This window comes from Rhodococcus baikonurensis, assembly GCF_040489275.1.
Lineage (GTDB): Bacteria > Actinomycetota > Actinomycetes > Mycobacteriales > Mycobacteriaceae > Rhodococcus_F > Rhodococcus_F baikonurensis.
The window spans coordinates 57,672-115,162 of the sequence record NZ_JBEUOQ010000017.1 but is presented as its reverse complement, the minus strand read 5'-3'; the positions used below and the strand labels follow the sequence as shown (position 1 = coordinate 115,162).

Annotated in this window: 54 protein-coding genes, 1 tRNA gene and 1 riboswitch (2 of these 56 cut by a window edge); of the genes, 21 read left to right on the top strand and 34 right to left on the bottom strand. The window is 62.4% G+C overall.

Annotated features, from left to right (window positions below; translation table 11 throughout):
- The 9 genes from argF to ABWI03_RS28440 form a co-directional block, all read right to left on the bottom strand.
- A protein-coding gene (argF, locus tag ABWI03_RS28480) for an ornithine carbamoyltransferase (RefSeq protein ID WP_095973315.1) crosses the window boundary here: on the bottom strand, positions 1-808 show its 5' portion. Its footprint begins 143 nt before the window's first position; 808 of the gene's 951 nt are visible here — the first part of the coding sequence; it begins with the start codon at positions 806-808; its stop codon lies off the left edge, out of view.
- Positions 805-2,004 carry an acetylornithine transaminase gene (locus tag ABWI03_RS28475; protein ID WP_007736227.1) on the bottom strand — a complete coding sequence of 400 codons (1,200 nt, stop codon included), beginning with the start codon at positions 2,002-2,004 and terminating at the stop codon, positions 805-807. Before ABWI03_RS28475 ends, argF begins: the two co-directional genes overlap by 4 nt.
- Positions 2,001-2,924 carry an acetylglutamate kinase gene (argB, locus tag ABWI03_RS28470; RefSeq protein ID WP_019748607.1) on the bottom strand — a complete coding sequence of 308 codons (924 nt, stop codon included), beginning with the start codon at positions 2,922-2,924 and terminating at the stop codon, positions 2,001-2,003. Before argB ends, ABWI03_RS28475 begins: the two co-directional genes overlap by 4 nt.
- Entirely contained in the window at positions 2,921-4,171 is a 1,251-nt protein-coding gene (gene argJ, locus ABWI03_RS28465; RefSeq protein ID WP_051720865.1) for a bifunctional glutamate N-acetyltransferase/amino-acid acetyltransferase ArgJ, read from the bottom strand. The genes argB and argJ overlap by 4 nt, the downstream gene beginning before the upstream one ends.
- A gap of 20 nt (positions 4,172-4,191) precedes the next feature.
- Positions 4,192-5,262 carry an N-acetyl-gamma-glutamyl-phosphate reductase gene (argC, locus tag ABWI03_RS28460; RefSeq protein WP_095973318.1) on the bottom strand — a complete coding sequence of 357 codons (1,071 nt, stop codon included), beginning with the start codon at positions 5,260-5,262 and terminating at the stop codon, positions 4,192-4,194.
- Between the two features lie 38 nt (positions 5,263-5,300).
- On the bottom strand, positions 5,301-5,768 hold the full coding sequence (locus tag ABWI03_RS28455) for a hypothetical protein (protein ID WP_095973319.1): 468 nt from the start codon (positions 5,766-5,768) through the stop codon (positions 5,301-5,303).
- A 101-nt stretch (positions 5,769-5,869) separates the two neighbouring features.
- Complete coding sequence (locus tag ABWI03_RS28450) at positions 5,870-6,805, bottom strand: SDR family oxidoreductase (protein ID WP_095973320.1); 936 nt, start codon at positions 6,803-6,805, stop codon at positions 5,870-5,872.
- On the bottom strand, positions 6,802-7,713 hold the full coding sequence (locus ABWI03_RS28445; protein ID WP_298780638.1) for a bile acid:sodium symporter family protein: 912 nt from the start codon (positions 7,711-7,713) through the stop codon (positions 6,802-6,804). The genes ABWI03_RS28450 and ABWI03_RS28445 overlap by 4 nt, the downstream gene beginning before the upstream one ends.
- Complete coding sequence (locus ABWI03_RS28440; RefSeq protein WP_298780641.1) at positions 7,713-9,032, bottom strand: flavin-containing monooxygenase; 1,320 nt, start codon at positions 9,030-9,032, stop codon at positions 7,713-7,715. The genes ABWI03_RS28445 and ABWI03_RS28440 overlap by 1 nt, the downstream gene beginning before the upstream one ends.
- A gap of 56 nt (positions 9,033-9,088) precedes the next feature.
- On the opposite strand from ABWI03_RS28440, the gene ABWI03_RS28435 reads away from it, so the two are divergent.
- Positions 9,089-10,153 carry an Lrp/AsnC family transcriptional regulator gene (locus ABWI03_RS28435; protein ID WP_298780644.1) on the top strand — a complete coding sequence of 355 codons (1,065 nt, stop codon included), beginning with the start codon at positions 9,089-9,091 and terminating at the stop codon, positions 10,151-10,153.
- Between the two features lie 57 nt (positions 10,154-10,210).
- Here ABWI03_RS28435 and pheT read toward each other — a convergent pair whose 3' ends face one another.
- The 6 genes from pheT to infC form a co-directional block, all read right to left on the bottom strand.
- Positions 10,211-12,697, bottom strand: coding sequence for a phenylalanine--tRNA ligase subunit beta (gene pheT / locus ABWI03_RS28430; protein WP_298780647.1), 2,487 nt, complete (start codon positions 12,695-12,697; stop codon positions 10,211-10,213).
- Between the two features lie 60 nt (positions 12,698-12,757).
- Positions 12,758-13,828, bottom strand: a complete 1,071-nt coding sequence (gene pheS / locus ABWI03_RS28425; protein WP_003944109.1) for a phenylalanine--tRNA ligase subunit alpha — start codon at positions 13,826-13,828, stop codon at positions 12,758-12,760.
- Between the two features lie 173 nt (positions 13,829-14,001).
- Positions 14,002-14,832 carry a TrmH family RNA methyltransferase gene (locus tag ABWI03_RS28420; RefSeq protein ID WP_298780651.1) on the bottom strand — a complete coding sequence of 277 codons (831 nt, stop codon included), beginning with the start codon at positions 14,830-14,832 and terminating at the stop codon, positions 14,002-14,004.
- Positions 14,833-14,855: 23 nt separating this feature from the next.
- Positions 14,856-15,245 (bottom strand): 50S ribosomal protein L20, encoded by a 390-nt coding sequence (gene rplT / locus ABWI03_RS28415; protein WP_003944011.1) that lies wholly within the window; start codon positions 15,243-15,245, stop codon positions 14,856-14,858.
- Positions 15,246-15,308: 63 nt separating this feature from the next.
- Positions 15,309-15,503, bottom strand: coding sequence for a 50S ribosomal protein L35 (gene rpmI / locus ABWI03_RS28410; protein ID WP_003944043.1), 195 nt, complete (start codon positions 15,501-15,503; stop codon positions 15,309-15,311).
- A gap of 43 nt (positions 15,504-15,546) precedes the next feature.
- Positions 15,547-16,239 carry a translation initiation factor IF-3 gene (gene infC, locus ABWI03_RS28405; RefSeq protein ID WP_003944008.1) on the bottom strand — a complete coding sequence of 231 codons (693 nt, stop codon included), beginning with the start codon at positions 16,237-16,239 and terminating at the stop codon, positions 15,547-15,549.
- A gap of 369 nt (positions 16,240-16,608) precedes the next feature.
- Between infC and ABWI03_RS28400 the strand changes: the two genes are divergently transcribed.
- Positions 16,609-16,977: a DUF1844 domain-containing protein gene (locus tag ABWI03_RS28400; protein ID WP_166812406.1), complete on the top strand. Its 369-nt coding sequence runs from the start codon at positions 16,609-16,611 to the stop codon at positions 16,975-16,977.
- Position 16,978: 1 nt separating this feature from the next.
- Positions 16,979-17,395, top strand: coding sequence for a DUF1801 domain-containing protein (locus tag ABWI03_RS28395; RefSeq protein WP_166812404.1), 417 nt, complete (start codon positions 16,979-16,981; stop codon positions 17,393-17,395).
- A gap of 5 nt (positions 17,396-17,400) precedes the next feature.
- Here the strand turns inward: ABWI03_RS28395 and ABWI03_RS28390 are convergent, their stop codons facing one another.
- Positions 17,401-18,105, bottom strand: coding sequence for a helix-turn-helix transcriptional regulator (locus ABWI03_RS28390; RefSeq protein ID WP_166812402.1), 705 nt, complete (start codon positions 18,103-18,105; stop codon positions 17,401-17,403).
- Positions 18,106-18,191: 86 nt separating this feature from the next.
- On the opposite strand from ABWI03_RS28390, the gene ABWI03_RS28385 reads away from it, so the two are divergent.
- A complete protein-coding gene (locus ABWI03_RS28385; protein WP_298780660.1) occupies positions 18,192-18,899 on the top strand; it encodes an alpha/beta fold hydrolase in 708 nt (235 codons plus the stop codon).
- Positions 18,900-18,970: 71 nt separating this feature from the next.
- On the opposite strand, the gene uvrA is transcribed toward ABWI03_RS28385, so the two are convergent.
- Positions 18,971-21,931 (bottom strand): excinuclease ABC subunit UvrA, encoded by a 2,961-nt coding sequence (gene uvrA / locus ABWI03_RS28380; RefSeq protein ID WP_200318120.1) that lies wholly within the window; start codon positions 21,929-21,931, stop codon positions 18,971-18,973.
- A 174-nt stretch (positions 21,932-22,105) separates the two neighbouring features.
- Between uvrA and ABWI03_RS28375 the strand changes: the two genes are divergently transcribed.
- The 4 genes from ABWI03_RS28375 (at position 22,106) to ABWI03_RS28360 (ending at position 26,983) form a co-directional block, all read left to right on the top strand.
- Positions 22,106-22,792, top strand: coding sequence for an MBL fold metallo-hydrolase (locus ABWI03_RS28375; RefSeq protein ID WP_296556385.1), 687 nt, complete (start codon positions 22,106-22,108; stop codon positions 22,790-22,792).
- Positions 22,793-23,090: 298 nt separating this feature from the next.
- Positions 23,091-24,023: a DoxX family protein gene (locus tag ABWI03_RS28370; protein WP_003944048.1), complete on the top strand. Its 933-nt coding sequence runs from the start codon at positions 23,091-23,093 to the stop codon at positions 24,021-24,023.
- Positions 24,024-24,155: 132 nt separating this feature from the next.
- The gene (locus ABWI03_RS28365; RefSeq protein ID WP_298780664.1) at positions 24,156-26,438 is read left to right on the top strand and encodes a HelD family protein; all 2,283 of its coding nucleotides are present in this window, start codon (positions 24,156-24,158) and stop codon (positions 26,436-26,438) included.
- Positions 26,439-26,521: 83 nt separating this feature from the next.
- Entirely contained in the window at positions 26,522-26,983 is a 462-nt protein-coding gene (locus tag ABWI03_RS28360) for a DUF732 domain-containing protein (RefSeq protein WP_095973335.1), read from the top strand.
- Between the two features lies 1 nt (position 26,984).
- Here the strand turns inward: ABWI03_RS28360 and ABWI03_RS28355 are convergent, their stop codons facing one another.
- The 3 genes from ABWI03_RS28355 to uvrB all read right to left on the bottom strand — a co-directional run bounded on the left by ABWI03_RS28355 (position 26,985) and on the right by uvrB (position 30,709).
- Positions 26,985-27,437: a universal stress protein gene (locus tag ABWI03_RS28355; protein ID WP_003944055.1), complete on the bottom strand. Its 453-nt coding sequence runs from the start codon at positions 27,435-27,437 to the stop codon at positions 26,985-26,987.
- A 188-nt stretch (positions 27,438-27,625) separates the two neighbouring features.
- The gene (locus ABWI03_RS28350; RefSeq protein WP_095973336.1) at positions 27,626-28,501 is read right to left on the bottom strand and encodes an SCO6745 family protein; all 876 of its coding nucleotides are present in this window, start codon (positions 28,499-28,501) and stop codon (positions 27,626-27,628) included.
- Positions 28,502-28,546: 45 nt separating this feature from the next.
- Positions 28,547-30,709 carry an excinuclease ABC subunit UvrB gene (gene uvrB / locus ABWI03_RS28345; RefSeq protein ID WP_124569807.1) on the bottom strand — a complete coding sequence of 721 codons (2,163 nt, stop codon included), beginning with the start codon at positions 30,707-30,709 and terminating at the stop codon, positions 28,547-28,549.
- An 86-nt stretch (positions 30,710-30,795) separates the two neighbouring features.
- Between uvrB and ABWI03_RS28340 the strand changes: the two genes are divergently transcribed.
- Positions 30,796-31,314, top strand: a complete 519-nt coding sequence (locus tag ABWI03_RS28340) for a ribonuclease FAU-1 family protein (RefSeq protein ID WP_095973337.1) — start codon at positions 30,796-30,798, stop codon at positions 31,312-31,314.
- A gap of 4 nt (positions 31,315-31,318) precedes the next feature.
- Here the strand turns inward: ABWI03_RS28340 and coaE are convergent, their stop codons facing one another.
- Positions 31,319-32,533 carry a dephospho-CoA kinase gene (coaE, locus tag ABWI03_RS28335; RefSeq protein WP_298780675.1) on the bottom strand — a complete coding sequence of 405 codons (1,215 nt, stop codon included), beginning with the start codon at positions 32,531-32,533 and terminating at the stop codon, positions 31,319-31,321.
- A gap of 159 nt (positions 32,534-32,692) precedes the next feature.
- On the opposite strand from coaE, the gene ABWI03_RS28330 reads away from it, so the two are divergent.
- A complete protein-coding gene (locus ABWI03_RS28330) occupies positions 32,693-32,908 on the top strand; it encodes a hypothetical protein (RefSeq protein WP_003944056.1) in 216 nt (71 codons plus the stop codon).
- A 176-nt stretch (positions 32,909-33,084) separates the two neighbouring features.
- Here ABWI03_RS28330 and rpsA read toward each other — a convergent pair whose 3' ends face one another.
- Positions 33,085-34,572 (bottom strand): 30S ribosomal protein S1, encoded by a 1,488-nt coding sequence (rpsA, locus tag ABWI03_RS28325; RefSeq protein ID WP_019748632.1) that lies wholly within the window; start codon positions 34,570-34,572, stop codon positions 33,085-33,087.
- Between the two features lie 337 nt (positions 34,573-34,909).
- Here rpsA and ABWI03_RS28320 point away from each other — a divergent pair, with 337 nt between their 5' ends.
- A complete protein-coding gene (locus ABWI03_RS28320) occupies positions 34,910-35,755 on the top strand; it encodes a class I SAM-dependent methyltransferase (RefSeq protein WP_166812388.1) in 846 nt (281 codons plus the stop codon).
- 3 nt (positions 35,756-35,758) lie between these two features.
- On the opposite strand, the gene ABWI03_RS28315 is transcribed toward ABWI03_RS28320, so the two are convergent.
- The 4 genes from ABWI03_RS28315 to ABWI03_RS28300 all read right to left on the bottom strand — a co-directional run bounded on the left by ABWI03_RS28315 (position 35,759) and on the right by ABWI03_RS28300 (position 39,649).
- Positions 35,759-36,520 carry an amino acid ABC transporter ATP-binding protein gene (locus tag ABWI03_RS28315; protein ID WP_003944053.1) on the bottom strand — a complete coding sequence of 254 codons (762 nt, stop codon included), beginning with the start codon at positions 36,518-36,520 and terminating at the stop codon, positions 35,759-35,761.
- Positions 36,517-37,473 (bottom strand): amino acid ABC transporter permease, encoded by a 957-nt coding sequence (locus ABWI03_RS28310; protein WP_095973340.1) that lies wholly within the window; start codon positions 37,471-37,473, stop codon positions 36,517-36,519. The genes ABWI03_RS28315 and ABWI03_RS28310 overlap by 4 nt, the downstream gene beginning before the upstream one ends.
- Complete coding sequence (locus ABWI03_RS28305) at positions 37,473-38,345, bottom strand: ABC transporter substrate-binding protein (protein ID WP_166812442.1); 873 nt, start codon at positions 38,343-38,345, stop codon at positions 37,473-37,475. The genes ABWI03_RS28310 and ABWI03_RS28305 overlap by 1 nt, the downstream gene beginning before the upstream one ends.
- Positions 38,346-38,551: 206 nt before the next feature.
- Positions 38,552-39,649: an isocitrate/isopropylmalate dehydrogenase family protein gene (locus ABWI03_RS28300; RefSeq protein WP_298780686.1), complete on the bottom strand. Its 1,098-nt coding sequence runs from the start codon at positions 39,647-39,649 to the stop codon at positions 38,552-38,554.
- Here ABWI03_RS28300 and ABWI03_RS28295 point away from each other — a divergent pair.
- Positions 39,615-40,190 carry a 2'-5' RNA ligase family protein gene (locus tag ABWI03_RS28295; protein WP_298780689.1) on the top strand — a complete coding sequence of 192 codons (576 nt, stop codon included), beginning with the start codon at positions 39,615-39,617 and terminating at the stop codon, positions 40,188-40,190. The genes ABWI03_RS28300 and ABWI03_RS28295 overlap by 35 nt on opposite strands.
- On the opposite strand, the gene ABWI03_RS28290 is transcribed toward ABWI03_RS28295, so the two are convergent.
- Complete coding sequence (locus ABWI03_RS28290; protein ID WP_298780692.1) at positions 40,135-41,064, bottom strand: DMT family transporter; 930 nt, start codon at positions 41,062-41,064, stop codon at positions 40,135-40,137. The genes ABWI03_RS28295 and ABWI03_RS28290 overlap by 56 nt on opposite strands.
- A 213-nt stretch (positions 41,065-41,277) precedes the next feature.
- Between ABWI03_RS28290 and ABWI03_RS28285 the strand changes: the two genes are divergently transcribed.
- Both ABWI03_RS28285 and trxA read left to right on the top strand, forming a co-directional pair.
- Complete coding sequence (locus ABWI03_RS28285) at positions 41,278-42,273, top strand: helix-turn-helix domain-containing protein (protein WP_095973344.1); 996 nt, start codon at positions 41,278-41,280, stop codon at positions 42,271-42,273.
- Between the two features lie 74 nt (positions 42,274-42,347).
- Positions 42,348-42,719 (top strand): thioredoxin, encoded by a 372-nt coding sequence (gene trxA / locus ABWI03_RS28280; RefSeq protein WP_003944106.1) that lies wholly within the window; start codon positions 42,348-42,350, stop codon positions 42,717-42,719.
- Positions 42,720-42,794: 75 nt separating this feature from the next.
- Here the strand turns inward: trxA and polA are convergent, their stop codons facing one another.
- Positions 42,795-45,542, bottom strand: coding sequence for a DNA polymerase I (polA, locus tag ABWI03_RS28275; RefSeq protein WP_298780696.1), 2,748 nt, complete (start codon positions 45,540-45,542; stop codon positions 42,795-42,797).
- Between the two features lie 252 nt (positions 45,543-45,794).
- Here polA and ABWI03_RS28270 point away from each other — a divergent pair, with 252 nt between their 5' ends.
- Genes ABWI03_RS28270 through ABWI03_RS28255 form a run of 4 tightly spaced genes read left to right on the top strand, consistent with a single transcriptional unit; the run spans position 45,795 to position 49,951 of the window.
- A complete protein-coding gene (locus ABWI03_RS28270; protein WP_435054156.1) occupies positions 45,795-47,132 on the top strand; it encodes a branched-chain amino acid ABC transporter permease in 1,338 nt (445 codons plus the stop codon).
- 5 nt (positions 47,133-47,137) lie between these two features.
- Positions 47,138-48,127 carry a branched-chain amino acid ABC transporter permease gene (locus ABWI03_RS28265; RefSeq protein ID WP_003944088.1) on the top strand — a complete coding sequence of 330 codons (990 nt, stop codon included), beginning with the start codon at positions 47,138-47,140 and terminating at the stop codon, positions 48,125-48,127.
- Positions 48,120-49,148, top strand: coding sequence for an ABC transporter ATP-binding protein (locus tag ABWI03_RS28260; protein ID WP_298780699.1), 1,029 nt, complete (start codon positions 48,120-48,122; stop codon positions 49,146-49,148). The genes ABWI03_RS28265 and ABWI03_RS28260 overlap by 8 nt, the downstream gene beginning before the upstream one ends.
- On the top strand, positions 49,145-49,951 hold the full coding sequence (locus tag ABWI03_RS28255) for an ABC transporter ATP-binding protein (protein WP_166812379.1): 807 nt from the start codon (positions 49,145-49,147) through the stop codon (positions 49,949-49,951). The genes ABWI03_RS28260 and ABWI03_RS28255 overlap by 4 nt, the downstream gene beginning before the upstream one ends.
- A gap of 56 nt (positions 49,952-50,007) precedes the next feature.
- Here the strand turns inward: ABWI03_RS28255 and ABWI03_RS28250 are convergent, their stop codons facing one another.
- Positions 50,008-51,339, bottom strand: coding sequence for an ABC transporter substrate-binding protein (locus ABWI03_RS28250; RefSeq protein WP_003944031.1), 1,332 nt, complete (start codon positions 51,337-51,339; stop codon positions 50,008-50,010).
- A gap of 216 nt (positions 51,340-51,555) precedes the next feature.
- Entirely contained in the window at positions 51,556-52,173 is a 618-nt protein-coding gene (locus tag ABWI03_RS28245; RefSeq protein ID WP_003944029.1) for an ANTAR domain-containing response regulator, read from the bottom strand.
- 107 nt (positions 52,174-52,280) lie between these two features.
- On the opposite strand from ABWI03_RS28245, the gene ABWI03_RS28240 reads away from it, so the two are divergent.
- Both ABWI03_RS28240 and ABWI03_RS28235 read left to right on the top strand, forming a co-directional pair.
- Positions 52,281-52,357 (top strand) — tRNA-Leu (locus tag ABWI03_RS28240).
- Between the two features lie 73 nt (positions 52,358-52,430).
- Entirely contained in the window at positions 52,431-53,081 is a 651-nt protein-coding gene (locus ABWI03_RS28235) for an AMIN-like domain-containing (lipo)protein (RefSeq protein WP_298780708.1), read from the top strand.
- A gap of 164 nt (positions 53,082-53,245) precedes the next feature.
- Here ABWI03_RS28235 and ABWI03_RS28230 read toward each other — a convergent pair whose 3' ends face one another.
- The gene (locus ABWI03_RS28230) at positions 53,246-54,172 is read right to left on the bottom strand and encodes a bifunctional 5,10-methylenetetrahydrofolate dehydrogenase/5,10-methenyltetrahydrofolate cyclohydrolase (protein WP_298780711.1); all 927 of its coding nucleotides are present in this window, start codon (positions 54,170-54,172) and stop codon (positions 53,246-53,248) included.
- Between the two features lie 22 nt (positions 54,173-54,194).
- Positions 54,195-54,275: riboswitch (ZMP/ZTP riboswitch) on the bottom strand.
- Positions 54,276-54,449: 174 nt separating this feature from the next.
- On the opposite strand from ABWI03_RS28230, the gene ABWI03_RS28225 reads away from it, so the two are divergent.
- Entirely contained in the window at positions 54,450-54,953 is a 504-nt protein-coding gene (locus ABWI03_RS28225; protein ID WP_003944006.1) for an SRPBCC domain-containing protein, read from the top strand.
- 33 nt (positions 54,954-54,986) lie between these two features.
- On the opposite strand, the gene ABWI03_RS28220 is transcribed toward ABWI03_RS28225, so the two are convergent.
- The 3 genes from ABWI03_RS28220 to ABWI03_RS28210 form a co-directional block, all read right to left on the bottom strand.
- Positions 54,987-55,868, bottom strand: a complete 882-nt coding sequence (locus ABWI03_RS28220) for an acyl-CoA thioesterase (RefSeq protein ID WP_124569818.1) — start codon at positions 55,866-55,868, stop codon at positions 54,987-54,989.
- Entirely contained in the window at positions 55,869-57,287 is a 1,419-nt protein-coding gene (gene pyk, locus ABWI03_RS28215; protein ID WP_003944038.1) for a pyruvate kinase, read from the bottom strand. It abuts the gene before it with no gap.
- Between the two features lie 82 nt (positions 57,288-57,369).
- Positions 57,370-57,491 carry the 3' portion of a glutamate synthase subunit beta gene (locus tag ABWI03_RS28210; RefSeq protein ID WP_298780717.1) on the bottom strand. It continues 1,381 nt past the right edge of the window, so 122 of the gene's 1,503 nt are visible here — the last part of the coding sequence; its start codon lies beyond the right edge, outside the window; the stop codon is at positions 57,370-57,372.

Below are 57,491 nucleotides of genomic sequence, written 5' to 3'. Positions count from 1 at the left end.
CCGGCAGGCAGTGCAGGACGACAGCCTTCGGATCTGCCTTTGCGAGCAGTTCCTTGTTGATCTGGAACGGACGGAACGGGCCGACCCGATCGAGCCCGTCGTTCTCCTGACCCATCGAGGTCCAGGTATCGGTGACCAACGCGTCTGCACCGACGACACCGGCCTGCGGGTCCTGAGTCAGCGTGATCGTCGCGCCGGTTTCCGCGGCGCGTGCGCGAGCTGCTGCCACTACCCAGTCCGCCGGTTCGAAGCCCGCGGGACTTGCGATGGTGACGTCGATGCCTGCGGTGACTCCGCCGAGCATCAGCGAGTGAGCCATGTTGTTGGCGCCGTCGCCCAGGTAGGTGAGCTTCAGTCCCTTGAGCTCACCCTTCTGCTCGATCAGCGTTTGCAGATCGGCCAGAACCTGACAGGGATGAAATTCGTCGGACAACGCATTGACGATGGGAATCGTTGCACCCGTTGCCATTTGCTCCAAGCGCTTCTGGCCGAACGTGCGCCACACGACGGCGTCGACATAGCGGGAGAGTACGCGTCCGGTGTCCGCCAGCGTCTCTTCACGACCGAGTTGGGTACTGCGCCCGTCGACGACGACGGCGTGGCCGCCCATCTGCGCAATGCCCATCTCGAACGAGAAACGTGTACGCGTCGAGTTCTTCTCGAAGATGACGCCGACTCCGCGAGGACCCTCGAGTGGACGCCGAGCGAACGGGTCCTTCTTGAGAATCGCAGCGAGTTCCAGAACTTCGGCCTGCTGCGCCGGAGTCAGATCGTCGTCCCTGAGAAAGTGTTTCACCACGGTAGTCACTTCTCCCCCGGCTGGTCAGCCGATAGTGCACTGTCGAAGATGGCAGGTAGTGCTGCCACGAAGGTTTCGGCCTGCTCATCGGTAAGGATGAGCGGCGGCGCCAACCGGATCACTCCGGGTTGCGCTGCATTCACAAGGTACCCGGCTTCGCGCGCGGCATTTTCCACCGCGGGCGCGACGTCCTCGGTCAGCACGACACCCAGCAACAGTCCTGATCCCCGTACGTAGTCGACCAACGGATGGCCCAGATCTTCGATGCCCGCCGAGATCGATTTGCCCAAGCTGTCGGCGCGTGAGATCAGGTCTTCCGCTGCAATGGTTTTCAGTACGGCAAGCGCCGCCGCAGCGCACACCGGGTTGCCACCGAACGTCGTACCGTGCTTGCCCGGTCCGAACAACTCTGCCGTTGCCCCGGTCGCGATGCAGGCGCCGATCGGCATTCCGCCGCCGAGTCCCTTCGCGAGAGTGATGACGTCCGGGACGATGCCGACTGCCTGATGTGCGTAGAACCAGCCGGTCCGGCCGATGCCGGTCTGAACTTCGTCGAGTACGAGAAGTGCACCGCGTTCGGCGGTGATCCGCCGAGCCTCGACGAGGTATCCCTCGGGTGGCACCACGACGCCGCCCTCACCCATGATCGGTTCGAGGAACACAGCGGCGGTGTCGGAGTCGACGGCCTGCTCGAGTGCCTCGACATCGCCGTACGGCACGAACTCGACACCGGCGGGCATCGGCTCGAACGGCGCCCGCTTGGCCGGCTGACCCGTCAGCGCGAGTGCCCCCATCGTGCGACCGTGGAAGGAGCCTTCGGCCGCGATGATCTTCTTCCGGCCGGTGGCACGAGCGAGCTTGAAGGCAGCCTCGTTCGCCTCGGTACCGGAGTTGCAGAAGAAGGCGCGCCCGGTGACGTTGCCGAGATGAGCGAGCAGCTGCTCCGCCAACTCGACGACCGGCTCGCTGGCGTACAGGTTGGAAACATGGCCGAGTGTCGACAACTGAGTAGTGACGGCTTCGACGACGGCCGGATGTCCGTGTCCGAGGATGTTGACGGCGATTCCGGCCAGGAAGTCGACGTACTGCTTGCCGTCGGCGTCGGTGAGTACGGCGCCGTCACCGCGGACGAGAGCAACCCGGGGTACGCCGTAATTGTTCATCAGCGAAGCGGACCACCGCTGCTGCAGATCGATCGTGCTCATGAAGTAGCTCCCTGCTGGGGACCGGCGACCGAGGAGCCGGGCACGACCATCGTGCCGATTCCTTCACCGGTGAAAAGTTCGAGTAGGACTGAATGTTCGAGCCGGCCGTCGATCACGTGCGCCGACGGCACACCTCCGCGCACCGCGCGAAGGCAGGCCTCCATCTTGGGCACCATGCCGGCATCGAGACTCGGCAACAACTGGGCAAGGGCGTCGGTGTCGATCTCGGTAGCCAGCGAGGATCGGTCCGGCCAATCGGTGTACAGGCCTTCGACGTCGGTGAGGACAACGAGCTTCTCGGCACCGATCGCCTCGGCCAGTGCGGCAGCGGCGGTGTCGGCGTTGATGTTGTGGACGACACCGTCGGCGTCGGGCGCGATGGTCGAGACCACCGGAATACGTCCTGCCGCAATGAGATCGAGGACCGCATCCGGGTTCACGGTGGTGACGTCTCCGACAAGACCGATGTCGGTCTGCTCCCCCTCGACCGCAACGGTGCGTCGAGTAGCGGTGAACAGGTGCGCATCTTCACCGGAGATGCCGACCGCGTACGGGCCGTGCGCGTTGATCAGGCCCACGAGTTCACGGCCGACCTGACCGAAGAGCACCATCCGCACGACGTCCATCACCTCGGGCGTCGTCACACGGAATCCACCGCGGAACTCACCCTTCATGCCAAGGCGTGCCAGCATCGCGTTGATCTGCGGGCCACCGCCGTGCACGACGACGGGATGGATACCGACAGTCCGCAGAAACGCCATGTCGGCGGCAAATGCCGTTTTGAGCGTCTCGTCGATCATGGCGTTTCCGCCGTATTTGACCACGACGACCTTGTCTCGGAATCTCTGCAGCCACGGCAACGCGTCGGCGAGGACATGCGCTTTCTGATGCTCGCTGATCACGGGATACGTCTCGGTCATGACGAGTACGCCGAGTTCTCTTCGACGTAGGCGTGCGAGAGGTCGGTGGTGCGAATGCTCACGGATTCGTTGCCGATTCCCAGATCGATGTCGAGTTCGATGTCGATCCCGCTCAGGTCCACCTCACGTGCTCCCGGCGCACCGACGCCGTCGATGCAGACGGGACTCCCGTTGAAGGACACACTGATTCGATCGGGATCGAGCTCGATGGGAGCGATACCCACTGCTGCGAGAACGCGGCCCCAGTTGGGATCGGATCCGAAAAGCGCTGTCTTGACCAGGCTGTCGCGGGCGATGGTCCGGGCGCCGATCAGCGCGTCGGACTCGGATGCTGCACCGCGCACCGTCACCTTGACCCGCTTGGTGACGCCCTCGGCGTCTGCCATCAACTGATCGGCGAGATCGTCACACACGGCCAGTACTGCGGCGTTGAGTTCGTCCTGGGTCGGAGTGACACCGCTGGCGCCGGACGCCAACAGCAGCACCGTGTCGTTGGTCGACGTGGCGCCGTCGACATCGAGGCGATCGAAGCTCAGGTGAGTAGCGGCGCGCAGAGCGGTATCGAGCTGCTCGGCCGTTGCGACAGCATCTGTCGTGACGACACACAGCATCGTGGCCAGCGCAGGCGCAAGCATGCCCGCGCCCTTGGCCATTCCGCCTACGTTCCACTTGTTGGCGTGGTGCAGCGACGCCTGCTTCGGAACAGTGTCGGTGGTCATGATCGCGTATGCCGCGTCGGTGCCGCCGGAGATTCCGCCGGCAAGCTCGTGGACCACCTCGGTGACACCGGGGATGAGCTTGTCCATGGGCAAGCGGTCGCCGATGAGTCCGGTCGAACAGACTGCGACTTCGATCGCGCCCGTCTCGGTTCCCCAATTGCTCAGTGCCGACGCAACTTCCTCGGCAGTCTTGTGTGCGTCCTGGAATCCGCCCGCGCCGGTACATGCGTTTGCGCCGCCCGAGTTGAGCACGACCGCGCGCAGCTTGCCCGTCGTCAAAACCTGCTGCGACCACAGCACCGGAGCGGCCTTGACCTTGTTCAGGGTGAAGACGCCGGCAGCAGCCAGATCGGGCCCCTCGTTGAGCACCAAAGCGAGGTCCGACTTGCCGCTCTTCTTGATACCGGCAGCAATTCCGGCACCGCGGAATCCGGCAGGTGCGGTGACGCCCTGTGTGCGGAGCAGACGTCCCCCGGCGACGTGAACCACGTCTGCAACGGTCGCGTCAGGCTCGGTTGCGTTGTCGATCTGCTGCGGATTGTCGGTGCTCACGGAGCTACTCCCACGGTAGAGAGACCTGCGGTCTCGGGTAGGCCAAGGGCAAGGTTCATCGATTGCACAGCGCCACCGGCGGTGCCCTTGGTGAGATTGTCGATTGCCGAGATGACAACGAGCTGACCGGCGTCGGCGTCCACGGTGACCCCGATCTGCACGGCGTTGGATCCGATCACGGCGCCGGTCTGCGGGAAGACGCCGGCAGGCAGCACATGAATGAACGGCTCGTCGTTGTACGCCTTTTCGTAGATTTCGCGTGCCTGCTCTTCGGTCGCGGTGGTGGCTGCCGTGCAGGTCGCAAGGATGCCGCGCGGCATGGGCGCGAGGACCGGAGTGAAGGAGACACTGATGTCCTTGCCGCCTGCGGCCGAGAGATTCTGAATGATCTCAGGGGTGTGGCGATGGACGCCGCCGACGCCGTACGCGCGGACGGAGCCCATGACCTCGGAACCCAGCAGATCAGCCTTCGGTGCCCGGCCGGCGCCCGAAGTGCCACTGACCGCAACCACGTTCACGTGTGAGTCCACGATCCCCGCGGCAACGGCGGGAGCCAGCGCGAGGCTCGCTGCCGTCGGATAGCAGCCCGGAACGGCGATGCGGGTGGCGCCTACCAATTTCTCACGGGCACCGGGCAATTCAGGAAGACCGTAGGGCCAGGTGCCGGCATGAGCGCTCTTGTAGTACTTCTCCCAGGCTGCGGAATCCTGCAGCCGGAAGTCCGCGCCGCAGTCGATGATGACCGTCGATTCGGGTAGCAGCTTGGCGTACTGAGCCGAATTTCCGTGTGGGAGACCGAGGAAGACGACGTCGTGACCCGAGAGGATTTCGACAGTGGTCTCTTCGAGTACCCGCGACGAGAGAGGGAGCAAGTGCGGGTGATGCTCACCGAGCGTCGAACCGGCGTTGCCACCGGCGGTCAGCGAACCGATAACCAGACTGCCGTCGGTATAGGAGGGGTGCCCGAGAAGCAGACGCAGAACCTCACCACCGGCGTACCCACTGGCGCCGGCAACGGCGACTTTGATCGGCTTGCGTGCGTTCTCGGTCGTACCACCTTCAGTCATGTCACACAGTATGCATCATTGTGCATCGGAATGCATAATTACTTACCCATGGATCGCCGGATCTCCTCGAGCTTCGCTTTTGCGGCCTTCTGGCGCTCGTCCCACTGCTCGTCGACCGTTTTCCCGGCGGGACTCTCGTGAGCCAATTCGGCCGAACCTATGGAAGTACCGAAGCGTCCCTCTATCTTCTCCCGAACACGGTCGAAAGTGGGGACTCCCCCTTCGGTGTAGTCGGGTTCGGGAATTCTCGGATCGGTCGCAAGTACCACCGGGACGTCGATGATCTCGTCGACCTCCACAACGGTATCGGGCAGTTCGACTTCTTCTGCGTCGGTGATCGTGTCCTCGTCCGCGCCCTCTACACGGTTCGGGTCGAGGCTCGCGGCAGCGGTGTCCACCACGGAAAGAAGGACCGACAGGCTCGGACGACGCTCGACCACTGCGCGGACCACCGCCAGGAAGTCCTTGTCGTCGAGTGCACTCGCAGCTTCGACTACCTGGCGCACGGACCCATCATGTGCGGACCCATCAATTCGTGACACTGTCAGTCCCTTCTCGAAACTCCGACGGACAACTCCGATCCTTCCACGACCCGTCCGTCGAAGGGTCAGCGTGAGGCGAGGTAAGCGGCAAACGCGTCCTCGCTCGAATATTCGGGGACGTATCCGAACTGTTCCTTGAGCCGCCGATTGTCGAGAACGGGTCGGTACTGGAGAAATCCGACCCGCTCCGGACCGTGCTCCGTTACGCCCAATCGCCGTCCGACGCGTAGAACGCCTCGCAACAACCATGCAGGAAGCGTCACCGTTCTCTTTCCCATCCGGTAAGCCAACTCGTCGATTGTCAACGCACCGTCGCCCGCGACATTGAAGATGCCAACCTGGTTTCCGGTCACAGCCTCCGCGAAAGCGCCCGCGACATCGGTGTGCCAGACGAACACGAAGGGGCTGTCGCTCCCGGCTACCTTGAGCAGCTTGCGGCGATCGAACAACGCGGTGATCTGATTGTCGACGCTCTCACCCAAGATCGTGCCGATCCGGAAGACAACTTGTTCCAACTCCGGGTATTCGACGCGATATTCGGCGAGCATCTCTTCGACCAGGCGTTTGTGCCGACTGTAAGTGAATTCGTCGTTGCCTCGGACAGGTACGTCTTCGGTGATCCACGGTGGGTTGTCGGAGTAGTAGCCGTACGCCGCTCCGGACGAAGACACGACGATCCGTCCAACCCCGTGTTCGACGCAGGCCGCGAGCACGTTTCGTGTCCCGTCGACATCGACGCGGTACTCCTGCTCGGCTGTCGTGTTCTTTCCGGGATTCACGATGGACGCAAGATGGATCACGACGTTCGGTCGGTACTCACCGAACACCCTCCCCAATTCTGCGGGGTCGCAGACGTCCGCTCGAACGCGGTGGACGCGATCGTCCGGCGTTGCCTTGACCGTGAGGTCGGCACAGACGACGGAGACGCCCTGTGCGATCAGTGCGTCGATGACAGCGGTACCCAGGAACCCGTTCCCGCCCGTTACGAGTGCGACGGTCATGCCGGTACCGCCTTTCGGGCGCGTCGCTTGGACCAGATCGTGGCCAGAGCCAACCCGGCGATGATGTCCCAGATCCCCCACCAGCCGGCCACGACGGCCATGCCACCGAGCCCGTCGAAGAACGTGAACACCAGACCGAGCCCCAGTCCGGCATTGCGGATGCCGACCTCGAACGAGACTGCGCGACGGCTGTATTCGTTCAACCCGGTGACGGCGCCGCAGAAGTATCCCAGCGCGAGGGCAACCGAGTCGTGCAAGAAGACCGCGAGCAGTACCACCCCGATGTAGTCGACGAAGTACGACGCATTCCCCGACACTCCCGCGACGATGAAGATCAACAACGCCACCAACGAACCGTTTTTCACCCACGGCTGCGCTTTCGCGGCGATCTCCGGGAACTTTCGCGCCGTCCAGATGCCGAGAACGAACGGCACTCCGATGATCAGGGCGATCTGCGCGACCATCTCGAGTGCATTCAGATCGAAGGACTGCAACAGAGCGTCGGTCTCCGGGCGTCGACTCCCCCAGAACGCGAGATTGAGCGGCATGAGGAATATTGCGAGGACGTTCGACACCGCCGTCATGGACACCGAAAGCGCGACGTCGCCGCCCGCCCGGTGAGTCAGGACGTTCGAGATGTTCCCTGGCGGGCAGCACGCCACCAGGATCATGCCGAGTGCTACCGACGGAGCCGGCGAGAGAATCAGCGTCAGGAGAAATGTCACTGCTGGCAAAAGCAGGAACTGGGCAGCGATACCTACCGCCATCGCCTTGGGTTTGGTGAGCGCACGACGAAAGTCGTCGACCGAGGTGTCGAGGGCGATCCCCAGCATGATCGCGGCAAGCACCACGTTGAGGATCATCAACGACCCCGGGTTGAAATTGAGAACCACGTCGTCGATCGGCATCACTGCCCTCCCTTCGCCAGAGCAGTGTCGAGCAGTCCGATGTGTCGCGTGATCGCTGATCGGTAGGCGTCCTTGTTCACGTAGTAGGCCATTCGTCCCAGCTTCAGGTACTTGTATCCCCCGGACAGATCGGGAGGAGGACCCGCCGCCGCGACCGAGAATTCCTGCGCCGCGGCAGGGGCTTCGGTACGTGCGGTGATCAATTTGGCCACCAACTCGGCCTGCTCGAAACGGCCCTGCCACCCGAGCCCGGAGGCTTCCACCATCCCGAGTACGAAGAGATTGTCGTGGCGCCGACTCGCGAGGTTGAGGAACAGGTCAGGGGCATCGCCCGACCAGCCCAACTCGTCACGCTCGATGAAGGGGTAGTCGAGGTGATACCCCGTGGCGCACAGAACGAGGTCGTACGCGGCGGACGAACCGTCGACAAAATGAACCGTCCTGCCGTCGAACCGGTCGATGTCGCCGCGCACGTGAACATCACCGTGCCCGAGGTGGTGCAGGATCAACGAGTTCACTACCGGGTGTGATTCGTAGATCTTGTAGTCCGGTGCCGGAAATCCGAACCGCACCGGATCTCCCGTGAACTGCTTGAGCACCATTGTGTCGACGCGTTGTTTGATCCACGGCGGCAACGGCTTTCCCTGATTCAAGGTGTCCGAAGGCCGGCCGAACAGATACTTGGGAACAAAGTAGTAGCCTCGCCGAACGCTCAGGTCGACGGATTCGGCGTGATGGACGGCGTCCACTGCGATGTCGCATCCACTGTTGCCCGCTCCGATGACCAGCACCCTCTTGCCGCGGAAGATCTCGGGGCTGCGGTACTGGCTCGTATGCATCAAAGTGCCGGTGTACTCGCCCTGAAACGTCGGCATATTCGGCTTCGACAGCGTTCCGTTCGCGATGATCACGCCTCGGTACCGCGCGACTGTCGTCTCACCGCTGCGACTGCGCGTGGTGACCTGCCACAGCGAATCGACGGGCGAGACGTCGACGACAGTAGTACCGAAGGTGAAGTGCCTGCGAAGATCGTGGGTGTCAGCGTAGTCACGGAAATATTCGGCCAGTTCGACGTGGCTCGGGTAGTCGGCGACGGAATCTGCCATCGGAAACTCCGCGAACGCGGTAGTGGTCTTCGACGAAATGAGGTGCGCCGACTCGTAGACGGTGCTGTGCGGATTGTCGATGTCCCAGAGCCCACCGACGTTGTCGTGGCTCTCGAAGCCGTCGAACGCTATGCCGGCCCGATCGAGGTTTCGCGCGCCGGCCAATCCAGACGGGCCCGCTCCGATCAGCGCGTACTTGTCCTCTGTCATCATCCGTCGAGCGTCGCAGATAGTTCGAATCTTGCAGCGATGTGCCGGATAATGACGTTATGAGTGCACTCGATGCCGACAACGATCGTGGGATAGATGAAATCGATCTGAGGATAATCAATGCGCTACAGCTCGCACCGCGCTCCACGTGGCTTTCGTTGGCCGGCCCACTCGAACTCGACGCCGCGACTCTCGCCCGGCGTTGGAATCGACTGTCCGAATCGTCGTTGGCCTGGGTCACGGTCACTCCGGGGCCACAAGTGCTGGCCGGCATCGTCACAGCAATCATCGAAATCGATTGCTCCCCTGCACTTCTCGACGCCATCTCGTCACATCTGACTGGGTTGGCCCACGCCGTGACCATCGAAGCGTCAACGGGTAGAGCCGATCTGCTCGTCACGGCCGGTACTGCGGACTTGGCGTCGATGTCGCGCTTCATCTCCGAAGAGGTCGCAACGATCGACGGCGTACTGGGGACACGAACCTCGATCATCACACGCTGGTTCACCGAAGGTGGGCGATGGAGACTCAATGCGCTGGCACCGTCCGAGAAGGGTGTGCTGACCACCAGCGAAAACCGTACTGCCGTACGCGCTCGGCCGACTGGAATTTCCGAACAGGATCGCAAGGTTCTGACCATGCTCGCCTACGACGGGCGCACTCCCATGAAGGACCTGGCCGACGCGATCGGTATGAGTCCGGCTGCGTGCAAACGCCAGATCGACCGGCTCACATCTTCGGGGTTGGTGGCGCTGCGGTGTGAATTCGCGCGGCCACTGGCCGGACTTCCCGTGCTCGCCACCCTGTGGTGCCACGTCGAACCCGAACTGCTCGATACAGCGGGCCGAGTGCTGAGTCGAGCTCCGGAAGTTCGGAACTGCTTCGCCGTGGTCGGCGCCGACAACCTGGTGGTTCAGTTGTGGCTGCATTCTCCTGCAGAACTCGATGCCTTCGAAATTCGCCTGCGCCAAGAATTCCCAGGCCTGCACGTCGGTGAACGGTCGATCGTTCTCTACCTACGCAAGCTACTCGGTCACGTGCTCGACCAGAACGGACGCAGGACGTCGACGATCGCCCCGGACGTGTGGTTGCCGAGCCGCATCGACTCGCCGGGACACCGATAACCCACAGAGCCCACGACCACCAGCAGTGGTCGTGGGCTCTGTGATCAACTGAAAAAATCAGCCACGCATCTGCGCACCGACGGCCTTCGAGGCAGCCTCGACCGCTGCGTCGCGAGCCGCGCTTGCCTCGTCCTCGGTCAACGTGCGATCGACACCACGGAATCGCAAGGCGAACGCCAGGGACTTGCGGCCTTCACCGACCTGTTCGCCCTCGAAGACGTCGAACAGCCGAATGTCTTCGAGAAGTTCGCCGCCGCCGGAACGCAGAGCTTCCTGCACCTTCGCTGCGGGAATGTCACGATCGACAACAACCGCAACGTCCTGGAGCACCGCGGGGAACGGCGAAATGCGCGGCGCGGGCAGGTTCTCGACCAACGGCAAAGCGTCGAGGTCGATTTCCAGTGCGCAGGTGCGCGCGGGCAGTCCGGCACGCTCGAGAACGGCCGGATGCAGTTCACCCGCATGACCGACTACGTTGCCGTCAACGACAACCTCGGCACAGCGGCCGGGATGCCACGGCAGGTACTGCGCCGCACGCAGTTCGACCTCGACGCCTGCTGCAGCTGCAATAACCCGCACTGCTGCAAAAGTGTCCGAAGCCTCGGCCGGACGGCCAGGACCCCAGGGGCCGCTCGGCTCACGCAAACCACTCAACACTGCAGCGATGTGAACCGGCTGAGCCGGCAACGACGCAATCAGGTTCGCGATCTGCTCGTCCGTCGGACGGCGATCCACCGGCAATGCATCAACCGGCTTGGTGTCGGGTCCCGGCAACACAACCTGCGCAATGCCGTACAGCGACAGGTCACGCTGACCGCGAGAAGCGTTACGAGCCAGGATTTCCAGCAGACCCGGAAGCAGCGTCGTCGCCAACTCCGGACGATCGGCTTCGAGCGGGTTGAGCACCTTGCTGGTGTTGCGGCGCGGATCGTCCGCGTCCAAGCCCCAGAGGTCGAAGACGTTGGTGGGCAGGAACACCGGAGGAAGAACCTCGACGTAGCCGGCGTGAGCCACAGCCTTCGAGACCGTGCGCTTGCGCCGCTGCGACGGAGTCAATCCGCGTCCGGCCGGAGCGGCGGGGAGCACCGACGGAATCTGCTCGAGACCTTCGAGGCGAAGAACTTCCTCGACGAGGTCCGCGGGCTGCACCAGGTCCGGACGCCACGACGGCGGCGTCGCGACCAACTGGCCGTATCCCCCTTCGCTGACGCCGACCTCGACGTTGCAGCCGACCTGGGTGAGGCGGCGAGCAGCGGTGCCGTTCGGGTAGGTGACTCCGGCGACACGGTCGGGCAGGTCGATATCCAGACGAATGGCAGCGCGAGGGGCGACTTCGCCTACGTCGGTCAGGACCGGCTCGATCCGTCCGCCGGCAATCTCGACCAGCAGAGCTGCGGCGCGATCGACCGCTGCGAGCGGAATCGCCGGATCGACGATGCGCTCGAAGCGCTTGCTCGCCTCACTCGGCAGCTTGTGTCGGCGCGCCGTCTTGAAGACTGCGAGCGGGTCCCACGTAGCTCCTTCGAGCAGGATGTCCGTCGTAGCCGTTCCCACCTCGGTGGTGGCGCCGCCCATGACGGCAGCCAGCGAGATGACTCCGGAATCGTCGGCGATGACAACGTCTTCGGGATCAAGCGTGCGTTCGACGTCGTCGAGCGTCGTCAACTTTTCCCCCGCCTTGGCCCGACGGACCACCAGCTCGCCTTGCACCGCGGTCGCATCGAACGCGTGCAGAGGCTGACCGAGTTCGAGCATCACGTAGTTGGTGACGTCGACGGCCGGCGAAATCGGGCGAACACCGGAGAGCAACAGTCGACGCTGCAGCCACCACGGGCTCACTGCCGCGGGATCGATACCCGTGATCTTCCGCATCACGAAACGCGAAGCCTTCGACTCCGGTTCGAGACGCACCGGCCAGGCTTCACCCTCGGCCGGATGCGCGGGAACCGAAGCGGGATCGGCGTATTCGAGATCGAAACCACAGGCCAGTTCGCGGGTGAGGCCGCGGACCGAGAAGCAGTAGCCCCGGTCAGGGGTGATGTTCAATTCGATGATCGTGTCACCGAGACCGAGCAACTCGTTGCCGTCTGCGCCGGGTTCGGCGGTACCGGGCTCGAGCACCAAGATGCCCGAATGGTCTTTGCCGATACCGAGTTCCGAGACGGAGCAGATCATGCCGTCGGACACCTGGCCGTACGTCTTGCGAGTGGCGATTTCGAATCCGCCAGGCAGCACCGCGCCAGGCAGCGCAACGACGACGAGGTCACCCTCGTTGAAATTGCGGGCGCCACAGACGATGCCGCGAGTCTCGGGTTCGCCGACCTCGACCTGGCAGAAGCGGATCGGCTTCTTGAACTCGGTCAGTTCGGTGATGGAGACGACCTTGCCGACGACCAACGGGCCGTCGATCGCCTCGAGTGTGTCGAGTTCCTCGACTTCGAGTCCCACCCGGACGAACCCGGCGTCCAACTCTTCCGGGGTCACCTCCCAGTCCGGAGTTGCCCGCTGCAGGATCTCGGTCAGCCAGGATTGCGCTACTCGCACGTCTGCTCAGCTCTCTCGTTTGTCGATAAGTCTTTGTGAAGGTTCCGCGGACCGGATCGGTCAGCCTGCGACACCGAAGGGCAGCGTGAAACGCACGTCACCTTCGACGATGTCACGCATGTCCGGGATGCCGTTGCGGAACTGCAGGGTCCGCTCGAGGCCCATGCCGAATGCGAAACCCGAGTACTCGTCGGGATCGATACCGCTGGCGCGCAGAACGTTCGGGTTGACCATGCCGCAGCCGCCCCACTCGACCCAGCCTGCGCCGCCCTTCTTGTTCGCGAACCAGACGTCGACCTCGGCCGACGGTTCCGTGAACGGGAAGTAGTTGGGGCGCATACGGGTACGCGTCTCGGGGCCGAAAAGGGCACGAGCGAACGCATCGAGAGTTCCGCGCAAGTTGGCCATCGTCAGACCCTTGTCGACGGCCAGGCCTTCGACCTGCGAGAAGACAGGAGTGTGCGTCGCATCGAGTTCATCGGTGCGGAACGTGCGGCCGGGGCACACCACGTAGATCGGCACCTCACGCGAGAGCATGGTGCGGACCTGCACCGGCGAGGTGTGGGTACGCAGCACCTGGCGGGAGTTCTCGGGTGCCAGGTGGAAGGTGTCCTGCATCGTGCGTGCAGGGTGGTCCGGCAAGAAGTTGAGCGCGTCGAAGTTGAAGTGCTCGGTCTCCACCTCCGGCCCCTCGGCAACTTCCCAACCCATGGCGACGAATACGTCGGCGACCTGCTCGGAAATCAGGCTGATCGGGTGACGCGCCCCGACGGGGTGGCGATCGGAAGGCAGAGTGACGTCGATTGCCTCGGCAACCAACACCGCAGCGTCACGCTCGGCGAGGAGGACCTCACGACGAGCGTCGTACGCGTTGTTGATCCGAGTGCGGAAGATGTTGACGCGCTTGCCGGCGTCCGCCTTTTCCTTGCCCGGAAGGCTGCCGAGTCCCCGGCGAGCGAGGGCGATCGGGGACTTGTCCCCCAGGTGCTCCACCTTGACGTGCGCCAGCGCGTCCAGGTCAGCGGCGTCCGCGAGCGCCTTCTCGGCGTTCTCAGCCGCAGCGGTCAACGCCTCTTCGGTGAGTACACTCGCGTCGACCTCCGGCGGTGTCGCGCCCTCATTTTTGGCCACGGCTGTGACGCTCCTGTCGCTTCTCGGTTTACTTCTCGTACTGCTTACTTCTTGTACTGCGAGTTACTTCTCGTACTGCGAGCGAGCATTCGAGCTCACTCGAGCATTGTCTCTGCTCTTGTATTGTCTCAGGCTTCCGCAAATGGGATTCCGTGAGGTCTTCGCGTGCGTTTTCAGCCGTGATCGGTGGCGCGATTTTGCACTCGTGCGCTTGCGTACAGGCAAATTGCGGCCGCTGTCGCGAGGTTCAGGCTTTCGGCGCGGCCATGGATCGGAATCCGCACCCGATGATCGGCCTGGGCGGCGATCGCCGGATCGAGACCGTGAGCTTCGTTACCGAACAGCCAGGCCGTCGGCTTGCGCAGCAACTCGTCGGCCTCGTCGAGGTCGACTTCACCGTCAGCTGCGGTCGCGAGGATTTGAATGCCGGCGGCGCGAATCTGCTCGATCACCGACACCGTGTCTCGATCGCGGACGACCGGGAGGTGAAAGAGGCTGCCCGCCGACGAACGAACGACCTTGCCGTTGTGTGGATCGACGCTGTCACCAGCGAGGATTGCCGCATCGGCGCCCACTGCATCGGCGATGCGAATGACGGTGCCGGCATTGCCTGGTTCGTTGACCTCGACCGGCACTGCGAGCAGGCGGGTGTCCTGGTGGACGGCTGCGCTCAGCGGTACATCCAGCAGATCGCTGACGGCAACGAGGCCGGGCGGCGTGACGGTATCGCTCAGAGCTTTGATTGCTCGATCGGTGACAAGAGCAACACGAACTCCAGCGGTCAGCGCCCGATCGATGACGTCCTGATAGCGCTCGGCCGCGTCCTCTGTGTAGAAGAGATCGTGTACCGGGCGGGTCTCGCCGTTCGAGAGTGCACCGTTCAACAGTTCGGTGACCGAGTTCTCGCCCTCGACGAGGAAACGTCCTGCTTTGCGTCGTTCTGCTGTGCGCAGGAGCTTGACAGCAGAAACGACCCGCGGAGTCCGCTCGGTGAGCGGGTCCACGGGCCGTTGCTGTGATGCGTGAATCAGGCTGCTTCTCCGGCAGGAGCGTTCACGTCGGCCGGCAGAGCGGCCTTCGCGAGTGCGACCAGGCCGGCAAAGGCCTCGGCATCGGAGACAGCGAGCTCAGCCAGGATCTTGCGGTCGACGTCGACCTCTGCCAGACGCAGGCCCTGGATGAGGCGGTTGTACGTGATGTCGTTTGCGCGAGCTGCAGCGTTGATACGCGTGATCCACAGCTTGCGGAACTCGCCCTTGCGCGCACGACGGTCGCGGTACGCGTAGGTGAGCGAGTGGAGCTGCTGCTCCTTGGCCTTGGTGTACAGACGCGAACGCTGTCCACGGTAGCCGCTGGATGCAGCAAGAATTGAACGACGCTTCTTCTGGGCGTTGACCGCCCTCTTTACGCGTGCCACTTGAAAAATCCTGTCAATCTAGGGGCTGAAAGTACGACCCCGGGTGGTCAGTAAGGGGGCGACTCAGATGCCGAGCATGCGCTTGATGCGCGGAGCGTCGTCAGGGCTGACAACAGCGACACCGTCGAGACGACGGGTAACCCTGCTGGACTTGTGCTCGAGAAGGTGGCGACGGCCGGCCTTCTGGCGCATGAGCTTTCCGCTGCCGGACACCTTGAATCGCTTCGAGGCGCCGCTGTGGCTCTTCATCTTGGGCATGGAGTCCTCAGTTCTTGTTACGTGGTGGATCTTGGGAAATCGACTAGCTGGCCGGAGCCTCGGGAGCGGCATCGCCGGTCGCCGGTGCTTCCGGAGCTGCTTCACTGGAAGCCGGTGCGGCCGGAGCCGGACGCGGAGCAGCCTGAGCCACTGGCGCCTGAGCGCTCTCCTGCGCCTTGACGCGAGTCTTGGCGCCCTTGTGCGGTGCCAGGACCATCGTCATGTTTCGGCCGTCCTGCTTTGCCGAGGTTTCGACGAATCCGAGATCTGCGACGTCTGCTCCCAGACGCTGCAGAAGGCGGTAGCCGAGTTCGGGGCGTGACTGCTCACGTCCGCGGAACATGATCGTGACCTTGACCTTGGAACCGGCTTCGAGGAAGCGAACGACGTTGCGCTTCTTGGTCTCGTAGTCGTGGTCGTCGATCTTGGGTCGGAGCTTCTGCTCCTTGATGACCGTCAGCTGCTGGTTCTTACGTGATTCACGTGCCTTCTGTGCAGCCTCGTACTTGAACTTGCCGTAGTCCATGATCTTGCAGACCGGTGGACGGGCATCAGGAGCTACCTCGACCAGGTCGAGGTCGGCCTCAAGGGCCAAGCGGAGTGCATCTTCAACACGCACGATGCCTACCTGTTCGCCGCCAGGTCCGACCAAACGAACCTCGGGAACGCGGATACGATCGTTGATGCGGGTCTCAGTGCTGATGGGGCCTCCTAGGTTGAACGGTGCGGTCTTCATGACCGCACGCAGCCCGTACCGCCCGCACCCCAACAAAAAAGCCCCGCTGTGATGATTGCTCATCCGCGGGGCCCGATGTCGACCGATCACATAAGATCCAGCTCACGCCGAAACCTATCTCCTCGACTGAGCGAGGAACCTGACGAAGAAGGATCTTCGTAATCAGGTGACCGGAACCACTGAACTGCAGTTTTACCTGCCGCGCAGAGGTGGGAGTCGGACTCCACTTGCTGCCCCCGAACAAGTCGGAGGCGGTCGTTGCAACAAGACTAACAGGTCACCGGAGATGAATGAAATCGGCGCCGCTCCCCCCGTTGCCGGGAGAGGCCCGATTCAACACCGTCACGGCCTGATGGAATCCTTTCATCCATGAGTGAGAACTTCGAGACAGATCAGAACACCGACGGCGCGAATCCCGACGTCCGCGAACTCTCCGAAGTTCCCGCGGTCGAGGTCATCAGCCGCGCCGCAGTGATGCTGATGAGTTCGGCTGCCGAAAAACTCGGCCTCTCCGACGCCGACCCGTCTTCCAGCCCTTACCTGGACCTCGACGAAGCTCGTCGAGTCATCACCGCGCTTGCCGGACTGGTGACTGCGTCGGTCGAATACCTCGGCCCCCACGCCGGACCCATCCGCGAAGGCCTCCAAGCCCTGCAGCGCGCATTCCGTGAGGCCTCCTCACACCCGGACGAGCCAGGAAAGGGACCGGGCGAGAAGTTCACCGGTCCGGTCTACTGAGTTGGCAACCGCCAACAAGACACAACCGACGCCCGAGGACGTCGACGCATTCATTTCACGCGTCGACGACCGCAAGCGTGCCGACAGCGTCGAGTTGATCTCTTTGTTGTCGGCCGCGACCGGCGAGCCTGCTGTCATGTGGGGTTCGAGCATCATCGGATTCGGGGCACGGCACTACCGGTATGCGAGTGGCCACGAGGGTGACACCCCGCTGATCGGGTTCTCCCCCAGGGCCACCGCACTCACGTTGTACCTGTCGCTGAACTTCGACGACTACACCGACACACTCGCGCGCCTCGGCAAGCACAAGGTCGGCAAAGGTTGCCTCTACGTCAAACGGCTGAGCGACGTCGACATGGCCGCTCTGACCGAACTGATCACGGATTCCGTTGCCGCAGCCCGCAACATGATCGACTGAACCACTCACCTTCCATGCGCAACAGGCCGAGCGTCTTCGGGCGGTTGTCCGAAGACGGTCGAATCCCGTGGTGTGAAGTGGTCGTTCGTCAGCGTGGCCCGGCGCATCCGATCGAGTCGAAACCAACGCACGGCGTCGCGCTGGCGACACCAGCCGATAAGAAACCACTGCCCACGGTCCTGCGCCAGAATGTGCGGCTCAACTGCCCGCACCGTCTCCGAACCTTCCCCATCGACGTAGTGCAACGACACGACGCGACTCTGTTCGAGACCCTGCTCTACCGCCTGCCGGTTCCTGCGCGAATCCGTCAGAGCCCCGCTGTCGCCGCGAATCCACACGCGACCACCGAGTTCGGCGACCTTGCGACGACTCTCCTCGTCCATCACGTCGAGCAGTTTCGCCAGAGCTGCTCGTCCATCAGGCGCAAACGGAGCGTCGCCGGCTGCCGTCAAGGCCAACGCGATCGAAACCGCTTGCGGAACAGTGAAATTCACCGGCGGTAGAGTGGCACGGCCTACGAGTCGGTATCCACCCCCGGGACCTGAGCGCGCCTCGATCGCCGCACCCGCCATCATCAGCGTCTCGATATCCCTCTTGATCGTCCGGGTGGTGACACCGAATTCCTCGGACAATCGGGAGCACGTAGTTCCTCGATCGCCCTGTCGCCGAAGTTCCTCGACGAGAGCATGCAATCTCGCAGCTCGATTCACACTTACAAGTGTCTCAGATTCCGATACCAAACGGTGACATAATCAGTGACACTCTGTTGTCACCAACCCGACTGCACTGTGAACACATGAAAACTCACATCGTTCTTGTTCCCGGATTCTGGCTCGGTTCATGGGCTTGGGATGCAGTTCGCCCCCACCTCGAGCGTCCCGATACCCGCGTGACCAGCCTGACACTGCCCGGGCTCGACGCCGTAGACACAGATCGATCAGCGGTCACCTTCGACGCCCACGTCCGTGCAGTCGTCGACGCCATATCGGCCTCCGACGAGCGCACGGTCTTGGTCGTACACAGCGGCGCCGGCCCGGTGGGATACGCGGTCACCGATCGCATCCCGGATCGCGTCGCTCGGATCGTCTACGCCGACTCGGGCCCCATGCCCGACGGCGCGGCGCTGCGACCGGATCTGGCTGCTGATGTCGTCGAGATACCGCTCCCGACGTGGGCGGAACTCGAAGCAGACGGCAGCAGCCTCGAGGGACTCGACGAGAAAGCTCTCGCGGCGTTCCGCGCCAATGCGGTCCCCGAACCGGCCGGGCCCGCGCGTGAGCCGATCGTCCTGACGAACGAAAAGCGCTACCAGGTGCCGTCGACCGTAGTTTGCAGCACGTTCCCCTCCGCAGTGATCGCCCAGATGGCCGACGGGGGTCATCCGATGGCCGCCGAATTGGCGAAACTCCCCGTGACGTATGTCGACCTCCCGACCGGCCATTGGCCGATGTGGTCGCGCCCCGAAGAGCTCGCCCAGGTGATCCTCGAGGCCACCTCTTCCTGACCGAGAGAGCAGTGATGCCGGGTCGATTCCGACCCGGCATCACTGCCTGACTTCCACGTGCTCACGTACTACTAGCGCACAGAAGCGGCTTTCTTCCGTGGTGCCGCCTTTTTCGCTGCAACTGCCTTCGTCGCACGTTTCTTGGTAATCGGCTTCGCCTTGGCCGGAGCGTGCTGCGCGGTGAGGACCTCACTGAGGAACTTGCCCGTGTAGCTCTCGGGGACCGCGGCAACGTCTTCCGGAGTACCTTGCGCCACAACGGTTCCGCCGCCGGATCCACCTTCGGGTCCCATGTCGACGACCCAGTCGGATGTCTTGATCACGTCGAGGTTGTGCTCGATCACGATCACGCTGTTGCCCTTGTCGACCAGACCGTTGATCACGATCAGGAGCTTGCGGATGTCCTCGAAATGCAGACCCGTGGTGGGCTCGTCGAGGATGTACACGGTGCGACCGGTCGACCGCTTCTGCAATTCGGCGGCCAGCTTGACGCGCTGCGCCTCACCACCGGACAGGGTCGGAGCCGGCTGACCCAGTCGGACGTAGCCCAGTCCGACGTCGACCAGAGTCTTGAGGTACCGGTGAATAGAGGTGACCGGCTGGAAGAACTCGGCAGCTTCCTCGATCGGCATGTCGAGAACCTCGGCGATCGACTTGCCCTTGTAGTGAACCTCGAGCGTTTCGCGGTTGTACCGAGCGCCGTGGCACACCTCGCAGGGCACATACACGTCCGGCAGGAAGTTCATCTCGATCTTCAGCGTTCCGTCGCCGGAGCACGCCTCGCAGCGTCCACCCTTGACGTTGAACGAGAATCGGCCGGGCTGGTAACCGCGGACTTTCGCTTCGGTGGTGGCCGCGAACAGGGTGCGGATCTTGTCGAACACACCGGTGTACGTGGCCGCATTCGATCGTGGAGTCCGGCCGATCGGAGACTGATCGACCTGTACGAGCTTGTCCAGCTGATCGAGACCGTTGATTCGTGTGTGACGGCCGGGCACCTGGCGTGCACCGTTGAGTTTGTTTGCCATGACGGTCGCGAGAATGTCGTTGACCAACGTCGACTTGCCCGAACCGGAGACACCGGTGACCGCAGTGAGCACACCCAGCGGGAAACTCACGTCGATGCCGTCGAGATTGTGCTCGCGAGCGCCGACAACCGTGACCTGGCGTTTGCGGTCCACCGGGCGGCGAATGGCCGGGACCTCGATGAAGTTACGACCCGACAGGTAGGCACCGGTCAGGGATTCTTCGCACGTCAGCAGTTCTTCGTACGGTCCGCTGTGGACGACCTTGCCGCCGTGCTCGCCGGCGTACGGTCCGATGTCGACCACCCAGTCCGATGTCCGGATCGTGTCTTCGTCATGCTCGACGACGATCAGCGTGTTGCCGAGGTCACGCAGGCGCGTCAGGGTTTCGATGAGTCGCCGGTTGTCACGCTGGTGCAGGCCGATGGACGGCTCGTCGAGTACGTACAACACGCCGACGAGTCCGGAGCCGATCTGCGTTGCCAAGCGAATTCGCTGGGCCTCGCCACCGGACAACGTGCCCGCGGCACGCGAGAGGGAAAGGTATTCCAGGCCGACGTCGAGCAGGAAACCGAGTCGTGCCTGAACTTCCTTGAGGACCTGACCCGCGATTGCCTCCTCGCGTGAGCCGAGAGTGAGGCTGTTCAGGAAGTCCGCGCAATCGGAGATCGACAGTTCGCAGACCTCGGCGATGGACTTACTGCCGAAGTCTCCCGCCGCGATTGTTACCGACAAGATTTCCGGGCGCAGGCGCGCCCCACCACACGCCGGGCACGGAGTGTCGCGCATGTACCCGTCGTAGCGTTCCTTCATCTGATCGGATTCGGTCTGCTCGAGGCGGCGATGCAGGAAGGGCATCACACCTTCGAACTCCGCGTAGTAAGAACGGGTACGGCCGTACCGATTCTTGTACCGGACGTGCACCTGCTCCTCACTGCCTTCGAGGATCGCTTTGCGGGCCTTCGCCGGCAACTTGTTCCACGGCGTCTTCATGTCGAAACCGAGGATGTCGCCGAGGCCGGACAGCAGGCGTCCGAAGTACTCGGAACTCTGGCCCATCGACCACGGTGCGATTGCTCCGTCTTCGAGGCTCAGATCAGGGTCCGGGACCACCAGATCCGGGTCGACCTCCTTGCGGATACCGAGGCCGGTGCATTCCGGGCAGGCGCCGTAGGGCGAGTTGAAGGAGAACGAGCGCGGTTCGAGATCGTCGATCGCGAGTGCGTGGCCATTCGGGCAGGCCAGCTTCTCGGAGAAACGACGCTCACGATCAGGTGCATTTTCTTCACGGTCGACGAAGTCGAGGACCACGATGCCTTCGGCCAATCGAAGTGCGGTCTCGACCGAGTCGGTCAGGCGCTGCTTCGAGCTCGCCTTGACCTGCAATCGGTCGACCACTACTTCGATGTCGTGCTTTTCCTGCTTCTTGAGCTTCGGCGGATCGGCCAGCGAATGGACGACGCCGTCGACGCGCACGCGCGAGTAGCCCTGGGTGTTGAGCTGATCGAAGAGATCGACGAACTCGCCCTTACGAGTACGGACCACCGGTGCGAGGACCTGGAACTTGATGCCCTCTTCCATCTCGAGCACCTGGTCGACGATCTGCTGCGGCGTCTGACGTGCGATCTTCTCACCACACACCGGACAGTGTGCTGAACCTGCGCGGGCGTAGAGGAGTCGGAGGTAGTCGTACACCTCGGTGATGGTGCCCACCGTCGAACGGGGGTTGCGGTTGGTCGACTTCTGGTCGATGGACACCGCCGGCGACAATCCCTCGATGAAATCGACATCCGGCTTGTCCATCTGACCGAGGAACTGACGCGCGTACGCCGAGAGTGACTCGACGTAACGGCGCTGCCCTTCGGCGAAGATCGTGTCGAACGCGAGGCTGGACTTGCCGGAGCCGGACAACCCGGTGAAGACGATCAGGCTGTCTCGCGGGAGGTCGAGATCGACTCCTCGCAGATTGTGCTCACGCGCACCCCGCACGATCAGGCGATCCGCCACACCAATTCCCTTCATTGTCAATCATCTGGGGCCGTCACCCCGGAGAAGGCTCGAGTGGCCTCGCAACCGCGAGTCCTCGAGCGATCGTCATCGTAGGCCGAGCCACCGACACGTTTGTCTCACCGAGCGAGCCCATCGCTCTACCTGCCCCTATTCGAAGGTAGCCTGCGATTCATGACGAATCAGCCCATCGTGATCGACGACTCCTACACCGGACAGGTCTCCCCCGATTCTGCCCCTCAGCGGCGCACAGTCGACGGTGCCGTCATCACGAAGATGTCGGTCGGCCCCATGGACAACAACACGTACCTCGTCGTCTGTTCCACGACCGGGAAATCTCTCCTGATCGATGCGGCCAACGAGGCCGAGAAGATCATTGCGCTCATCGAACAGGAAGCACCTGTTTTCGATTCCATCGTCACCACCCACCAGCACGGCGATCACTGGTTGGCCTTGCAGGACGTCCACGCCGCCACGAAGGTGCCCACCGCCGCGCACCCCCTCGACGCCGAGGTCCTGCCCGTCACCCCGGACATTCTCCTCGAAGACGGCGACAAGGTGACCGTTGGCAACCTGAGCCTCGACGTCATTCACCTGTCCGGACACACTCCCGGATCCATTGCACTGGCTCTCACCGAACCGAGCGGCCAGGTTCACCTCTTCACCGGTGACTCACTCTTCCCCGGCGGCGTCGGCAAGACCGCCGACCCCGAGAAGTTCACTTCCCTGCTCGACGACGTGGAAAACAAGCTGTTCGGACGGTACGACGACGCCACCGTCGTTTACCCGGGCCATGGCAAGGACACGACACTCGGCGCCGAGCGCCCGCACTTGGCGGAGTGGCGCGAGCGCGGTTGGTGACGTTCCAACGTGCGCTCCCACGGATGCCCGAAGGTTCCGTGGCCGTTCGGCGCGGACCGGGGCGCGTCACCCGCCAGCCCCGTGTGGCAAACCAGGAACACGCCGTATGCGGATACGCGGTAACGGATAATTCACAACGGTGTGTCGGGATTCGTGGCGAAGTCATCGACCCAGTACAGCGGGCGTTGGCAGTCATTGATCGGTCAACCGCGAGAGGCGCCGCGGCTTCGATGAAACGGACCAATTCCTTGTGAGATCGCTAGGGTGGAAAACGAACCTACATCGGGAGGCTTGAAACATGCTGGTACGTCGAATTGCTCGTCCACTGCTTTCCACGATCTTCATCGCCGGGGGAATCGATGCTTTGCGCAACCCTGCTCAGCGAGCAGCCAAAGCGTCACCGCTGATCGACAAATCCGTCGAGACGCTGCCAGGAGCAGTGACGCAGAAGGTGCCTGCTGATCCGGAAACACTCGTCAAGATCAACGCCGCTGTCCAGATTGGCGGCGGTGCCCTGCTGGCCACCGGCAAGGCGCCGCGGCTCGCGTCGTTGGTGCTCGCGGGAAGTCTGGTACCGACCACGCTTGCCGGTCACGACTTCTGGAACGAGACCGATCCGTCGCTGCGCGCGATGCAGCGCACCAACTTCATCAAGAACGTCAGCTTGCTCGGCGGACTGATGATCGCCTCCGTCGACACCGAGGGCAAGCCGTCGCTCGGCTGGCGTGGCCGCCGCGCCGCGAAGAAGGCCCAGGCGTCTATCGCCGCGGCACTTCCGTTGGTCGCATCGCAGACCGATCACACCAGCGATCGCGTCGAGCATGCTTTGTCGGTGGCGTCCGAACGCGGTTCCGAACTTGCCGAAACCGCCAAGGCTCACGGCACGGATTGGCTCGAACTTGCCAAGGAGCGCAGCTCCGAGTTCGCAGAGATCGCGAGCAAGCGTGCCGCGGAATTCGGAGAGGTCGCCAAGGAGCGCGGCCCGGACATCCTCGAAGTCGCGCAGAAGCGCGGCTCCGAACTGGCCGAGACCGCTCGCGAGCGCAGCGCCGAACTGGCAGAGCTGGCGAGCAAGCGCAGCTCCGAGTTCGCCGAACTCGCGCTCGAAAAGAGCAACGAGTGGGCCGAAACCGCGTCGGAACAGACCGAGGTGCTGGGTAAGCGTGCCCGAAAGCGCGCCGAGAAAGCGCTCGAAAAGGCTCGCGCCAAGAAGGACGAATTGACGCACTGAGTGCTTCGAAAAATACGGTCAGGCCACCTTCGGGTGGCCTGACCTGTATCTATGCGGCAGTTCATCTGGGGGAACTAGACTGTCTTGGCCCTTTTGCAGCGCGTGAATTTCTAATCAAGCCTAGGAGATCCTTTGCCCGACGCGGACCCGTCACTGACCGAGCAAGAGCTCGAGCAGCAGTACGTGACGATGTTGTACTCCCGTCTCGACGATCTTCGAAAGTATGCCCAAACTCGCTTGAGCACGGTCCTCCTCGAGACCGGCGGCACCCCGCAAGCACGCAGTGAACGCGAATCCTTCAACGCCATGTACACCGAGGATCTCGCCAAGTACGACGCAGCCGAAAACGGAATGTGCTTCGGTCGCATCGACTTCGACGACGAGCGACGCTACGTCGGCCGTCTCGGAATCCTGGACACCGACAACGACTACGAAACGCTGCTCCTCGACTGGCGTGCCCCGATGGCGCGCCCGTTCTATCTGGCGACGCCCGCGGCGCCTGAGGGTGTGAAGCGGCGACGCCATATCCGCAGTCGGAGCCGCACGGTGACCGGCATCAACGACGAGTATCTGGACCTCGACGCGGCCCGCGCCGCGGGCGTGGTCACCGAAGCCGGTGGCGTCGCCGGTGAGAGCGCACTCCTGGATGCTCTGAACGCAGCGCGCACGGGCCAGATGAACGACATCGTCGAGACCATCCAGAGTGAGCAGGATGCCATCATCCGCTCCGAGCACAAAAGCGTTCTGGTGGTCCAAGGCGGTCCGGGTACCGGCAAAACCGCAGTCGCCCTTCACCGTGCCGCATTCTTGCTCTACACCTACCGCCAGCAACTGGCCAAGGCCGGTGTTCTCATCATCGGGCCCAACGCGACGTTCCTCGACTACATCAGCCAGGTCCTTCCTTCACTCGGTGAGACCGGAGTTCTGCTCTCGACGATCGGGGACTTGTACCCCGGAGTGCGTGCAACTCGTACGGATTCCCTCGCCGCCGGTGAGATCAAGGGTTCCCTCGCGATCCTCGACGTCCTCAAGAACGCCGTCCGGGATCGGCAGGAAGTTCCGTCGAAGCCGATCACCCTTCGATTCGACACGTACGACTTGAAGCTCGATCGCAAGACCGTCACGAAGGCGCGCGGTCGTGCTCGGTCGTCGCGTCGACCACACAACCTGGCGCGCCCGATCTTCGTAGCAGCAGTCATCGAGGCGTTGGCACTGCAGATGGCCGAACTCATCGGTGGAAACCTCGTCGACGGCGGGTCACTCCTCAGTCGGGGCGACATCGCCGACATTCGCGACGAGATGCGTGAGGACCCGGACATCATGTCCGCCATCGCGAAGCTGTGGCCCGAATTGTCGCCTCAGCAAATCCTCGCCGAACTGTGGACGTCTCCGGCCAGGTTGGCCAAGGCAGCGCCGCAACTCGACGACGCCCAACGCGACGAGCTTCTGCAGAGCGTCGGACCAGGCTTCAGTGCGGCCGATGCTCCCCTGCTCGACGAACTGGCCGAGATTCTCGGCGTCGACGACGCCGCCGAACGCGAACGCGCACAACGTGAATGGCGCGCGCAGATCGCCGACGCCCAGGGCGCTCTCGACATCCTCACCGGCTCTGCACCCCAGGATCTCGAGGACGAGATGGATCCCGAGATCTTGATGGCGTACGACTTGATCGACGCCAGCCAACTCGCCCAGCGCCACGATCAAGGCCAGCGCCAGACCACGGCAGAACGCGCTGCCGGCGACCGGACATGGACCTACGGTCACGTGATCGTCGACGAAGCCCAAGAGCTCTCCGAAATGGCGTGGCGAATGCTGATGCGGCGCATACCTAATCGCTGGATGACGTTGGTCGGCGATACAGCCCAGACCGGAGATCCCGCGGGAACCTCGTCCTGGCAGAAGATCCTCGAGCCTTACGTCGCCAAGCGCTGGAAGCTCACCGAACTGACCGTCAACTACCGAACTCCCTCGGAGATCATGGATGTCGCTCACCGTGTGCTCGAAGAGATCGACCCGGAGCAATCCGTACCCCGGTCGGTACGAGACAGCGGATTTGCACCGTGGGCGCTCAAGACCACTGCCGAAGAATTGGAATCGACCGTGCGCCGTTGCATCGAGTCCGAGTCGCATCCCGGTATTACCGCAGTGATCGCCGGTTCCGAGGTCGTTGCCGACCTGGCGGGCCTTGCGAGTGAGACTGTAAGCGTCCTGTCGGTCAAGGACGTCAAGGGACTCGAGTTCGACACCGTGTTGATCGTCGAACCCGCCGACATTCTCGACGAGTCACCACGCGGAATGAACGACCTCTACGTCGCGTTGACCCGAGCTACCCAGAGGCTCGGCATCATTCACGTCGAGTCGCTCCCCACGGTTCTCGACGGCGTCGAGGCAGCAGAGTTGGCCTTCGATTCGTGAGCCGCACGGAGTAGGTTCGTGCGTGACACCACGAATGGCGGTGTCACCCCGATTTGTGTCGACTACTGAAGGAATGACCCCTCGTGCTTGGCCTGCCCGCAAGTTCCGCCGCACCCATCCGCAAGATCGCTCGCGTGGTGATCGGTGTCGGGATGCTCGCGGCGGTGACAGCCGGCTGTTCGGAGGATGACTCGAGTTCGACGGCTGCTGCCGGCAGCGACGACATCGCTGCTGTTGCTGCAGCACCGACCGAAAAACCGGTAGACGAGGCCGAACGCCTGCGGGCGGCGCTCGCGTCTACCGGGGTGAAGCCCGCCTTTTCCGACGACATGTTGCAGGCGCTCGGTGACGGCGTCTGCCAGCAGCTCGCGGCCGGCACGGATCGAGAGATGATCATCGCGAATTTGCGGACGGTATCGCTGAACGGAGCAAGCGAACCGATGGTCACCACCGGAAACGGCTCGGCCGCATCGACAACACTGCCCAGCGCCGATCAGCTGGCTGAAGTGTTCGTCGATGCGGCCGAGGCCGACTACTGCCGGTAGGTCAGCGAACGGTGTGCACGATCAGAACGTCGGATGTCGCCTTGCGCGCCGCATCGGAAGGCACCGAACCGAGTAGACGCCCGGTCAACGTGTTCAATCCGCGATTTCCGACGACCAGCAAGTCGCCCTTCACCTCGTCGAGCAAAGCGAGAAGCGATTCGACGGGGGCGCCGACGACGGCGCGCTCGACGACATCCTTTGCCCCCTGGGCGTGTGCGCGCTCACGGGCCGTCCGAAGGATCTCGTACGTCGGAGCGGAACCAGTGACCTGATAGGCCTCGTTACCCAGCGCGTCAGCAGCAGCGCTCACGTCCTTGGGGTCGGCCGGGTAATACGCACACGCGATGACAAGCTGAGCGTCCGAGCCACTGGCAATGGCGGCAGCTCTGTCGACTGCCTTCAGTGACGACTCGGAGCCATCGGTTCCTACGACAACGGTCCGGTAGGCACTCATTCATTCCTCCATGGTTACGGGACGGACGGTACGGCCGGCACCGAGCGCAACGATGTTGCACCCGCTCGACAACCGCTGCGCTGACATTAGCGGGATTGTGCCGCGGATAGTGTTATTTGCAGTACACGCCACAAGCCCACAGTGAATGTGATTCTTCGTCACAGACACATTGGACCGGCGGTGACCACTCAGCGAAGTTTGCCGAAGCGGGGCCCGAACAGCGCCGCCGGAAAAACTTCCTGCTCGACCAAGGCGGCACGCCACGGCGTCGCCAATTCCAGCAACCGCTTGGCACCCTCCTCACCCAGCGCTTCCCACGGAGCCAGAGCGAGGTCGTCCGTCAGGTCTTCGACGACGTCACGCAAGTCCTGCCCGTCCTCGGTTAGCGCACCGGACGAACGATCCAGCAGTTCGCGGTCCTTCAAACTCTCGACGGCCTCGTCCCACTGTTCCTGCGACCATCCGCGGCGAGTCTGTGCGAACTTACGCTGAAACCCGATTCCCGTCGCGGTGTGCGTGATCAACGCGTCCAGGCCGTTCAATCCCGCGGTCTGAAGGGCCGCAATGTGTCCGTCACCGCGATACTCACGCAGCAGTGTCAGCGCGTGCCAGAAACGCAGATGAGGTTCAGCCGGCCAGTCGAGCGACGCCCAACCCGCGTACAGGGGGCGGCCATCCACTCCAGGAATGTTCTGGGCAGCGATCGACACGAGTTCGGCAGCCTCGGCCATGTCCGCCGATCCTGTCACGTCTGCACCGAACAGGCGGACGTACGCCGCGTCGATTGCCCGATACCGCGCGGCGACAACCTCTGTGGGCCTTGCCAATTCCCAGGCACGTGGGATGACACTGGCAATCAATTCAGGATTGAAGTTGAAGAAGGTAGCCGTGACGACAGTCGCAGGTGGAGCGCCGAGCGGCGCTGATCGCCCCGCGAAGTACACCATCCGGCCGGGCTCCAACCCGACGCCGACAAGTTCCTTTTCCGTCTCCGGGACGAAGTACGCCAAGGAATGGAGAAGTTCGAGAGTCCGCGCGGTCTTGCCTGCAGTCTGTGCATCCATACCTCAAACCGTAGCGGTCGAGAGCACGAACGCACGCGAGGCGACCTACTTGAGACCCGCGGCGTCCATCCCTCGAAGCTCCTTCTTCAAATCCGAGATTTCGTCTCGCAATCGCCCAGCCAACTCGAACTGAAGGTCGCGTGCAGCATTCATCATCTGATCGGTGAGTTCCTTGACCAGATCTGCCAATTCGGCGCGAGGCATCGATTTGGTGTCGCGCCCCTCGTACACACCGGCACTGACCGCGCGACCGGCCTCACCCTGCGCACGCCGACCACGCGTCGCGTTGCGACCCGAACCACCGACGTCCACGGACGCAGCAGTGTCTTCTGCCTCCTCGTACACCTGATCGAGAATGTCCGCGATCTTCTTGCGTAGAGGTTGTGGGTCGACGCCCATCTTCTCGTTGTAGGCGACCTGCTTCTCGCGTCGTCGCTCCGTTTCCTCGATGGCCTGCGCCATGGACGCGGTGATCTTGTCCGCATACATGTGCACTTGACCGGACACATTTCGAGCCGCGCGACCAATCGTCTGAATGAGGCTGGTGGAGCTACGCAGGAAGCCTTCCTTGTCGGCATCGAGAATCGCGACCAACGACACCTCGGGAAGGTCGAGTCCCTCACGCAGGAGGTTGATGCCGACCAGCACGTCGTACTCCCCCAGGCGAAGCTGTCGAAGCAACTCGACTCGCCGGAGCGTATCGATATCCGAGTGCAGGTAGCGGACGCGAATACCGAGCTCGAGAAGGTAATCGGTCAGATCTTCCGACATCTTCTTGGTCAACGTCGTGACCAGCACACGCTCGTCACGTTCCGCTCGCTCGCGGATTTCGTGAACGAGATCGTCGATCTGCCCCTTGGTCGGTTTGACGATGACCTCGGGATCGATCAATCCAGTCGGGCGAATCACCTGCTCGACGAACTCACCGCCTGACTGACCCAGCTCGTACTTACCGGGTGTCGCCGACAAGTAGACGGTCTGACCGATCCGCTGACTGAATTCTTCCCAGGTCAGAGGGCGGTTGTCAGTTGCCGACGGCAACCGGAATCCGAACTCGACCAGGTTGCGCTTGCGCGACATATCGCCCTCGTACATGGCGCCGATCTGCGGAACGGTCACGTGTGACTCGTCGATGACCAGAAGGAAATCTTCGGGGAAATAGTCGATCAAAGTTGCGGGGGCAGTTCCAGGACCACGGCCGTCGATGTGCCGCGAGTAGTTCTCGATGCCGGAGCAGAATCCGACCTGTTTGATCATCTCGAGGTCGTACTGCGTTCGCATGCGCAGACGCTGAGCTTCGAGGAGCTTGCCCTTGCCTTCGAGTTCGGCGAGTCGCTCTTCGAGTTCCGCCTCGATGTCCTTGGCCGCACGCTCCATGCGTTCAGGGCCGGCGACGTAGTGCGTCGCCGGGAAGATGCGGACCGTATCGACCTGGCGAACGATGTCACCGGTCAATGGATGGAGGTAGTACAGCGCCTCGATCTCATCGCCGAAGAATTCGATGCGAACTGCCAACTCTTCGTACGACGGAATGATCTCGACCGTGTCGCCGCGCACGCGGAACGAACCTCGTGTGAACGCCATGTCGTTGCGGTTGTACTGGACATCGACGAGCAGGCGCAGGAACGCATCGCGTGGTACCTCGACACCGACGTCGAGCTGAATCGAGCGATCGAGATACGACTGCGGAGTACCGAGGCCGTAGATGCACGAGACCGAGGCCACCACGACCACATCCCGTCGTGACAGAAGGCTGGACGTTGCCGAGTGACGAAGCCGCTCGACATCGTCGTTGATGGACGAATCCTTCTCGATGTAGGTGTCCGTCTGGGCGATGTACGCCTCGGGTTGGTAGTAGTCGTAGTACGAGACGAAGTACTCGACCGCATTGTTGGGGAGCATTTCCCGCAACTCGTTCGCGAGCTGAGCCGCCAAGGTCTTGTTCGGGGCCATCACCAGAGCCGGGCGTTGCAGCTTTTCGATCAACCACGCAGTCGTGGCCGACTTACCGGTACCGGTCGCCCCAAGGAGGACAACGTCCTTCTCCCCCTCGTTGATCCGTTTTTCCAGTTCGGCGATGGCCGCCGGCTGATCGCCGGCCGGTTCGTACGGGCTGACGACCTCGAAGCGCGCGTCTGAGCGCTCGATGTCACCAACCGGCCGAAACTCGGAATGCGCGACCACGGGATGTTCGGAAGCAAACGCCATGAAACCAGGGTAAGCGCACCCACCGACACAATGCCTGCTCGTCCGCGTTCAGCCGAAAACGCAGTTCGGCGGTAGGTTCATCGATCATGAGCGAGGAACGTCCCCACATTCACCGACCGAAGGTCGAAACCTTCGACATCGCAGCTCGCACCAACGTCGATCCCAAGGGTTTCGTTCGCCCGGTCGAGCACTACCGCGAGGAACCGTGGGGGCTGTACATGGCGCGCCACGCCGACCATCCCCAGTTTCACTACCTGGAGTCCTGGATCATCCCCGAACTCGGAATTCGAGCATCGATATTCCACTTCACACCCGAGCACGTCCGTGACTGGGACTTCTACGTCGACATCGGCGAATTCACCCGCGGCGAGCATGTGTGGACCTCAGAGGACCACTACCTCGACCTGGTCGTGCAGACCGGACACAGCATCGAATTACTCGACGTCGACGAACTTCTCGAGGCGAACGCCGCCGGGATTCTCGACCCGAAGACCTCGGAACGCGCAATGTTGAATGCCGCGCGGGCAATCGACGGCATCGCCGCCCACGGTCACCACCTCGACGCCTGGCTGGGCGCGTTGGGAATGCCGGTCACGTGGCGCTGAGCGGTCAGAGCGACCAGCCTGATTTCTCGGCCCACTCCCACGCCCGGTGGAAGGCGGCGTCGAACCACGGGGTCTTGACTCCCAGGTAGGCGTCGATCGCCGAGGCGTAGTCGTCGATGCCTGCGGCACTCTCGGCTGCCTTGACCTTGAGTTCGGCGTACTCGGCACGCGCCGACGGATCGGCGCGAAGCCAGTCGCGGAAGAGGATCGCGAACTGCTGACCGGGCCAACCGTCCACCCGAATATGGATGTTCGCGCGACGCCCTGGATCGGCACTGCCGTGAATCCGCTTTGCCCACACCGCCGGATCGGTCTCGCCGCCGAGGTACGACGGTTTCGGGTCGTCGGCGACGATGTGCTCGATCCGGGGGAACCCGGCAGCGGCCAGATCTTCCGCGAGGTCGTCGGCAACACCGAGGTGCTCGACGGTGATCTGAATGTCGATCACGTCCTTGGCATCGAGACCCGGCACTGCGGTAGATCCGATGTGATCGATACGGAGCGCGCGGTCACCGGAAGCCAGCGACAACCGGCCGATGATTCGTTCGGCCTGTGCCGGCCACGACGGGTCGGCTGGAGTCAGCTCCGGCAGTGCGCGTACTACTGTGCCCTCGCGGAGGTTCTTCTCGAAAGGTACAAGTCGATTCGCCCACAGATCGCGGACCACGTCGTCGAGTGAACCCGGCTCTCCGCTGTTGTCGAGCCACACGTCGGCAACAGCACGACGCTGATCGTCATTTGCCTGCGCTGCGATTCGCGCACGAGCGTCGGACTCCGGCATGCCGCGTGAGCCCACCAAACGTCGAACTCGTTCCTCCTCGTCGACGTAGACGATGACGACCAGATTGAATGCCGGCGCCATCGAACCCTCGACCAACAGCGGAATGTCCTGAACGAGCACTGCATCGGACGGCGCAGACGAGATCTGCTCCATCGTCCGCGTACCGATCAACGGGTGGAGGATGCCGTTGAGAGTGCCGCGCGAGGTGTCGTCGGCAAACGCCAACGAGGCCAGCGCAGGTCTGTTGAGGCTGCCGTCCTCGGACAGAATCCCGTCGCCGAATGCCTCGACCAGAGCGGCAAGGCCAGGAGTGCCGGGCTCGACCACTTCTCGGGCGATCAGGTCGGCATCGACGATGACGGCTCCCAGTTCGCTGAGGATTTTCGACACTGTCGACTTACCGGCTCCGATGCCTCCAGTGAGGCCTACTCTCAACACACTCGACAGTCTCTCATCTCCGCGCCCGAGAGATCGAGACACGCCTACCGATCGAACACGCCGGGGCATTCGAGGCTCAAATACCACAATTTCGGTGACTGTGCGGTTATGTTCTAGCGAACGCACCTGTACCTGCACCTTCTCGAGAAAGTGGACGCCATGCGAGCAGATCGCGACCATCACGGTCAGCACCGCCTCGGAATGCCGAACGGCGTGCACTGCATAGAGTTTCCCGAAGTTGCTTTTGCCCTGGCAGAGCACCGTCGTACGTGGTTCACGATGCTCGTGAGCCAAGGCCGACACAGCTTCGCGTCGATGCGTAAGCGCACAGCCGAAGCGACTGCCACCTACTGGGTGCCTGCTCCCGCAAACTGAGTTCTCTTCACGAAGTACAAAATGACCGGCAACCCTTCGGTGCCGGTCATTTTTGTGTTCACTCACTGAATTCTTTGTGTGCAAGTGACACTTGACAGAGAAAAGAACCCCGCCCCTGCACAGTGCAGGGGCGGGGTTCTTCACAGATCTCGCTTGATCAGATCAAGCGGTAATCCTTATGCGTTGCCCGACAGCTTCTCACGAAGTGCGGCGAGCTGTGCATCGCTGGCGAGCGATCCGCCAGCGGACTCTGCCGGAGCGGAGCCGGCAGCAGCCGGAGCCTCAGCATCGTCTGCAGCAGCCGTCTCCGAGGAGTAGCCGGCAGCAGCGGTGGCAGCCTCAGCGGCCTCGTCTGCAGCGGTCTTCTCCATCTGAGTGGTGTGCATCTTGTGGCGACGCTCAGCCTCGGCGTAGCGGTTCTCCCACTCTTCACGCTGCTTGTCGAAGCCCTCGAGCCATTCGTTGGTCTCGGGATCGAAGCCCTCGGGGAAGATGTAGTTGCCCTGCTCGTCGTACGAGTCGGCCATGCCGTACTTGGACGGATCGAACTCGGCGTTGTAATCCTCATTGGCCTGCTTCAGCGACAGCGAGATACGACGACGCTCGAGGTCGATGTCGATGACCTTGACGAGTGCATCGTCGCCGACGCCGACAACCTGGTCCGGAACCTCGACGTGGCGCTCAGCGAGCTCCGAGATGTGAACGAGGCCTTCGATTCCCTCTTCGACGCGCACGAATGCACCGAACGGAACCAGCTTCGTGACCTTGCCGGGCACGATCTGGCCGATGGCGTGCGTGCGGGCGAACTGACGCCACGGGTCTTCCTGCGTTGCCTTGAGCGACAGGGAGACGCGCTCGCGGTCCAGGTCGACGTCGAGAACCTCGACGGTGACCTCGGTGCCGACCTCGACAACCTCGGACGGGTGATCGATGTGCTTCCAAGACAGCTCGGAAACGTGAACCAGACCGTCTACGCCGCCCAGGTCCACGAATGCACCGAAGTTGACGATGGAGGACACGACGCCCTTGCGGACCTGGCCCTTCTGGAGCTGGTGCAGGAATTCGCTGCGAACCTCGGACTGAGTCTGCTCGAGCCATGCACGGCGCGACAGGACCACGTTGTTGCGGTTCTTGTCGAGCTCGATGATCTTGGCCTCGATCTCCTTGCCGACGTACGGCTGGAGGTCGCGGACGCGACGCATTTCGACGAGCGAAGCGGGGAGGAAGCCACGAAGACCGATGTCAAGGATGAGGCCGCCCTTGACGACCTCGATGACGGTGCCCTTGACGGCCTCGTCCTTCTCCTTGAGCTCCTCGATGGTGCCCCAGGCACGCTCGTACTGAGCGCGCTTCTTCGACAGGATCAGTCGACCTTCTTTGTCCTCCTTGGTGAGGACGAGAGCCTCGACCGCATCTCCCACGGAGACGACCTCGTTGGGGTCGACGTCGTGCTTGATGGAGAGCTCACGAGAAGGGATGACGCCTTCGGTCTTGTAACCGATGTCGAGCAGAACCTCGTCGCGGTCGACCTTGACGATGGTTCCTTCGACGATGTCACCATCGTTGAAGTACTTGATCGTGGCATCGATGGCGGCGAGGAAGTCCTCGGCGGAGCCAATGTCGTTAATGGCAACCTGCGGCGAGGTGACGGTTGTGGAGGGCATATGTTGAATTGCTCCGGACGAGTTGTGGTCGGTTGATGGATTTTGTCGGACGAGATGCGCAACTGTGGCGTACAAATGTTGGAAGTACTTTGTGAAGTACTTGATCGAAGTACCCAGCTGCATCAATTACGAACAACCGAATACCGGATCACATTCCACACCGCGGAAGCGCACCGCGAGCTCTCTCGGTCCGACTGATTCCGAGACCTTGGTAAAGATCTCGTATAGACAATCGGTCGGATGACAGACACTCGCGTGAGTAAGACTACGCGTCGGCTATCTTGCCGGGCAAACCCGGGTACCCTGCGCCCGCGTCACCCGTTCTACTGTGTTGTTCATGTCTGACGAGCGCCATGCCGCCGCCAATTCCATTCTCGGTACCAGCGGCGTCGGCCGGGTCCGTGTCGATTCGAGTGCCAGCGACCGCGCCAGCCGTGCGTGGTGGGACGCCGACGCCGACGATTACCACCGAACCCACGGCGAGTTTCTGGGCGTGAACAGCGCCGAAGGTGAATTCGTCTGGTGCCCCGAAGGGCTGCACGAGGGCGATCATCACTTGCTCGGCGACATAGTCGACAAAGACATATTGGAAGTGGGTTGCGGATCGGCGCCGTGCGCCCGATGGCTCGCCGGACACGGTGCTCGGGCCGTCGGTCTCGACATCTCGATGGGGATGCTCGCCCGCGGGCAGGACGCGATGAATGCCGGCGGACCGGCAGTCCCGTTGATTCAGGCGAGTGCGGAACTCCTGCCGTTCGCCGACGAGAGTTTCGACATCGCCTGCTCGGCGTTCGGTGCTGTGCCGTTCGTGGCCGATTCGCAGCAGGTGATGAACGAAGTCGCCCGGGTTCTGCGTCCCGGCGGATCGTGGGTCTTTGCCGTCAACCATCCGATCCGATGGATCTTCCCCGACGATCCCGGGCCCAAGGGCTTGACCGCGACCCTCCCCTACTTCGACCGCACCCCGTACGTCGAGGTCGACGACAACGGAGTCCCCACCTACGTCGAGCATCACCGCACCATCGGCGACCGGGTTCGCGAGATCGTCGCGGCCGGACTCCAGGTCCGCGACATCATCGAGCCCGAATGGCCGGAGTGGTTGGACCGCGAATGGGGACAGTGGAGTCCCCTGCGCGGCCAACTCTTTCCGGGCACTGCAATTTTCAGCGCCGTCAAACCCTGACGGCTACAGCAGCTTCGACAGGAACGCCTTGGTCCGATCGTGCTGCGGATTGGCCAGGAGTTCCCGCGGCTCGCCTGCCTCGACCACAACTCCCCCGTCCATGAACACCAACTGGTCTGCGACCTCGCGGGCGAAACCCATCTCGTGGGTGACGACCACCATCGTCATGCCTTCTTTGGCCAACTGCTTCATCACGGTGAGAACTTCACCGACGAGTTCGGGGTCGAGCGCGGACGTCGGCTCGTCGAACAGCATGAGCTTCGGGTCCATCGCGAGGGCGCGAGCGATGGCAACTCTTTGCTGCTGACCGCCCGACAACTGGGCCGGGTAGGCGTTGGCTTTGGCGCTCAACCCGACCTGATCGAGGAGATCCTTCGCGCGTTCGACGGCCTTCTTCTTACTGACGCGCTTGACCTGTGTCGGCGCTTCGATGATGTTCTCGAGAGCGGTGCGGTGAGGGAACAGATTGAAGTGCTGAAACACCATCCCGATGTCGCGGCGTTGTTTGGCCGCTGCTCGTGGGTGCAGTTCGTACAGTTTGCCGTTCTTCTCCGAGTAGCCCACCAGGTCGCCGTCGACGTACAGTCGGCCGGCGTTGACCTGCTCGAGGTGATTGATGCAGCGCAAGAACGTCGACTTGCCCGAACCGGACGGCCCGACGAGGCACAGGACCTGGCCGGGGTCGATCTCGAGTGAGACCCCTTTGAGAACCTCGAGCGCGCCGAAGTTCTTACAGACTCGGTCTGCCTTCACCATCGGTGTCATCTGCGTTCTCCTCCTGGAATATCCGGGAGTGTCTCCACTACCGTTTCTTTGCCCTGTGCGTCGGCGAGTGCCTGAAGCTGACGAGTGGTGAGCGTCCTCGTCGACCCTTTCGAATAGTGGCGTTCGACGTAGTACTGGCCGACCATGAGAACACTGGTCATTGCGAGGTACCACGTAACCGCGACCATCAAGAGAGGAATCGGCTCGAAATTTGCACCGGATATGTCTCGCGCTCGTCCGTAGAGTTCGGTACTCAGCGGCACGGCGGTCACCAGTGAAGTCGTCTTGAGCAAGCTGATCAACTCGTTGCCGGTTGGTGGGATGATCACCCGCATCGCCTGGGGAAGGACCGTTCGCCGCATCGTCTGACCCCACGTCATTCCCAAGGCCACTGACGCCTCGGTCTGTCCTTCGTTGACCGAGGCGATACCTGCACGGACGATTTCGGCCATGTACGCCGCCTCGTTCAACGCGAGTCCGATGACTGCGAAGAGAAACGCCGCCTGGAGATCTTGCATGTCGAAATGCACGAACTGATGGACGAACGGAATACCGAGATCGATGCTCTTGTAGATCGACGGGAAGAGCCCCCAGAAGACAAGCTGGACGTAGACGGGCGTGCCGCGGAAGACCCATAAATACACCCAGGCAGCGGACTTCAACACCGGGTTCGGCGACAGCCGCATTACCGCAAGGACGATGCCCAGAACGATCGCGGCCGCCATCGACAGAATTGTCAGTTGAATGGTGACCCAGGCGGCCTTCGAGATCCGAGCGTCGAAGAGGTACTGGCGGTAAGTCGCCCAGCCGAACTGTTCATTGGTCGCCGAACCGTAGATAAAGAGCCCCACGAGGACCACCACCACGACTGCTGCGACCCATCGGCCCGGTCTGCGCAGTGGGATCGCCTTGATCGGCGCAGGCTCGCCAGTCTCAGTTGTTGTCATGTTCATCAGCTCTCCGCGCCGTTGATCTTGGATACTTCGATGACGCCGGCCTCGACACTCCAGGTCTGCGCGATCTGTTGATAGACGCCGTTGTCGATCAGGTACTGCATTGCCTGCTGCAGGGCGGGTCCAAGGGCGGAACCCTTCACGATCGGCCAGCCGTAAGGCGCCGAATCAAAGGGTTCTCCCGCAGCTTCCATCCGGCCCTTGCTCCGTTTGATCGCATAGCCGGTCACTGGCGAATCAGCGGACAGCGCGTCGACTCGACCGAGAATGAGCGCGTTGGCCGCGTCGTCCTGGCTGTCGTACTTGATCTTGTCGATCGGGGGCTTGCCCTCGGCCACGCATGCCTCGCTCTTGGCAGGCACCTCGTCGATGTCCTCGGTGGTCGTGGTCTGCACCGCCACTCGCAGCCCGCATGCGTTGTTCGGATCGACTGGCTTGTCCGGCCGTTGCGCCCACTGGATACCCGCGCTGTAGTACGTGACGAAGTCGACCGTCTTCTCGCGCTCCTTGGAGTCGGTGAACGAGGACATGCCGAGGTCGTAACTTCCAGACTGGATAGCGGGGATGATCTTGTCGAAGTCGGCTTGGTTGAAGACAGCTTCGACCCCGAGCACGGCGGCAACGGCATTCATCAGGTCGACGTCGAAACCGACGATCTTGCCATTCTCGTCTTTGAATTCGTTTGGGGCGTACGGAATGTTGACGCCGACCTGCAGCTTGCCCGAATCCGTGACCTTGGGCGGCAGAAGTGCGGCGATCTCGGGCACCTTCTGGATATCGAGCGGCGGTCCTTCGGGAACGAGACCCTCGTTGTTGGTGACACATCCGCCGCACAGTGCGACGATCAAGCCCACCAACAGGACTCGCACCACGTTGGCGCGCAAACGCCCGCCGCTGCTCGAGCCATAACTCACGCCACGTGGCCTTGGTGCCCGTGCGTTTTCATCGACCACGACTCTGCTCTCCACTCGTCGATCGCCGCACTTGCAACGTCCATCCGAAATTCAGTCGAACGGTAGGTTACGGCAGGAGTTCCACCGTCGCCGACTTCGCAAGATTCCGGCCTGTCGTACAAGAATCAGCGACGCAGAGTGTGTGCGTACACGACTTCGGAAAATTCGCTGGTCGATGCCAAACCGCCGAGGTCGGCGGTCGCGATGCCCGACGCGATGGTCGTGCGAACGGCATCTGAAATCCGGCGTGCTGCCGCAGACAACAACCGATCTCCCCGTGCATCACCGAGCCAGTCGAGCATCATCGCGCTGGAGAGGAACAGTGCCGTCGGGTTCGCCCGGTTCTTCCCGGCGATGTCGGGTGCTGCACCATGCGCAGCCTGAGCCATGACCTGTGTCTCGGAAGCGTTGATCGACGGTGCGGTTCCGAGTGAACCGGACAGCTCGCCCGCCAGATCGGACAGAATGTCGCCGAACATGTTTTCGGTCACCACGACATCGAAGTCGCCGCCGCGCCGAACCAGGTGCGCCGCCATCGCGTCGACGTGCTCGTCGTCGACGACCACGTGTGGGAACTCTGCGGCGACGGTTCTGCAGGCGTCGCGGAAGAGGCCGGTGGTCAGCGTGAGGACGTTCGCCTTGTGGACTATCGTGACGTGACTGCGCCGACGCGACGCCAACGCGAAGGCAGTGCGTGCGATCCGTTCACACGCAGCGCGGGTGAACACGCCGACGGCCAGCGCGATGTCGGGCGTCGGCATGAATTCGCCGCTGCCGACCGCCATGTTCCGATCCGCGTACAACCCCTCGGTGTTCTCGCGGACGATCACCAGATCCATGTCGGGGACCATCGCCTTGACGCCGGGGAACGCTGCTGCCGGTCGGATGTTCGCGAACAACTCGAACTTCTTCCGGATGACGCCGCCGGGGGTGAGTTGTCCGCGAAACCTCTCGGGATACGACGCGCTGTCATGGGGTCCGAGGATCCAGCCCTGCAGCTGTCCCAACACATCGATGGTCTCGTCGGGAATCGGCGTGCCATGAGTGTCGATGGCTGTACTCCCGAGCGGAAGCTCGACCCACTCGACGGGAGGAGCATGAACCGATGACAGCGCCGCATCCACGATCTGCCGTGTCGCCGGGACGATTTCGTGGCCGATTCCGTCGCCGTGCATGAGTCCCAGCCGCATGGCCGAAGTACCGATTGCGCTCGCACCTGTCATCAGGCAATCATTGCTCACCATGGTCCAGTCGGTGGAATTGCTCCTCGATCCGGTTAGTGAGTCGGCAGTCCGAGCACAATGGCAGCTTCTCGCCGACGCCGGATTACCGAGTCAGGCGTCCCATCACGGCCCGTCCAACCGCCCGCACATAACGCTGTTCGTCGCCCGCGAGGTCCCCGCGGAGATCGACGAACAGTTGAAACGGCGCTTCTCGGCCCCGGACTTCGAAGTCCGACTCGGCGGCTACGTCGTGTTCGGCGGCAAGCAGATGGTCTTGGCGCGCTCGGTCATTCCTTCGCGCGCACTCCTTCACCTGCACCGGGAAATAGCCGAAGCCACAGCTGGCTCGACGGCACTTCCCGCCCACGTCGAGCCCGGCGGGTGGACGCCGCATGTAACGCTCGCCCGACGCGTCGAACCTGCACGTCTGGGCGAAGCCATCGGCTTGGTCGGTACCGACGTGATTCTCGGGCACAGCGGCGCGATCAGGCGCTGGGACGGTGAACGGAAGACGGAATGGTTACTGACGCCGCCGCTGTGACAGAGCGGGTTGCACGTCGGGTCACCAGGATTCCCGCGATCACCGCCAGTGCACCAACAGGCTGATTCCAGCCAACGCTTTCGTCCAACACGATTGCGCCGAGCGCGACGCCCACCACTGGGCTGAGGTAAGTGACGGTGGATGCCGCTGTCGGCCCCCACCCGCGAACGACGTTGGTGTTCCAGATGAATGCGAGTCCGGTCCCCAGTGCGCCCAGCGCGATCATCGACAGGACAACTGCCGGCGTCAGGTGCATCGGCGCGCTTGCGACGATCGGAGAGGCCAGAACCATCACGAAAGCGCCGATACTGATCTGCATAAGCGCGACCGCACGAGTGTCGACACCGAGCGGAAGCACGAAACGTCTGAGGTAGACAAACGAAATGCCGTACGACGCAGTCGCTCCCAGGCAAGCGACCTGAGCACTCACACTTCCGGCGACGCCGAGATTCCACGGCGCCAACACGATCAGCACTCCTCCGAATCCGAGAAGCAACCCCAGCGACTTGTATCGCGTCAGCGTTTCCCCCGGCAGGAAGGCAAGGGAGACAGCCATTGTCATCAGCGGCGTGGTGGCGTTGTAGATGCTCGCGAGCCCCGAGGACATGTTCTGCTCCGCCCAACTGAACAGCAGCCATGGCACGATGCATTGCGTCGCTGCGAGAAGCGCCATGTGCTTCCAGACGCGAAATTCCCGCGGTAGGCCGATCCGGCTGACCGCTGACACGAGAATCAGCGCGAGCGCACCGAAGACCAAGCGCCACAGAACCACCTGCGTGAAGGACAGACCTTCGAGCCCGATCTTCATGAAGAGGAAACTGGCTCCCCACACCAGCGCAGCTGCGGTGTATTGAATGGCCAGACTTGCCCTCAAAGGGTGAAGTCTCCATGCGGACTGACATCGTGACGAGTGTCGGGTGTGCGTCCGGCAAGAGCTAGTACGTTCAGGACCAGTAGGACCAGGAGGCTGACGACGATGATTGCCATGTGTCCAGCCTGACGGAATGTCCGACACAGGAATAGTGGCAGAAAAGCCAGACTTGGACGATTTTCTGCCACTTTGCCTTTTTTCTGTCACACTCGAAAGATGCTCGCGAAAGTGGTGGTCCCACTGATGCCGATGACCGAGGCGTTCGAACTCGGCGTGGCATGTGAAGTATTCGGCTTCGACCGATCCGACGACGGCCTCCCGACTTACGACTTCTCTCTGATCGCCGCTGTTCCGGGCCCGATCCGAACGCGCTTCGGCTACAACATCGATGTTCCGTACAACCTCGATTCCCTCGACGACGCCGATCTCATCGTCGTTTCCGCCGGCGGAACCTACGACGCAGGCGACGCCTACATGTGTTCACCGAGTCCCGACTCGAGTGTCGATCCCCTGTTGGTCAAACTGCGTGAGGCTGTGGCCCGCGGCGCCAAGGTGGCCAGCCTGTGCACCGGAGCGTTCGTCCTCGGGGCGGCAGGACTCCTGGACGGCAAGCGATGCACGACGCATTGGCGTCACGCAGAAAGGCTGGCGCAGACGTATCCGGAAGCCAAGGTCGATCCGGACGTGCTCTACGTGGACGAGGATCCGGTGTTCACCAGCGCAGGCACCGCGGCAGGAATCGACTTGTGCCTGCACATCGTGCGGAAGGAACAGGGTTCTCGCGTGGCCAACGGCATCGCGAGGAGGATGGTGGTGCCACCCCACCGCGACGGTGGGCAGGCCCAGTACGTCGCCACTCCCCTCACCTCGACGCCGAGTGCAACCCTTGCTCCACTCCTCGACTGGATGACGGAGAATCTCGCCCTCGATCTCACCGTCGGTATGGTCGCGGCCCGAGCGAACATGTCCGCTCGCACGTTTGCCCGCCGTTTCCAAGCGGAAACGGGAACGACGCCCGCCCGATGGCTCAGTGATCAGCGGGTACTGGCCGCCCAGCAACTCCTGGAGAATTCGGATCTCTCCGTCGACGTCATCGCAGAACGCGTCGGTTTCGGCGGCGGCGCCGTGCTTCGCCAGCACTTCATCCGGCTTCGCTGCACCACGCCCCAGGCCTACCGCCGGACGTTTAGGGCGACCGAGAACGCAAGCTGAAATCGGCTCAGGGAAGAATCAGCGGTTCCGGGGCGTTGCACACACCAACAGCCCGCACAATGGAAAGGACCCCTGTGGCCACCCAGACACTCACCCAGCAGAACTTCGACGAAACGATCAACGGCAGCGACGTCGTCCTCGTGGACTTCTGGGCCTCCTGGTGCGGCCCGTGCCGCCAGTTCGCGCCGACGTTCGAAGCCTCTTCGGAGAAGCACGCCGACGTCGTTCACGCAAAGGTCGACACCGAGGCCGAGCAGGGAATCGCTGCAGCCGCCAACATCCGCTCGATCCCCACGATCATGGCTTTCCGCGAAGGCGTGCTCGTGTTCAACCAGGCCGGCGCTCTCCCCGCTGCTCAGCTCGAAGAGCTCGTCACTCAGGTCAAGGCACTTGACATGGACGAGGTCCGCAAGCAGATCGCAGAGCAGACCGCTTCAGCTGAATAGTGAAAGAGAGCGCGCTCTGAATCGAATTCGATTCGGAGCGCGCTCTTTTCGTGGCCAGACTGTCTTGAAGCCGACTCAGTGAGCCGCGCTGTCCCAGCTTCGACCGGTTCCCACCGAAACATCCAGGGGTACCGACAACTCGATGGCTGTGGCCATCTTGTCCTTGACCAGTCCGGTGACTTCCTCCAACTCGGAGGCGACCACTTCGAGCACCAATTCGTCGTGCACCTGCAACAGCATGCGCGACTTCAATCCGGCGTCGGCGAGAGCCTTCTGAACATTGATCATCGCAACCTTGATGATGTCGGCTGCGGTGCCCTGGATCGGCGCATTCAGGGCAGCACGTTCGGCGACCTCACGACGCTGACGGTTGTCGCTGTTGAGGTCCGGCAGGTAGCGACGACGACCGTAGAGCGTCGAGGTGTAACCGTCCTTACGTGCCTGCTCGACCACCGCGTGGAGATAGTCCCGCACGCCGCCGAAACGAGCGAAGTACGCATCCATCTGCTGCTTCGCTTCTTCGGTCGAAATCTTCAGCTGCGACGCCAAACCGTAGGCACTCAGCCCGTAGGCCAGACCGTAAGACATCGCCTTGACCCGGCGCCGCAGTTCAGGTGTTACCTCTTCGATCGGTACACCGAATGCGCGCGAGCCGACAAAGCTGTGCAGGTCCTCACCGGTGTTGAATGCCTCGATCAGTCCCTCGTCGCCGGACACGTGCGCCATGATGCGCATTTCGATCTGGCTGTAGTCGGCAGTGAGCAGAACGTCGAAACCCTGCCCGACTACGAATCCGTCGCGAATCTCGCGTCCCGCGTCGTTTCGCACCGGGATGTTCTGCAAGTTCGGATCGGTCGACGACAGACGCCCGGTTGCGGCAACCGTCTGGTTGAACGTCGTGTGGATGCGACCGTCTTCGGCGACGGCCTTGAGAAGACCGTCGACGGTCACCTTCATACGCGTCGCATCACGGTGCGCGAGAAGGTGTTCGAGGAACGGGTGTCCTGTCTTGTCGAACAGACCTTGCAACGCCTCGGCGTCGGTGGTGTAGCCCGTCTTCGTCTTCTTGGTCTTGGGCATGTCGAGTTCTTCGAACAAGACCACCTGCAACTGCTTCGGCGAACCCAGGTTGATCTGCTTGTCGATCACCTCGTACGCGGAATTGGCGGCGTCGGCGACCTGGGAGGCGAAACGGCTCTGAAGATCATGCAGATGCGCGCTGTCGACGGCGATGCCGGTGGCCTCGATCTGGGCGAGCTCGATCGTCAACGGCAGTTCCATGTCGGAGAGCAGCGACTTGGACTCGATCGACTCCAACTCGGTGTCCAGCGCAGCTGCCAAGTCGAGAACGGCCTGAGCGCTGAGCATCGCGGTCTCAGCCGCTTCGGCATCGAGCTGTTCGGTGTCGTCGAGCAGTGAAAGCTGTTCCTGGCCGGATGTTTCGGCGCGAAGTTCGCGCTTGAGGTAGCGGAGCGAGAGGTCGTCGAGGTTGAAGCTGCGCTGACCCGGCCGGACGAGGTATGCGGCCAGAGCGGTGTCGCTGGTCAGTCCACCGAGCGTCCAACCCCGCCCACGCAGAGCGTGGATCGCCCATTTGGCTTCGTGCAGGGCCTTCGGCTGCGATGGGTCGGCGAGCCAATCACCGAGAGCTGCTTCGTCTTCCGGCGTTGCCGTCGATGCCGCGATGTATGCACATTCACCGTCCGAGGCCGCGATCGCGATCGCAGTGACGTCGCCGGCAAACGGAGTTCTGGTTCCGAGCACCGTCACGCCGTGACGCTCACCGGTTCGCGCGTGGGCGTCGAGCCATGCGGCAACCGCACCGGGGGCGAGTGCGTCGCCGCTGACCTCGAACCCTTCCTCTGCTTCGGGCTCGGACGACGACAGGGTGGCGAACAGCCGATCGCGGAGAACCTTGAACTCGAGATCGTCGAACAACGCATGAATCTTCTCGCGGTCCCACGGAGCCAACACCAACTGCTCGGGCGTGTACGGCAACGGAACGTCGCGAACCATCTCGGTGAGCTGACGGTTGAGCAGGACGTTCGCGAGGTTCTCGCGTAGCGAGTCCCCCACCTTGCCGCGAACCTTGTCCACGTTGTCGACCAGTCCCTGCAGGTCGCCGTACTCACGGATCCACTTGGTGGCGGTCTTCTCGCCGACGCCGGGGATGCCGGGGAGGTTGTCACTCGGGTCGCCGCGCAGGGCAGCAAAATCCGGATACTGCGACGGGCTGAGGCTGTACTTCTCCTCTACCGCAGTCGGCGTGAATCGGGTGAGCTCCGAGACGCCCTTCTTCGGGTAGAGCACAGTGACGTTGTCGGTCACCAACTGCAGCGAGTCGCGGTCACCGGTCACGACGAGAACCCGGTATCCGAGTGCCTCCGCCTGCGTGGTCAACGTGGCGATCACGTCGTCGGCTTCGAAACCTTCCTCGGCCATGACCGGGATGCCCAGCGCGCCGAGAACGTCCTTGGTGATGTCGATCTGGCCCTTGAATTCGTCCGGAGCCTTCGCGCGCTGTGCCTTGTACTCGGGGAACAGGTCGGCGCGAAACGTCTGACGCGACACGTCGAAGGCCGCGGCCAAGTGGGTGGGCTGCTCGTCACGAAGAAGATTGATCAACATCGACGTGAAGCCGTACACCGCGTTGGTGGCCTGACCACTGTGTGTCTTGAAGTTCTCTGCGGGCAGCGCGTAGAAGGCGCGGAACGCCAACGAATGCCCGTCGAGAAGCATCAAGAGAGGGCGATCGTCCGCCTTGCCGGTGGTGCCGGCTGGAGCGGTGGACGTGCTGGACCGAGTTGTGGTTGCGGGGCTCACGGTTCATCAGTCTAGGGATCGCGACCGACATCGACGCCTTCGCCGTTGTTTATGCAGGAACAGACGCAAGAATCGGACAATTGATGCAGCCATTGCCCTTCGATACGGAACCGAAACATCCCGGAAATCTCAGAACCCCATCTGAAGCGAACGGAGCCGTTAGAGTCCGGAAATCGCAGCAACGGAACAATCCCTCTGCTGCGCGGCACCTTTGTCCAGACGCGCTATTCCCGACCCGCTCGGAGGACGTACGTGGCCCCACCCGTAGTGAAACGGCAGACCCTCGCGACACTCAGCCGACTACTGGCCTTTGCATTACTGACGTTCTTCGCATTACTCAGCCTGGCCGGAACTGCTTCGGCTCAGGAACCGACCACTTCCCCTGCACCGCCGACAGCACCGGTTCCCGACAACGCTGTCCCCGTCAGCGGCAATCTCAACAACGGCGGCACACGCCTCGCAGGCGTCACCGTGCGTGCACTCGATTCTTCCGGCACCGAAGTCGCCACCGGAGAATCGGCATCCAACGGCCGTTGGGAACTGGCCGTGGCACCGGGCACCTACACCTTCGAGATCGTTGCCGACACACTCCCCGACGGGGTCAGTGTGCAAGCCGCTGTCGAACGCGAGGTGGTGGCCGGCCGCGCGAACACCGTGATCTTCTCATTCGGCGAGGTACGTACCGCCTCGAATGTCAGCTTCGGCGAGAAGCTGATTCGCACGACGGTCGACGGCCTGCGGTTCGGCCTCGTGATCGCGATCGCCGGAGTGGGTTTGAGCCTGATCTACGGCACCACGGGCCTGACCAACTTTGCTCACGGCGAGATGGTGACGTTGGGAGCCGTTGCTGCGTGGGTGATCAACACGTCCTTCGGCGTTCCGCTGATTCCGGCCACGATCCTCGCGATCTTGGTCGGCATCGCTATCGGCCTGCTGACCAACGGGATCGTCTGGAAACCACTGCGCAAGCGCAAGACCGGGTTGATCGCACAATTGGTGGTCTCGATCGGTCTCGCGATTTCCCTGCGCTACTTGATCCTGATCTTCTTCTCCGACCGCGCCGAACCGTTCGACGACTACCAGGGCCAGGTCGAGAAGAACTGGGGCCCGATCGCACTGACCGACGCCAACGCGATAGTCATGATCGTCAGTCTGGTCGTCCTGGTCGGCGTCGCCCTTCTCCTGCAGAAGACTCGGATCGGAAAGGCCATGCGCGCTGTCTCCGACAATCGTGACCTCGCCGCGTCCTCGGGAATCAACGTCGAACGCGTGATCATGTTCGTCTGGGGTCTCGGCGGCGGATTGGCCGCCCTCGGCGGTGTGCTGTTCGGTATCTCCGAACTCGGCGGACGCGTCCAGTGGGAAATGGGCTTCAAACTCTTGCTGCTCATGTTCGCCGGAATCACCCTCGGTGGTCTGGGAACCGCGTACGGGGCGCTACTCGGCTGCGTCATCGTCGGACTTCTGGTCCAACTCTCGACGCTCATCATCAACCCCGACCTCAAATACATCGGCGGACTTCTCGTCTTGATCGTGATCCTCGTGGTTCGCCCCCAGGGCATCCTCGGATCCAGACAAAGGATCGGGTGACGAATATGGACATCATGGGAGCTTTCCAGGTTTCCTTCGCCCAGTTGATCGGGCCGTCGGCAATCTTCTACGCACTGCTGGCAATCGGGCTGAACCTGCACTTCGGCTACGCCGGACTGCTCAACTTCGGTCAGATCGGTTTCGCCCTCCTGGGCGGCTACGGCGTCGGCATCATGACCGTGACCTACGACCAGCCGTTGTGGCTCGGCATCCTCGTCGGACTCACCGCAGCCGGTCTCCTCGCACTCGTGCTCGGTATCCCGACGCTGCGTCTGCGCGCCGACTATCTCGCCATCGTCACCATCGCCGCGTCGGAGATCCTGCGTCTGATCTTCCGCTCGACCGCGTCGGATTCGGTGACCGGTTCCACCAATGGCCTGTTCGGTTTCGCAGACCCGTTCACCGCACTGAGCCCCTTCGACTCGGCCAAGCAGTACTCGTTTCTCGGCGTGAAGTTCTACGGAGACGACCTCTGGTCGATGGTCGTGGGGTGGACCCTCGTGTTGATCTTGTGCGGATTCGTCTACCTCTTGACGCACAGTCCGTGGGGGCGTGTCCTCAAGGCGGTGCGTGAAGACGAGGACGCAGCGCGATCGTTGGGCAAGAACGTCTTCGTGTACAAGATGCAGGCGCTGGTTCTCGGCGGCGTGATCGGTGGTCTGGCCGGTGTGTTCAACGCCCTGCAGACCAAGTCCATCAACCCGGACTTCTACTCGACCGCGCAGACGTTCTTCGCGTTCGGCGCACTGATTCTGGGCGGGGCGGCAACGGTATTCGGCCCGGTGGTCGGCGCAATGTTGTTCTGGTTCCTCCTCGCCATCCCCGATGCATTGTTGCGTCAGGCGATCTCCGGCGAAAATCCGCTGCTTTCACTGACGGAACAGCAAGTCGGAGCCACCAGGTATGTCCTGCTCGGGTTGATGATCGCTCTCCTGATGGTCTTCAGACCGCAGGGAATACTGGGTAACAAGCGGGAGGTGCAACTCAATGCTTGACGCCGATACCAGAGCACAGATCTTTGCCGACGTTCCTCACCTTCCCGGATCGGCGAAACCCGACCCGGTACTGGTCGCTGACCACGTTTCGCGGACGTTCGGCGGTCTCAAGGCTGTCGACGTCGATCACCTCGAGATTCAACGCGGGTGCATCACGGGTCTGATCGGCCCCAACGGTGCTGGAAAAACGACGCTCTTCAACCTCCTCACCGGATTCGACCGGCCGGACACCGGTACGTGGTCGATGGACGGTCAATCGCTGGGCCGCATGTATCCCCACCAGGTAGCCAGGAAAGGAGTGGTACGGACGTTCCAGTTGACCAAGGCGCTCTCCAAACTCACGGTGCTGGACAACGTACGACTGGGTGCCACCGGCCAACGAGGTGAACGCATCTTCGCTTCTCTCGTCCCGTGGATCTGGAAAGGGCAGGAACGCGAGATCACCGAACGCGCCAACGAACTCCTCGCGCGATTCAAACTCGACACCAAGGCAGACGACCTCGCCGGTTCGCTCTCCGGTGGGCAGCGCAAACTGCTCGAAATGGCTCGCGCACTCATGACCTCTCCCTCGGTGGTGATGCTCGACGAACCGATGGCAGGGGTCAATCCTGCTCTGACGCAAAGCCTGCTCGGACACATCAAGTCACTGCGCGACGACGGAATGACGGTCGTGTTCGTCGAGCACGACATGGACGTGATCCGAGACATCAGCGATTGGGTGGTGGTCATGGCACAGGGCAGCGTCATCGCCGAATCCACCCCGGACGAGCTCTCGTCCAACACTGCCGTCGTCGACGCATATCTGGGCAGCCACCATGACCAGGCCCTCGAGTTCGACGACAGCGGAAATCCGGTGGGCGAGACGGCCGTTCTGGCCGCCGCTCTGGCTGAAGCCGAGGTCGAAACCCTCGAAACAGGTGGGGATCTGTCGGAGCCCGACATCGACAACCTTCCGGCCGATCTCGCCGCTGCGCTGGAATCGAGTCCCGAGGAACCGCGCGGAAGGCATGAGAAGCCATGAGCGAGAACCAAGCACGTTCACTCACGCCTGCAGAATTCGCCGCGACTGCCGAGGAGCATCAGCGACTGTCGGCCGGTGCCCTGCTCCGCGCCGACAGCCTCGTCGCGGGCTACATTCCGGGCGTCAACATCCTGCGTGAATGCAACTTCTTCCTGAAGGAAGGAGAAATCGTCGGGATCATCGGACCGAACGGCGCAGGCAAATCGACACTCTTGAAATCACTGTTCGGACTGATACCGGTACGCGAAGGGTCGGTCACCCTCCGCGAGGACAACATCACATCTGCGCCCGCTCATGTCCTCGTCCAGAAGGGAGTCGGGTACGTCCCTCAGACACAGAACGTCTTTCAGACTCTGACCATCGAAGAAAACCTCGAAATGGGCATTTATCTGCGTCCCAAGGCATTCGCGGAACGATTCGCCTTCGTGAGTGAACTGTTCCCTCTTCTGAGTGAACGACGAAAGGTGAAGGCCGGCGCACTCTCCGGCGGCGAACGCCAGATGGTCGCGATGGGCCGGGCCCTGATGATGGATCCGTCGGTGCTGCTGCTCGACGAACCGTCCGCGGGCCTGTCCCCCATGTTCCAGGACGAGGTGTTCATCCGCTGCAAGAAGATCAATGCTGCGGGTGTCTCGGTCATCATGGTCGAGCAAAACGCGCGCCGCTGCCTTCAGATCTGCGACCGCGGCTACGTACTCGATCAGGGTAAGAACGCGTACACCGACACCGGCGCCAATCTGATGAACGACCCCAAGGTGATCGAGTTGTACTTGGGAACGCTCGCTGGCAGCAAAGAGAAGTAGAACAGACACGAGAATGGGCCAGGGTCTCTCGACCCTGGCCCATTCTCGTTGGCTGCTTACTTGCCCACGACCACGAATCCTTCTGTGGTCAGAGTGTTCTCAGGGCCGAACTTGAGCTTTCCGTACGAACCGATGGACGGTTCTCCCGAATCGTTGAAGTCCAACTCACCGGTGATGCCGTCGTAGTCGATGTCGGTTCCCGCCTTCACCAACGGCAGGCACTCGACATAGGACGTGCACTTGGTGCCACCTTCGGTGACGCTGTTGATGTTGGCTGCGATGTCCGTACCGGCCGTCGACTTCGCCTGCTCGGCAGCGAGCGCTGAGATCACCACCGCGTCGTACGACTCTCCGGCGTAGTTGAAGTCGATCAGGGAGGGGTTCACAGCCTTCAGACGATCCTGGAAGGCAGCTCCGACGTCCGTCAGGGGCGTAGTTCCCTGCATCGTGTCGAGCAACGGCTTCGCCACGGATTCGCCCAGCGCGTTACCCATGTTGCCGTCCACGCCGTACATCGCCATTCCGTCCGACGGACCGATGCCCACTTCGTGCATGCGCGTGATGATCTTCGCCGACTCTTCGAAGCCCACCAATGCCACTGCATCCGGATTGAAGTTCTTGACCTGATCGACTTCGGAGTTGAACGACTGTGCGTTCGGGTCGTAGATGATCTTCTCGATCTGATCGGACGGGACACCCGAATCGATCAGATTCTTTTCGATGTTGTCCGCCAGACCCGTCCCGTACGGGTCGTTGAGGGCCATGATCGCTACGCGCTGACCACCATCGTCCGAAATGAGCTGTGCGACGGCCTGAGCCTGCAGTACGTCCGTCGGAGCGGTGCGGAAGTACATGCCCTTGTCGGGGTAGCAAACGAATTGGTCCGAGGTGTTGGCAGGCGAGAACATCACGACGCCTGCGCTGGCGATCTTGTCGATCACCTTGAGCGAGACCGACGATGACGCGGCGCCGACGATGACCTGAGTGCCTGCAGCCAATTCGCGGTCGACGGTGGTGTTGGCGGTGTCCGTTGTGGTGTCCCCCGAATCGCCGGGAATCAGCTGGACCGGTTGGCCGAGAACGCCTCCGGCTGCGTTGACGTCGTTGACTCCCAGCTGGGTGCCCGCGACCATCGGCGGCCCGAGGAAGGACAAGCTGCCGGTGTCGGGAAGAAGCGTGCCGATGCGCAGCGCTTCCGTGGACGGGGTGGCGCCGGCCTTGGCCTGCTCCGGGGTGCAATCGGTCGTGACGGATGTCGTCGCGGCAGAAGCGCCGGACGTAGAGCCACTCGAAGACGAGTCATCCGACTTGTCCGAGCTACAGCCTGCAAGTGCCAGTGATGCCGCGCCGAGAACTGCAGCAGTACGCACAAGTGTTCGTCTAGCCATCCCACGCTCCTAAGATCAGCCGGTGCTCGCGCCACCCGAACTGGCGCTCGCTGTGGGATCAGACGCTAGACCTTGGAACCGTTTCGCGATCCTTCAAGAAAGCCCTGTGACCTGACTGTTATCTGAAGGCGCACAGTGTTTACACGGCTGTAGCGCTGCGCGAGGTTTCGAACGTCGACGCAGCTGCTCGATACAGCCGGGTTCCGGACACTTCGCTCAAGCGTCCGGTTCACCGCCCAGGGTTTCCAGCACGACCTGTGCGACGGCCTTCATCGTGGAACGCCTGTCCATCGCCGCGCGCTGGATCCACTTGAACGCCTCGGGTTCGGTGAGCGCTTGGCGAACCATCAGAACACTCTTGGCACGCTCGATCAGCTTGCGTGCTTCGAGCCGGTCGGACAGATCGGCGACCTCACGCTCGAGCGCCGTCACCTCTCGGAAACGACTGACCGCCAATTCGACGGCGGGAACGAGGTCACTGATGGAGAACGGCTTGACCAAGTAAGCCATGGCGCCGGCATCGCGCGCGCGCTCCACCAACTCGCGCTGACTGAATGCTGTGAGAATGACAACAGGAGCGATGCGTTTGGCGGCAATCTCCGAAGCGGCGTCGATGCCGTCTCTCCTGGGCATCTTCACGTCCATGATGACCAGATCAGGCTTGAGCGACTCGGCCAACTCCACCGCGACCTGCCCGTCGCCGGCCTCACCGACGACGTCGTAGCCCTCTTCGCGAAGCATCTCGACCAGATCCATACGGATCAACGCCTCGTCTTCAGCGACGACAACACGACGGGGTGCGAGCTGATTGCCTTGCGGCTGCGGCGAATTCATGGCCACCATCCTCCTCCATCGAACCGCCCCGACACGAGACGCGAACGATTAGAGGGTACCGGTGTTTGACATTGAAATCGCATCTTCTAATGTAGTCATCGCAACAAGCCCTCGTATCCCAATTGGCAGAGGAAACGGATTCAAAACCCGTCCAGTGTGAGTTCGAGTCTCACCGAGGGCACCACCTGCCGCAGCCGCCGCACCGCAAGGTTCGGCATTCGGCTGTACCCCAGATCAACCGCGGCTAGATTCGATCCATGAACGGTCGTCGGCTGATTGCTCTGCTCGGAGCCATCTTTATTTTCGTGCTGCTCTCCGGGTGTCAGACTGACGACCAATCCGACACCGCCCGCGAATCCAACACCGCCCGCGAATCCAACACTGCCGGCGAATCTTCCACCCAGGCCGTCCTCGATGCTGCAACACAGACCGGCACCCTTCAGGTCGGCTCTCCCCCGACCGATGCCCCATCCACCGAGATCTCCATGCTTCCCCCGTTGCCGAACGACACGGAGATCCCTTCACCGAATCCGCGCGTCGAGGTGACCGAGATCGACGTGACCGATCACGATGGTTTCACTCGCATCACCTATCGCTTCGACGGAAGCGGATCTGTGTTCTGGAAAGCCGAATATGTCAGTGAAGCAATCCGAGCGGGTGACAGCACAGTCGTGGATGTCGGCAGTCGATCGATACTTCAGGTCGATCTGATGGGAGTCCAATCGGATTCCGTGCTCGACTCTGTATCGCACGAGGGCGCGAGCATCACGCGTATGGACAGTGCAGCGGTGAACAATACGATCCTGCAGTCGTTTGTCGGGACGGTCGACATCCGTCCGACGTACACGGTGTCGACATCCGATTCACCGTCCCGGTTGACGGTCGACATCCCCGCAGTCGACAACTGACATTGACTACCCAATTGTGCTTCCAGCGCAGGCATCCCGGCGCAGCCGTCGTCAACTGCCGTAATCCGGTTGTCGAGGGTCGGCTGAATCTCCGTCTCGAAACCGAGGTCTCACAATCGGTCCGAGGCGATTGTGGGACCGGTCCAACACGACTGTCATGATCCTCATGCCCGAACTGCTGCTGCCCGAACTGCTGCTGCCAGTGTTTGTTCCAGCAGGACGGCAACCGTCATGGGGCCGACGCCACCCGGCACCGGTGTGATCGCGCCGGCATGAGGGAGCGCGGCGACGTACTCCACGTCTCCGACGTTGCCCTCGTTGTACCCCGCATCGATCACCACTGCCCCAGGCTTGATCCACGCCCCTTTGATCAGTTCCGGAACGCCGACAGCGGCGATGACGACGTCTGCCGTACCGACGTGGGCGGCAAGGTCGACGGTTCGCGAATGGCAGTACGTCACTGTCGCGTCCCGACGCAGGAGCAGCATCCCCATCGGCAATCCGAGTATCGGGCTTCGGCCGACCACGACGGCATGCTTTCCGGCGAGTTCGACGCCTGTGGCGTCGAGCAGGCGCAGGATGCCACTCGGGGTACACGATTCGAATCCCCCACCGTTCAAGGCCATTGCCGCGAACGAAGCCGAGGTAACGCCGTCGACGTCCTTGTCGGCCGAGATCGCGTCGAACGCGACCCGCTCGTCGATATGGACCGGCACCGGATGCTGCAGCAGTATGCCGTCGACCACAGGATCCTCCGACAACGCTCTCAGCACGTCGACGAGTTCTTCGGTGGTTGTACTCACCGGGAGTTCGACCGTCCGCGACGTCATTCCAACGGCGACAGACCGATTGGCCTTCATCCGCACATAGGCCTTCGACGCCGGGTCCGCTCCCACGATGACGGCGGCCAGGCAAGGAACGTGCCCCGTCTCATCACGAAACTGCCTGGTGCGCACCGACAGGTCCGAGAGCGCAGCATCGGCAATTGCGCGTCCGTCGATAACTCGAGCGGGCGCGTTCTGGCTGGGCAGATTTCCGGTAGACAGATTTTCAGTAGGCAGCTTTTCAGTAGACAGCTTTTCAGTAGACATGGATCCCCTTCACACAAGATGTGTGAAGCACCCAGGCGGTCGATGCCTCGCGATGTGCACTCCCCGGTGGTAATTCCCACCCGCGCCAGTCGTGCATGGTCAGCGTACCGCGCGTTTGTTTCACTGCCACGAAACGCATCCAGAACGCCGCTCTCAAAACGAGACAAATCGACAGAACCTATCAATAGGTAACGATCTGACCTGCAGTTATTCCATCCTAAGCAATTAGATGGCACGATGGGGGCAACCGCACGGGCACCAAGCATTGGAGGCACCGATGGACAACGGCAAGATCAACCTGACCTATGACGGTCGGGTGTCACTGAGCTTCCAATTGGCGATTCCGCACGCACCGGACAAGGTCTGGAAGGTCATAACAGAACGCGAGTACCTCGACGCCTGGTTCCCGGCGGACGTCGATTTCAATCTCACTCCAGGCGCGGATCTGCTGTTCAAGGTGACACCGGAACAAGTCGAGCGATTCGGACTGCCCGCAGATCATGTGACGCGCGGGACGGTCATCAGCGTCCACCCGCACCGAATTCTCGAATTCCTCTGGGACGCAGATACTCTGCATTGGGAACTGGCGCCGGACGGCACCGGCGGCTGTTGGCTGACCCTCACCCACACGATGGAAGACGAAGAGTCGGCGTACGCCCACGCCGCCGGTTGGCACGCGGGCTTGGAAGTTGTTGCGGCCCAACTCGATGGACGCGAGGTCGACTGGTCTCCGTGGGACCGAGCCGACGAACTCTCACCGCAATATCGCAAGTCCGCTTGAATCTGGGCCCGAGTTCAGTCTCGGGCCCGCTTCTCATTCCCCTTTACGCGGGAAATGCCTGATCATTCCTTCTTGGACCACCGTCGCCAACAGCAGCCCTTCCACCGAGAAGTACCGTCCGGTTGCCAGACCGCGCGAACCCGCAGCGACCGGCGATTCGGTGGCGTACAGAACCCAGTCGGTGAACCGGAACGGGCGATGGAACCAGATCGAATGATTGACCGTCGCCGCGACGATACGATCATGACCCCAGGACAAACCATGAGTGGTCAGAATCGAATCGAGCACGGTGGTATCGGACGAATATGCCAGCGTCGCAGCATGAATGAGCGAATCGTCCGGCAGATCACCGTCGGGGCGCATCCACACCCGATTGTGGTTGAGTTTCTCGCCGGTGCCCTTGAGGATCCACGCCGGATCGTTGGCGTACCGCATGTCGATCGGCTTGAGCGCTGCACTGAAATGCGGCAGCTTCTCCTCGTACCCCACCAGATGATCGCCGATGGGAGGCAACGACTCCGGAAGTGGAACATCCGGAATCTCGACAGCATGGTCGAGCCCCTTGCCGGAGTCCTGGAATGCCGCGAGCATCACGAACAATTCGTTCTCACCCTGATAGGCCGTCACCTGGCGATTGGCGAATGCCCTCCCGTCGCGATGACGCTCCACCCGGTAGTCGATAGGCGCCTTGACATCTCCGCCCCGAATGAAGTGGGCGTTCACGGCATGGATGGGGCGATCACCATCGACAGTCCGTCCGGCGGCCATCAGTGCCTGAGACACCAACTGACCGCCGAACGTCCGCGAACCTACCTGTTTCGGGTGGTATCCACGGAACGCGTCTTCACCGATCTGCTCCAGATCCAACAGACCGAGGAGAGTACCGAGGTCGGTGGACGCGTTCGCGTGGGTCACTCAGTGGTCCTCTTCGCCGATGCGATGGACGTGAATGAGGTTGGTGGAGCCGACAGTTCCCGGAGGGGACCCGGCAACGATCACCACGAGGTCGCCCTTGACGTACCGCCCGAGTGAGAGCAATGCACTGTCGACCTGACGCACCATCTCGTCGGTGGTGGCCACCGCATCGACCAGGAACGTCTCGGTTCCCCACGTCAGCGTCAGCTGACTGCGCACAGCGGGCAGCGGCGTGAAGGCGAGCAACGGCAGCGGCGTGTGCAGACGAGCCAGTCGACGCACCGTGTCACCGGACTGAGTGAACGCAACCAAGGCCTTGGCGTCGAGACGTTCGCCGATGTCGCGTGCGGCGTACGAGATGACACCGCGCTTGGTGCGCGGGACGTGGGTCAGCGGTGGGACACGGGTTGATTCGTTCTCGACGGCCTCGACGATGCGGGCCATGGTGCGAACAGTTTCCATGACGTACTTGCCCACCGAAGTCTCGCCCGAGAGCATGACTGCATCCGCGCCGTCGAGAACGGCGTTGGCGACATCGGACGCCTCTGCACGAGTCGGACGTGAGTTCTCGATCATCGATTCGAGCATCTGCGTGGCGACGATGACCGGCTTCGCGTTCTCACGAGCAATCTGGATTGCGCGCTTCTGAACGAGCGGGACCTGCTCGAGCGGCAACTCGACACCGAGGTCACCGCGGGCGACCATGACGGCGTCGAACGCGAGCACGATGGCTTCGAGATTGTCGATGGCCTCGGGCTTCTCGAGCTTCGCGATGACGGGAACGCGGCGCCCGACTCGATCCATGATGGCGTGAACCAATTCGACATCCGCGGGTGAGCGAACGAAGGACAGTGCAATGAAGTCGACGCCCAGCTTGAGCGCAAACTCGAGGTCGGCGATGTCCTTACCCGACAGGGCTGGAACGGAGACGTTCATACCGGGCAGTGAGAGGCCCTTGTTGTTGCTGACCGGACCGCCTTCGGTGACCCGACAGACGACGTCGTTGCCGTCGATGGACGTGACGACCAGGCCGACCTTTCCGTCGTCGACCAGAAGTCGATCGCCGGCCTTGGCGTCGCGCGCCAATTCCTTGTACGTGGTGCCGACGCGATCGTGCGTTCCCTCGACGTCGTCGACGGTGATACGAACTTCTTCGCCGTTGGCCCAGGTGGTCCGCTCGTCCTTGAATCGGCCGAGACGAATCTTGGGTCCCTGAAGGTCGGCGAGAACACCGACGGCCTTTCCGGTGGCGTCCGACGCGGCGCGGACGCGAATGTAGTTTTCTTCGTGATCGGCATGCTCGCCGTGGCTGAAGTTGAGGCGAGCCACGTCCATGCCGCTCTCCACGAGCTCACGGATGCGGTCGCCAGAAGCTGTCGCAGGTCCAAGTGTGCATACAATTTTTGTCCGTCGGTTCACGGCTCGAGCCTAGTCGCTACCCCACCGCACTTCTATCCGGCATTTGCGACCTGCGCTTTCTGTACTTACTCGATTCAGTTGTTCAGCTCACGAACAGCGGAAATGCCTTTGGATGAACCGGAGCGGGAAGCTCAGACTCGCCTGTGAGATACACGTCGACGGCACGTGCGGCCGACCGACCTTCGGCAATCGCCCAGACGACGA

Bases quoted from the DNA above. Each gene is read 5' to 3' on its own strand.
- ABWI03_RS28475 (WP_007736227.1), bottom strand. From the start codon at position 2,004: ATGAGCACGATCGATCTGCAGCAGCGGTGGTCCGCTTCGCTGATGAAC.
- ABWI03_RS28350 (WP_095973336.1), bottom strand. From the start codon at position 28,501: ATGGATGCACAGACTGCAGGCAAGACCGCGCGGACTCTCGAACTTCTC.
- ABWI03_RS28440 (WP_298780641.1), bottom strand. From the start codon at position 9,032: ATGATGACAGAGGACAAGTACGCGCTGATCGGAGCGGGCCCGTCTGGA.
- ABWI03_RS28230 (WP_298780711.1), bottom strand. From the start codon at position 54,172: ATGTCTACTGAAAAGCTGTCTACTGAAAAGCTGCCTACTGAAAATCTG.
- ABWI03_RS28370 (WP_003944048.1), top strand. From the start codon at position 23,091: ATGCTGGTACGTCGAATTGCTCGTCCACTGCTTTCCACGATCTTCATC.
- ABWI03_RS28375 (WP_296556385.1), top strand. From the start codon at position 22,106: ATGACGAATCAGCCCATCGTGATCGACGACTCCTACACCGGACAGGTC.
- ABWI03_RS28225 (WP_003944006.1), top strand. From the start codon at position 54,450: ATGGACAACGGCAAGATCAACCTGACCTATGACGGTCGGGTGTCACTG.
- ABWI03_RS28250 (WP_003944031.1), bottom strand. From the start codon at position 51,339: ATGGCTAGACGAACACTTGTGCGTACTGCTGCAGTTCTCGGCGCGGCA.
- ABWI03_RS28445 (WP_298780638.1), bottom strand. From the start codon at position 7,713: ATGCCGATCGACGACGTGGTTCTCAATTTCAACCCGGGGTCGTTGATG.
- ABWI03_RS28315 (WP_003944053.1), bottom strand. From the start codon at position 36,520: ATGACACCGATGGTGAAGGCAGACCGAGTCTGTAAGAACTTCGGCGCG.
- ABWI03_RS28295 (WP_298780689.1), top strand. From the start codon at position 39,615: ATGGCCGAAGTACCGATTGCGCTCGCACCTGTCATCAGGCAATCATTG.
- ABWI03_RS28310 (WP_095973340.1), bottom strand. From the start codon at position 37,473: ATGAACATGACAACAACTGAGACTGGCGAGCCTGCGCCGATCAAGGCG.
- ABWI03_RS28330 (WP_003944056.1), top strand. From the start codon at position 32,693: ATGCGAGCAGATCGCGACCATCACGGTCAGCACCGCCTCGGAATGCCG.
- argB (WP_019748607.1), bottom strand. From the start codon at position 2,924: ATGACCGAGACGTATCCCGTGATCAGCGAGCATCAGAAAGCGCATGTC.
- ABWI03_RS28320 (WP_166812388.1), top strand. From the start codon at position 34,910: ATGTCTGACGAGCGCCATGCCGCCGCCAATTCCATTCTCGGTACCAGC.
- ABWI03_RS28260 (WP_298780699.1), top strand. From the start codon at position 48,120: ATGCTTGACGCCGATACCAGAGCACAGATCTTTGCCGACGTTCCTCAC.
- rpsA (WP_019748632.1), bottom strand. From the start codon at position 34,572: ATGCCCTCCACAACCGTCACCTCGCCGCAGGTTGCCATTAACGACATT.
- argC (WP_095973318.1), bottom strand. From the start codon at position 5,262: ATGACTGAAGGTGGTACGACCGAGAACGCACGCAAGCCGATCAAAGTC.
- ABWI03_RS28300 (WP_298780686.1), bottom strand. From the start codon at position 39,649: ATGACAGGTGCGAGCGCAATCGGTACTTCGGCCATGCGGCTGGGACTC.
- ABWI03_RS28450 (WP_095973320.1), bottom strand. From the start codon at position 6,805: ATGACCGTCGCACTCGTAACGGGCGGGAACGGGTTCCTGGGTACCGCT.
- ABWI03_RS28245 (WP_003944029.1), bottom strand. From the start codon at position 52,173: ATGAATTCGCCGCAGCCGCAAGGCAATCAGCTCGCACCCCGTCGTGTT.
- ABWI03_RS28385 (WP_298780660.1), top strand. From the start codon at position 18,192: ATGAAAACTCACATCGTTCTTGTTCCCGGATTCTGGCTCGGTTCATGG.
- infC (WP_003944008.1), bottom strand. From the start codon at position 16,239: ATGAAGACCGCACCGTTCAACCTAGGAGGCCCCATCAGCACTGAGACC.
- ABWI03_RS28255 (WP_166812379.1), top strand. From the start codon at position 49,145: ATGAGCGAGAACCAAGCACGTTCACTCACGCCTGCAGAATTCGCCGCG.
- ABWI03_RS28285 (WP_095973344.1), top strand. From the start codon at position 41,278: ATGCTCGCGAAAGTGGTGGTCCCACTGATGCCGATGACCGAGGCGTTC.
- ABWI03_RS28355 (WP_003944055.1), bottom strand. From the start codon at position 27,437: ATGAGTGCCTACCGGACCGTTGTCGTAGGAACCGATGGCTCCGAGTCG.
- rpmI (WP_003944043.1), bottom strand. From the start codon at position 15,503: ATGCCCAAGATGAAGAGCCACAGCGGCGCCTCGAAGCGATTCAAGGTG.
- ABWI03_RS28265 (WP_003944088.1), top strand. From the start codon at position 47,138: ATGGACATCATGGGAGCTTTCCAGGTTTCCTTCGCCCAGTTGATCGGG.
- ABWI03_RS28235 (WP_298780708.1), top strand. From the start codon at position 52,431: ATGAACGGTCGTCGGCTGATTGCTCTGCTCGGAGCCATCTTTATTTTC.
- uvrB (WP_124569807.1), bottom strand. From the start codon at position 30,709: ATGGCGTTTGCTTCCGAACATCCCGTGGTCGCGCATTCCGAGTTTCGG.
- ABWI03_RS28435 (WP_298780644.1), top strand. From the start codon at position 9,089: ATGAGTGCACTCGATGCCGACAACGATCGTGGGATAGATGAAATCGAT.
- ABWI03_RS28400 (WP_166812406.1), top strand. From the start codon at position 16,609: ATGAGTGAGAACTTCGAGACAGATCAGAACACCGACGGCGCGAATCCC.
- ABWI03_RS28340 (WP_095973337.1), top strand. From the start codon at position 30,796: ATGAGCGAGGAACGTCCCCACATTCACCGACCGAAGGTCGAAACCTTC.